48 protein-coding genes and 1 pseudogene (1 of these 49 running past the window's edge) are annotated in these 57,671 nt (G+C 36.7%); 19 read left to right on the top strand and 30 right to left on the bottom strand.

Annotation, left to right across the window (positions count from 1 at the left end; genetic code table 11):
- From IQ247_RS02545 to IQ247_RS02535, 3 genes are all read left to right on the top strand, one after another.
- On the top strand, positions 1–213 hold the 3' portion of the coding sequence (locus IQ247_RS02545) for a DUF167 domain-containing protein (protein WP_193916719.1). It extends 15 nt beyond the left edge of the window; only the last 213 of its 228 coding nucleotides appear in the window; the start codon falls outside the window, past its left edge; the stop codon is at positions 211–213.
- A 194-nt stretch (positions 214–407) separates the two neighbouring features.
- Positions 408–1,151 carry an MlaE family lipid ABC transporter permease subunit gene (locus IQ247_RS02540; protein ID WP_193916717.1) on the top strand — a complete coding sequence of 248 codons (744 nt, stop codon included), beginning with the start codon at positions 408–410 and terminating at the stop codon, positions 1,149–1,151.
- 169 nt (positions 1,152–1,320) lie between these two features.
- Positions 1,321–3,159 (top strand): lipoxygenase family protein, encoded by a 1,839-nt coding sequence (locus IQ247_RS02535; RefSeq protein ID WP_193916715.1) that lies wholly within the window; start codon positions 1,321–1,323, stop codon positions 3,157–3,159.
- A gap of 296 nt (positions 3,160–3,455) precedes the next feature.
- Here the strand turns inward: IQ247_RS02535 and IQ247_RS02530 are convergent, their stop codons facing one another.
- Together IQ247_RS02530 and IQ247_RS02525 are read right to left on the bottom strand one after the other, a co-directional pair.
- Entirely contained in the window at positions 3,456–5,402 is a 1,947-nt protein-coding gene (locus tag IQ247_RS02530; protein ID WP_193916714.1) for an alpha-amylase family glycosyl hydrolase, read from the bottom strand.
- Positions 5,403–5,692: 290 nt separating this feature from the next.
- Positions 5,693–8,167, bottom strand: a complete 2,475-nt coding sequence (locus IQ247_RS02525; RefSeq protein ID WP_193916712.1) for a DUF8738 domain-containing protein — start codon at positions 8,165–8,167, stop codon at positions 5,693–5,695.
- 483 nt (positions 8,168–8,650) lie between these two features.
- Here IQ247_RS02525 and IQ247_RS02520 point away from each other — a divergent pair, with 483 nt between their 5' ends.
- Positions 8,651–9,487, top strand: a complete 837-nt coding sequence (locus IQ247_RS02520) for a class I SAM-dependent methyltransferase (protein WP_193916710.1) — start codon at positions 8,651–8,653, stop codon at positions 9,485–9,487.
- 527 nt (positions 9,488–10,014) lie between these two features.
- Here IQ247_RS02520 and IQ247_RS02515 read toward each other — a convergent pair.
- Positions 10,015–10,503: a hypothetical protein gene (locus tag IQ247_RS02515; protein WP_193916708.1), complete on the bottom strand. Its 489-nt coding sequence runs from the start codon at positions 10,501–10,503 to the stop codon at positions 10,015–10,017.
- 285 nt (positions 10,504–10,788) lie between these two features.
- Positions 10,789–11,442: a glutathione S-transferase family protein gene (locus IQ247_RS02510; RefSeq protein ID WP_193916706.1), complete on the bottom strand. Its 654-nt coding sequence runs from the start codon at positions 11,440–11,442 to the stop codon at positions 10,789–10,791.
- A 48-nt stretch (positions 11,443–11,490) separates the two neighbouring features.
- On the opposite strand from IQ247_RS02510, the gene IQ247_RS02505 reads away from it, so the two are divergent.
- The 3 genes from IQ247_RS02505 to rnhA all read left to right on the top strand — a co-directional run bounded on the left by IQ247_RS02505 (position 11,491) and on the right by rnhA (position 13,574).
- Complete coding sequence (locus tag IQ247_RS02505) at positions 11,491–11,778, top strand: antibiotic biosynthesis monooxygenase family protein (protein WP_193916703.1); 288 nt, start codon at positions 11,491–11,493, stop codon at positions 11,776–11,778.
- Positions 11,779–11,912: 134 nt separating this feature from the next.
- A complete protein-coding gene (locus IQ247_RS02500; RefSeq protein WP_193916701.1) occupies positions 11,913–12,371 on the top strand; it encodes a protein tyrosine phosphatase family protein in 459 nt (152 codons plus the stop codon).
- Positions 12,372–12,653: 282 nt separating this feature from the next.
- Positions 12,654–13,574, top strand: a complete 921-nt coding sequence (gene rnhA, locus IQ247_RS02495) for a ribonuclease HI (RefSeq protein ID WP_193916700.1) — start codon at positions 12,654–12,656, stop codon at positions 13,572–13,574.
- 154 nt (positions 13,575–13,728) lie between these two features.
- On the opposite strand, the gene cruG is transcribed toward rnhA, so the two are convergent.
- Positions 13,729–14,928, bottom strand: a complete 1,200-nt coding sequence (cruG, locus tag IQ247_RS02490) for a 2'-O-glycosyltransferase CruG (RefSeq protein ID WP_193916698.1) — start codon at positions 14,926–14,928, stop codon at positions 13,729–13,731.
- Between the two features lie 22 nt (positions 14,929–14,950).
- Positions 14,951–15,865 carry a gamma-carotene 1'-hydroxylase CruF gene (gene cruF, locus IQ247_RS02485; RefSeq protein ID WP_193916696.1) on the bottom strand — a complete coding sequence of 305 codons (915 nt, stop codon included), beginning with the start codon at positions 15,863–15,865 and terminating at the stop codon, positions 14,951–14,953.
- Positions 15,866–16,258: 393 nt separating this feature from the next.
- On the opposite strand from cruF, the gene IQ247_RS02480 reads away from it, so the two are divergent.
- Entirely contained in the window at positions 16,259–16,696 is a 438-nt protein-coding gene (locus IQ247_RS02480; RefSeq protein WP_228059420.1) for a hypothetical protein, read from the top strand.
- Positions 16,697–16,956: 260 nt separating this feature from the next.
- Here the strand turns inward: IQ247_RS02480 and rpmA are convergent, their stop codons facing one another.
- From rpmA to IQ247_RS02460, 4 genes are all read right to left on the bottom strand, one after another.
- Complete coding sequence (rpmA, locus tag IQ247_RS02475) at positions 16,957–17,244, bottom strand: 50S ribosomal protein L27 (RefSeq protein WP_193916694.1); 288 nt, start codon at positions 17,242–17,244, stop codon at positions 16,957–16,959.
- Positions 17,245–17,384: 140 nt separating this feature from the next.
- Entirely contained in the window at positions 17,385–17,777 is a 393-nt protein-coding gene (gene rplU, locus IQ247_RS02470; RefSeq protein ID WP_193916692.1) for a 50S ribosomal protein L21, read from the bottom strand.
- Positions 17,778–18,158: 381 nt separating this feature from the next.
- A complete protein-coding gene (locus tag IQ247_RS02465) occupies positions 18,159–18,356 on the bottom strand; it encodes a hypothetical protein (RefSeq protein ID WP_193916690.1) in 198 nt (65 codons plus the stop codon).
- A 411-nt stretch (positions 18,357–18,767) separates the two neighbouring features.
- Positions 18,768–19,007 carry an AAA family ATPase gene (locus IQ247_RS02460; RefSeq protein WP_193916688.1) on the bottom strand — a complete coding sequence of 80 codons (240 nt, stop codon included), beginning with the start codon at positions 19,005–19,007 and terminating at the stop codon, positions 18,768–18,770.
- A gap of 59 nt (positions 19,008–19,066) precedes the next feature.
- On the opposite strand from IQ247_RS02460, the gene IQ247_RS02455 reads away from it, so the two are divergent.
- From IQ247_RS02455 to IQ247_RS02445, 3 genes are all read left to right on the top strand, one after another.
- Positions 19,067–20,158, top strand: coding sequence for a nucleotidyltransferase domain-containing protein (locus IQ247_RS02455; RefSeq protein WP_193916686.1), 1,092 nt, complete (start codon positions 19,067–19,069; stop codon positions 20,156–20,158).
- A 180-nt stretch (positions 20,159–20,338) separates the two neighbouring features.
- Positions 20,339–20,701 (top strand): VOC family protein, encoded by a 363-nt coding sequence (locus IQ247_RS02450; protein ID WP_193916684.1) that lies wholly within the window; start codon positions 20,339–20,341, stop codon positions 20,699–20,701.
- 60 nt (positions 20,702–20,761) lie between these two features.
- Positions 20,762–22,057: a recombinase family protein gene (locus tag IQ247_RS02445; RefSeq protein ID WP_193916682.1), complete on the top strand. Its 1,296-nt coding sequence runs from the start codon at positions 20,762–20,764 to the stop codon at positions 22,055–22,057.
- 130 nt (positions 22,058–22,187) lie between these two features.
- Here the strand turns inward: IQ247_RS02445 and IQ247_RS02440 are convergent, their stop codons facing one another.
- Positions 22,188–23,705 (bottom strand): hypothetical protein, encoded by a 1,518-nt coding sequence (locus tag IQ247_RS02440; RefSeq protein ID WP_193916680.1) that lies wholly within the window; start codon positions 23,703–23,705, stop codon positions 22,188–22,190.
- Positions 23,706–23,983: 278 nt separating this feature from the next.
- Here IQ247_RS02440 and IQ247_RS02435 point away from each other — a divergent pair, with 278 nt between their 5' ends.
- Positions 23,984–25,609: an ArnT family glycosyltransferase gene (locus tag IQ247_RS02435; RefSeq protein WP_193916678.1), complete on the top strand. Its 1,626-nt coding sequence runs from the start codon at positions 23,984–23,986 to the stop codon at positions 25,607–25,609.
- A gap of 145 nt (positions 25,610–25,754) precedes the next feature.
- Here the strand turns inward: IQ247_RS02435 and IQ247_RS02430 are convergent, their stop codons facing one another.
- Both IQ247_RS02430 and IQ247_RS02425 read right to left on the bottom strand, forming a co-directional pair.
- Positions 25,755–26,138 carry a hypothetical protein gene (locus tag IQ247_RS02430; RefSeq protein WP_193916676.1) on the bottom strand — a complete coding sequence of 128 codons (384 nt, stop codon included), beginning with the start codon at positions 26,136–26,138 and terminating at the stop codon, positions 25,755–25,757.
- Positions 26,139–27,261: 1,123 nt separating this feature from the next.
- Entirely contained in the window at positions 27,262–27,666 is a 405-nt protein-coding gene (locus IQ247_RS02425) for an AbrB/MazE/SpoVT family DNA-binding domain-containing protein (RefSeq protein ID WP_193916674.1), read from the bottom strand.
- Positions 27,667–28,071: 405 nt separating this feature from the next.
- On the opposite strand from IQ247_RS02425, the gene IQ247_RS02420 reads away from it, so the two are divergent.
- From IQ247_RS02420 to pyrR, 3 genes are all read left to right on the top strand, one after another.
- Positions 28,072–28,515 (top strand): RrF2 family transcriptional regulator, encoded by a 444-nt coding sequence (locus IQ247_RS02420; protein WP_193916672.1) that lies wholly within the window; start codon positions 28,072–28,074, stop codon positions 28,513–28,515.
- 73 nt (positions 28,516–28,588) lie between these two features.
- Positions 28,589–29,560, top strand: coding sequence for an adenosylcobinamide-phosphate synthase CbiB (gene cbiB / locus IQ247_RS02415; RefSeq protein WP_193916669.1), 972 nt, complete (start codon positions 28,589–28,591; stop codon positions 29,558–29,560).
- A gap of 146 nt (positions 29,561–29,706) precedes the next feature.
- On the top strand, positions 29,707–30,249 hold the full coding sequence (gene pyrR / locus IQ247_RS02410; RefSeq protein ID WP_228059419.1) for a bifunctional pyr operon transcriptional regulator/uracil phosphoribosyltransferase PyrR: 543 nt from the start codon (positions 29,707–29,709) through the stop codon (positions 30,247–30,249).
- 99 nt (positions 30,250–30,348) lie between these two features.
- Here pyrR and IQ247_RS02405 read toward each other — a convergent pair whose 3' ends face one another.
- The 4 genes from IQ247_RS02405 to IQ247_RS02390 all read right to left on the bottom strand — a co-directional run bounded on the left by IQ247_RS02405 (position 30,349) and on the right by IQ247_RS02390 (position 36,192).
- Positions 30,349–30,744: a nuclear transport factor 2 family protein gene (locus tag IQ247_RS02405; protein WP_193916667.1), complete on the bottom strand. Its 396-nt coding sequence runs from the start codon at positions 30,742–30,744 to the stop codon at positions 30,349–30,351.
- A gap of 199 nt (positions 30,745–30,943) precedes the next feature.
- Positions 30,944–32,839 carry a hybrid sensor histidine kinase/response regulator gene (locus IQ247_RS02400; protein ID WP_193916665.1) on the bottom strand — a complete coding sequence of 632 codons (1,896 nt, stop codon included), beginning with the start codon at positions 32,837–32,839 and terminating at the stop codon, positions 30,944–30,946.
- Positions 32,840–32,856: 17 nt separating this feature from the next.
- A complete protein-coding gene (locus IQ247_RS02395) occupies positions 32,857–33,303 on the bottom strand; it encodes a response regulator (protein WP_193916663.1) in 447 nt (148 codons plus the stop codon).
- A 363-nt stretch (positions 33,304–33,666) separates the two neighbouring features.
- Positions 33,667–36,192: a hypothetical protein gene (locus tag IQ247_RS02390; RefSeq protein ID WP_228059418.1), complete on the bottom strand. Its 2,526-nt coding sequence runs from the start codon at positions 36,190–36,192 to the stop codon at positions 33,667–33,669.
- A 454-nt stretch (positions 36,193–36,646) separates the two neighbouring features.
- On the opposite strand from IQ247_RS02390, the gene IQ247_RS02385 reads away from it, so the two are divergent.
- Together IQ247_RS02385 and IQ247_RS02380 are read left to right on the top strand one after the other, a co-directional pair.
- Positions 36,647–36,979, top strand: coding sequence for a hypothetical protein (locus tag IQ247_RS02385; protein ID WP_193916659.1), 333 nt, complete (start codon positions 36,647–36,649; stop codon positions 36,977–36,979).
- Positions 36,980–37,157: 178 nt separating this feature from the next.
- Entirely contained in the window at positions 37,158–37,385 is a 228-nt protein-coding gene (locus IQ247_RS02380) for a hypothetical protein (protein ID WP_193916657.1), read from the top strand.
- A gap of 547 nt (positions 37,386–37,932) precedes the next feature.
- Here the strand turns inward: IQ247_RS02380 and rbp are convergent.
- Together rbp and IQ247_RS02370 are read right to left on the bottom strand one after the other, a co-directional pair.
- Entirely contained in the window at positions 37,933–38,232 is a 300-nt protein-coding gene (gene rbp / locus IQ247_RS02375; RefSeq protein ID WP_193916655.1) for an RNA-binding regulator, read from the bottom strand.
- A 237-nt stretch (positions 38,233–38,469) separates the two neighbouring features.
- Positions 38,470–39,330: a glycosyltransferase family 2 protein gene (locus IQ247_RS02370; RefSeq protein ID WP_193916653.1), complete on the bottom strand. Its 861-nt coding sequence runs from the start codon at positions 39,328–39,330 to the stop codon at positions 38,470–38,472.
- Positions 39,331–39,534: 204 nt separating this feature from the next.
- Here IQ247_RS02370 and cobO point away from each other — a divergent pair, with 204 nt between their 5' ends.
- A complete protein-coding gene (cobO, locus tag IQ247_RS02365) occupies positions 39,535–40,200 on the top strand; it encodes a cob(I)yrinic acid a,c-diamide adenosyltransferase (RefSeq protein WP_228059417.1) in 666 nt (221 codons plus the stop codon).
- A 90-nt stretch (positions 40,201–40,290) separates the two neighbouring features.
- On the opposite strand, the gene IQ247_RS32295 is transcribed toward cobO, so the two are convergent.
- The 10 genes from IQ247_RS32295 to IQ247_RS02315 form a co-directional block, all read right to left on the bottom strand.
- Positions 40,291–41,067: a hypothetical protein gene (locus tag IQ247_RS32295; protein ID WP_228059416.1), complete on the bottom strand. Its 777-nt coding sequence runs from the start codon at positions 41,065–41,067 to the stop codon at positions 40,291–40,293.
- Positions 41,068–41,943: 876 nt separating this feature from the next.
- The gene (locus IQ247_RS02355) at positions 41,944–42,927 is read right to left on the bottom strand and encodes an RNA polymerase sigma factor, RpoD/SigA family (RefSeq protein WP_193916649.1); all 984 of its coding nucleotides are present in this window, start codon (positions 42,925–42,927) and stop codon (positions 41,944–41,946) included.
- A 930-nt stretch (positions 42,928–43,857) separates the two neighbouring features.
- The gene (locus IQ247_RS02350) at positions 43,858–45,594 is read right to left on the bottom strand and encodes a helicase HerA domain-containing protein (protein ID WP_193916647.1); all 1,737 of its coding nucleotides are present in this window, start codon (positions 45,592–45,594) and stop codon (positions 43,858–43,860) included.
- 360 nt (positions 45,595–45,954) lie between these two features.
- Positions 45,955–46,749: a glutathione S-transferase family protein gene (locus tag IQ247_RS02345; RefSeq protein ID WP_193916645.1), complete on the bottom strand. Its 795-nt coding sequence runs from the start codon at positions 46,747–46,749 to the stop codon at positions 45,955–45,957.
- A gap of 241 nt (positions 46,750–46,990) precedes the next feature.
- Positions 46,991–47,977 (bottom strand): glycosyltransferase family 2 protein, encoded by a 987-nt coding sequence (locus IQ247_RS02340; RefSeq protein WP_193916643.1) that lies wholly within the window; start codon positions 47,975–47,977, stop codon positions 46,991–46,993.
- Between the two features lie 686 nt (positions 47,978–48,663).
- Positions 48,664–49,536 carry a 6-carboxytetrahydropterin synthase gene (locus tag IQ247_RS02335; protein ID WP_193916641.1) on the bottom strand — a complete coding sequence of 291 codons (873 nt, stop codon included), beginning with the start codon at positions 49,534–49,536 and terminating at the stop codon, positions 48,664–48,666.
- A 198-nt stretch (positions 49,537–49,734) separates the two neighbouring features.
- On the bottom strand, positions 49,735–50,955 hold the full coding sequence (locus IQ247_RS02330) for a sensor histidine kinase (protein ID WP_228059415.1): 1,221 nt from the start codon (positions 50,953–50,955) through the stop codon (positions 49,735–49,737).
- 496 nt (positions 50,956–51,451) lie between these two features.
- On the bottom strand, positions 51,452–52,150 hold the full coding sequence (locus IQ247_RS02325; RefSeq protein ID WP_193916639.1) for a J domain-containing protein: 699 nt from the start codon (positions 52,148–52,150) through the stop codon (positions 51,452–51,454).
- A 14-nt stretch (positions 52,151–52,164) separates the two neighbouring features.
- Positions 52,165–53,127: a cysteine synthase A gene (cysK, locus tag IQ247_RS02320; RefSeq protein WP_193916637.1), complete on the bottom strand. Its 963-nt coding sequence runs from the start codon at positions 53,125–53,127 to the stop codon at positions 52,165–52,167.
- A gap of 332 nt (positions 53,128–53,459) precedes the next feature.
- Positions 53,460–55,280 (bottom strand): iron uptake porin, encoded by a 1,821-nt coding sequence (locus tag IQ247_RS02315; protein WP_193916635.1) that lies wholly within the window; start codon positions 55,278–55,280, stop codon positions 53,460–53,462.
- Between the two features lie 526 nt (positions 55,281–55,806).
- Between IQ247_RS02315 and IQ247_RS02310 the strand changes: the two genes are divergently transcribed.
- Positions 55,807–56,739, top strand: a complete 933-nt coding sequence (locus IQ247_RS02310) for a bestrophin family protein (RefSeq protein WP_193916633.1) — start codon at positions 55,807–55,809, stop codon at positions 56,737–56,739.
- A gap of 597 nt (positions 56,740–57,336) precedes the next feature.
- Here the strand turns inward: IQ247_RS02310 and IQ247_RS02305 are convergent.
- Positions 57,337–57,671 (bottom strand): annotated as a pseudogene (locus IQ247_RS02305) (photosystem II D2 protein (photosystem q(a) protein)); the annotation flags it as partial.

Below are 57,671 nucleotides of genomic sequence, written 5' to 3'. Positions count from 1 at the left end.
AAAGTTAAACCTAATTGTAAACAACAGAAAATTGTTGAAGAAGAAGACGGTAGTCTGACGATACATTTAAAATCGCCTCCTGTGGATGGTAAGGCTAATGAAGAGTTAATTAAAGTGTTGTCAAAAAAGTTTGGCGTACCGAAATCTTATATTTATATTAAATCTGGTGCTACTTCGCGACAAAAATTGATTGAAATTGATATGGACGAATAAACCAATCCGCGTTCCCTCTTGCTTGTGGTTGAGAAGTCGGGTTTTTAGAATAAGTATCTGTCACCAGCAGCTGACAAATTTTCTAAAAACCCGACTTCTGACGATTGCGGAAGGCTTTCCGTTAAACTGAGATTAATATTATTGGCAGTTTAATTGTTAATGGCTGTAAAATTGCAACCAAAAGCAAGCAGGAAATGTATGTTGTGCGTTTTATTTTCGTTTTACTGCTATTAGGTCAAGTGTGGTTGCGTTTATTGCAAGGAAAAACCTGTCATCGTAATGTTTTAGAGCATATGGTGAAAGTGGGACCAGGTTCGATTTCTCCCGTACTGTTGGTAAGCTTTTTTGCAGGGATGATTTTTACGATTCAAACTGCAAGGGAATTAGTACGATTTGGTGCAGTTAATGCTGTTGGTGGTGCTTTTGCTTTGGCTTTCTGTCGGGAATTAGCTCCAATTTTAACTGCTAGTATAGTTGCTGGACAAGTAGGTTCGGCTTTTGCTGCGGAAATCGGTGCGATGATAGTCACCGAACAAGTTGATGCGCTTTATATGTTGAGAACTAATCCGATTGACTACTTGGTTCTTCCTCGGATTATTGCTTGCTGTTTAATATTACCAATACTAACTATTTTTTCTTTAGTGATAGGAATTATTGGTGGAATTTTTGCCGCTGCACAGTTTTATCAGGTACTTCCAGAGATATTTTTAGAATCGGTGAGAAATTTTTTACAACCATCAGATTTATATATAATTTTGCTCAAAGGTTTCATTTTTGGACTTTTAGTTGCTTTTATTGGTTGCAGTCATGGTTTAGCAACTTGTGGAGGTGCAAAGGAAGTAGGACAATCTTCAACGAAGGCTGTTGTAAGCAGTTGGGTAATGATTTTTATCACAGATTTTTTCCTTTCTCTAATATTTTTTGAAAAGCCGATATAAAAAATGTTTATAAAAAAACATTGATTGTGAATAAATGTATCGATTATTGGTAATCATAAGGTAAAACCTTGAAGTCATGCATCAATAATTTTAACTTTTATCACTGCATAATTCACTTTCAGTTACACCCATTTATCTTAAAGAAACTGCTAATTTCGGGGGAAAATTTATGGCAATCTCAACTCCAAAACAACGACGACAAGAATTAGTCGAACAGTATGTGTTATCGCGTCGTACTATGTTAGCGTTAATGGCTTTAGCTTGTACCCCTGGTTTGGAAACTTTGCTGGGAAATGAAACTGAACCCCCAAAACCCGAACCACCACCAAACCCGAACATCCCTAGCTTACCTCAAAAGGATACACCTGCTACTCAACAAGAACGCCAAATGCAGTTGTTGAAAACTCGTGAAGAATATCAATTGGGGTTGCGATTACCGAATTCACCTCGTGTGGAGAATTTACCCTCTCAAGAGGCATTTTCTGAAGGATATAACAATAACCGAGCAATCTTATCGGAGAAAATAGCAGCCAATCAACAAGCATTTCTTGGGAATCCTAAACCTTTTCAAAGCTTCGATGACTACGCTGCATTGTTGAGCGTTTTAGGACTACCTGATATAGCCAAAAGGTTCCGTAATGACGATGTATTTGCACGACAACGGCTTTCTGGTTGCAATCCGATGGAACTTAAAAATGTTCTTACTCTTGATTACAATCTTCGCAACAAATTCGGGATAACTGACGAGATTTTTCAAGCCGTACTGAGTAAGACAAATGGCAGAAAACGCATTAATCAAACTCTCGATAGTGCTATTCAACAAGGTAGTTTATTTGTCACCGATTATGCAATACTCGATAGCGTTCAACCGAAACAGAACCAATATCTAGGTACCCCGATTGCGCTATATTTAGCCGAAAGAATTGGCGGTAATTTTCAGTTAATTCCCATTGCTATCCAATTGGGACAAAAGCCGGGAGAAAGTTTACTTTGCACACCTTTGGATGGGGTAGATTGGACTTTAGCCAAGTTAATTACCCAGATGGCTGACTTTTATGTCAATCAACTGTACCGTCATTTGGGACAAACTCATCTGGTAATGGAACCAATCGCATTAGCTACAGTACGTGAACTAGCTGCTCGTCATCCCGTGAATGTACTTTTAAAGCCTCATTTTGAGTTCACAATGGCAATTAATAGCCTTGCTGATGAGTTGCTAATTAATCCGGGGGGAGCGGTGGATATTATTTTACCGGGTACCTTAGAAAGCTCGCTGCAACTTAGCGAACGAGGTGTCTCTGAATATTTCAACAATTTTAGTGACTATGCGCTCCCCACCTATTTACGTCAGCGTGGTGTTGATAATCCTTCTATATTGAGAGATTTTCCTTATAGAGATGATGGTTTGCTCGTCTGGAATACCTTATTAGACTATGTAAGTAGATATATCAGTATTTATTACAAATCCGACCGAGATATCCGCGAAGATTTCGAGTTACAAAATTGGTTACAAACTTTACGGAAACCTGTTAACGATGGTGGTTTTGGCATAGTTTCCTTACCAGAGGGTTTCATAAACCGCGACCAATTGATAGAAATTTTGACACAAATTATTTTCACCGCAGGTCCCCAACACTCAGCCATCGCTTGGATTCAATATCAGTATATGGGTTTTATTCCGAATATGCCCGGAGCGCTTTATCAGCCGATTCCCACAACCAAAGGAAAATTCGCTGATGAAAACAGTCTAACTAGTTTCCTACCTGGAGTCAAACCCGCTCTTACTCAAGTTCAATTTATCTCCTTAGTTGGTACGAAACGCGATCCCAAAGCGTTTACAGATTTTGGTACAAATAGTTTTCAAGACTCGCGAGCAATTGCAGTTCTCAGAAGTTTGCAGAACCGTTTAGAAATAGTAGAAAAACGGATTGAGCAACGAAATAAACGTCGTAAAGAATGTTATCCAGGGTTTCTTCCCTCTCGGATGTCTAATAGTGTTAGTGGATAGGAATAGATAAGCAATTTCCAATCACTACTTGGCTGGTTTCCAGGCTCGAGCCTAGAAACCCATTAGGAACAGGCTCTACCTCAAAAATATACACTAGAGGAAGCAGCCCATAGCCATAAATTGCCAGGGTATAAATCTAGCAATCAACTAACCCGCTGAAGGCGGGTTTTGTCTGTGTAGCTAAGGCAGCGCGTAGAAGGGGGAGTCTCCCCCCATGAGCGACTGCCTTACGGTAATAAAGCGCCAGGTAATATCAAGTCCGGATGATTACTTATTATTCCCTACTCCCTATTCCCTCAAGACTCCGTTCCCGAAGCCCAAGTATCTCTCCATTTAACTGTACCTTCACTGGCAATTACCCAGCGACGAGCCAGTAAATTTTCCCGTAAAGGAGAAGTTCCCTCACGCAACATTACATATTTATAACTAATAAGTTTCCCAGCACTTTCATTAAAGGGAATTTCAGCAAACCAAGTATTAGGATTAATATATTCTAAAGGATATGCTTTACCGATATCCCAATTTCCTAATTCCGGACAATCGCCAATTACTACGATTCTTTCACCAAGTTGGGTTTGTACTCCATTTAACTGCGCTCTGACTATGGTTTGGGCTTTTAATCTTTCCCCTACATGACTAATAACGATCGCTTCTTTTGCACCAAGTTCAAAGTTATAAATTTTGCCGTCTTTAACTTCAAATTTACGTCCGGTTAATACGCAGGTATGTTCTCTATCTGGTAACTCAGTATCTACTTCTTCTAAGGTAACAGTATCACCTCTATTCAAAGCTACAAAGCAGCGCGAGCCGTTATAGCGACGCACATAACAGAAAACATCCGGTGTAATATATTTCTCCCATTGACTACCCATGGATATGGCTGGATTCAAACGACGCAACCCCGAAAGTTTCCGCACGTCCCAATAAATCGGGGTTTCGGTATCCCATGTATCCATCATTGGACGGTTATAGGGGTCGTTATTTCCGTAAATGTTATTATCACCATTAGTATCGTTATGCAGATATTGTTCGGTACCGTAAAATAAACAAGGTATTCCCCGACTAGTCATTAAAAAATCCACTGCTAACCGCAAATTATCGACATCTGGGTTAAGAGTCAAAAAGCGATGCATATCGTGGTTATCGATAAAAGTTATCAATTCCGTTGCACCGTTGTAGCGATAATCCTGTTTTAAAACGTCATTTATTAAATAAAATCCCGCTTCATCATTCGTCCCTAACGCTTGACGCAGTGCCATACACAACCCAAAATCCAGTATAGTCATACCAGAATTATTGGCAAATTCTACAGAAAGGTCATCATCTGGACGACTGTAAATCCATTCGCCAAAGATAAATACATCTGGTTTATGATTGTACATTTCACTGTTAAACTCTTGCCAGAACCAAATCGGCATATGTTTAACTGTATCTACCCGCAGTGCATCAACTCCTCTATCTAACCACTGCTTAATTGCTGATTTAATATAATTTCTATACTGAATATTATTTTCGTTAAAAGTGGCTAAACCGCATAATTCGCAGTTTTGAACTTGCCATTCATCTTCCCAATTGTTTACTTCACCATAATGATGATACCAATTATCTTTATCATCGTTGAAATCGGCTATTTTTACGCCATCATCGTACAATTCACCTTTACTACCACCAGTATCGGGACTGCTATGATTGCACACAATATCTAATATCAGCTTCATATTGCGCTTGTGCAATTCTTCAATTAAACGGTCAAAAACAGTATTTCTCGTATCTTGAGTTTTATTTAGAGAAGGTTCATCATCAGGTGCAATAAATCGAGGATTTAATCGTTTAAAATCCTTTGTCCAATAACCATGAATTGCCGCACTTTCAATAAATAATTCTTCTACTTGCTCAAATAAAGGAGTTAACCAAATAGCGGTAACTCCCAAATTTCTCAAATAATCTAATTTATCAATAATTCCTTTTAAATCTCCACCCCAATACTTACCCCATTCTTTTTTCTCTGGGTCATAAAGCTCTGAATTAAACCCTTTATTATTCCCAGGATTACCATCATGAAAACGGTCAATTACTATAAAATAAATAGTTTCTTGGCGAAATTCAATATCTCTTGTGTAGAGAAACTCCAAGTCAATATCGGCATCTGAATCGGGAGTTTCTATAATTGCTTCAACCTCAGCTTGAGGATTTTCTACTTGATATTGAGTCTCTGAAGCTTGAGATGGAGGAGTGTTTACCATAAAAACGAGTTATTTCTATTTATGTTTATTTACTTAAGTAATTCAATAATGCTAAAGCCAAATCAGTAAGATGAATATTTTTATCTGTGTGTATTTTAATCAATAGCATTTAATTACTTACTAACTATAAGTAAATACTCCCTTTCTCATTTATTCGTCTTCATTCTTTAGATAGATATATTATTTAAACAGCGAATAGAGGACAGAGGACACGAAGCTATAGAAAGATGATGTTTGATCATACAATTACCCATGTCCCATGCCCAATTTCTACCTAGAATTTCTAACTATTAACTATTTAAAATTCGATTCCAAGCTTCTAGAACATTCACTAAATCTTCGGGGAGTTGATTGCGCGCAGTATCGTTATATTCAACAGTACCATTACGGCTGCTAAGGGTGTATGTAATGTAATCTGCGGCACCTTGAGATATAGGATAACTCAGATTGTTGAATTGATCGCGCTGACGCTGCAATAATCTTTGAAAATCATTTACCTGTTGACGGGAAACTTGACGGACGCTACGCTGAGAATCATTGGTATCCCCCATGGCAACTCGAATTATCCGACCATCTTCTAATAAAACGGTTTCGTAGGTTTGTCCTGTAAAACCACCACTGGTAATCTGACGAAAAACTACTCCTCTGCTTAAAGGTGATGGTAGTTGGTTCTTGTTAATTTTGACGGGTACAACTGTAGTGCGATCGCCAATTATTCTGCTGGCAGTTTCGTTTAAAATGACTCTAGAGTTATTATCGGTATGGTAAACGAATATTTCGGAACCAACTTTGACGGTTGCTCGGTATCCATCTACAAGTCTGGAAAAACAATAGTTTGTTTTGCGATCGCGAACTATACCCAAACAGCCATCACGCCAAGTAATTTGTTGGGCTTCTACAATATTACTGGGGGAAACTGCAATTTTTTGGGTGATGCGTTTTCTCACGTCAGATAAGATGGCATTTTCAACGTTTTTTGGTAAACTTGCAGTGGCATCAAGTTGAAATTCCGAACCGTCTTGCTTAAAACGGTAAGTCCAACTTTCTCTACCGTCGGATACGGTGGCTTTTATTAAGGGTACATTATCTTTTCTTTCGTTGAGTTGTTCAACTTCAATTATCCGGATTTGCTCGGCTGATGATACCCTTTGAGAACGTCTGGCTGCATCTTGCTTAATTACCGTAGCTGCTCTTTGAGTTAAACTAAGGGAACGGTCAAGAGCGATAATCGAAGCGTTATCATTAGCGTGGTAAATCCAAGTTTGGTTGTTTGCTTGTACCGTAACTATCCATCCCGGAGTACGAATAAAAGCTTTATTACAAATGCGGTTAAAAGTTAAGAAACAAGGATTACTCCAAATTTGACGCTCGCTGTTGACAATCCGGAGATTCCGTTGAGATAAACCAGACCATTGAGCAGCATCTCTGATAATAGCATCAGCAACAACTTGAGGTAATCCCGATTGTGGTTGAGTATTTTGATTGGCTAATTTTACTTGATTTCCAGTTCCATCGCTTAAAAATACCCAATTTTGGGAATTTCCACTGACAGTTACTTCCCAACCGGAAACAGCAACTCTGTCACAAGGATTATAACCAAAGTCTTCACAACCATATGCCCAATTTGCTGGTTTAAAGGAAACTATTTTTAAATTTCTTCGAGATAAACCAGAAATTTTACCAGCTTCTTTTAATACATTATTACCAACCGTTCTAGGTAATCGTAATTGACTCTCTTGTGGATTCAAACGGACTTGATTACCATCAATGGAAGTGTGATAAACCAAAACTTGCCTTGCACCTTTAACAGTAACTTTCCATCCCCTTTGATTTGCTCTTAAACAAGATTCAGCCGCACCTCCCAAATTCAAACAGCTATCGGTAAAGGTTACTTGTTCGGCTTTGCTAACGCTGAGTCTATTCGTACCAATTAATTGTGATGCGGATTTAAATACAGTATCTTTTACTTGAGCAGGTAAACCACCATCAGTAATTTCACTAGCTTTTTGATGAAGCTTGATTGTCGAACCCGTATTATTGGTATGATAAACCAAACTTTGTCCTTGCGTACCAACAACAACCCGCCAACCAGGAACTAAAACTTGAGAACAAATTGTATTAGCATCCCCCAATTCTAAACAACCATCTTTCCAAGTTTTCTGCTCAGTTTGCATAATGAAAAAGTTAGAAGCTGGCTGTTGTAAACGTTGAGATGCATCTCTAATTACTTGGGATTTTACTAAATCGGGTAATTGTGAATTAGAATCTCCAGACGCTAAACGTATATTACGTCCGTTATTATTGGTATGATAAGTCCATCTTTGATTACCATCGGATACTGTGACTCGATAACCGGGAATTAAAGCTTGGGTACAACCTTCACCTGGTCTAATTACTTCTAAACATCCATTACGCCATGTTTGCTCGTTATAACCGACAATTCTTAACTTAGTTTCAGGTATATTTTCCCGTTTAGACACATCTTTAATTACAGCATTGGCGATCGCAACAGGTAAACCGCTTCTGATATTTTGTGTCTGTACCTGAATAGTAGTTTGGGAGTTGTTTTGCTGTTGACTAACAAAGATATTTTTTCCCGTCTTATCTAATTGATAATCTTGAGATGTGGAAACAACAACAGGAGACGCAATCGCAGTTTTTAATAGTGCAGACTCACTGGCAACGGATATAATACTAGTAAGTAGTAAAACAACAAATACTCGCATTTGATTAGTAGTAGAATTACCTTTAGATGAAGTTTTCATAGCAAAGTTACCTGTATCGTTCATGAGTTTACGAATAATTAAAATATGCTTTCTAGTTTGAATTAGATTGCAATGCCTATAATATTTTCTGTTTTTATTAAGAGTGCCGTAAAATAATCAAATACAAACAATATCTCATCCCATACTATAAACTTAGTTGGGAAAGCAATATTAATAATTAATAGTGGCACTTGTATAGGAAAATAGACGTAGTTAAGTTAGTAGTTTGTTCCGGCTTTTTTACAATAACTTTATATATTTAGGGATAGCGCATAGCGAATAAAAGAGAAGCAAACAAGAACTAATAATCAAAAAATAATACAATTTGTTAAATTTAATTAAACATGATTTTTCAAGAATCAATGCCTGATTTCCCATTTCCTATATTTACAGGAATCCTAATTGACAATCAAAAAATCAGTACACTTAACTATTACCAATTACCAATTCCCTATTCCTTATTCCCTATATATAAATAAAACCATGAAAGATTCAGAACAAATCAAAAATACCTATAAAGATGATAAAAATGACTATAGTTTAGAACAGAGAAAAAACTGGTACAGTAAGGTTGCGGATGCGTATAACAAAACCAGACCGCGCTATCCTAGGGAATTGATTAATCGTAGTATAGAATTAGCAAAACTTGGTGAAAACGCCAAAATTTTAGAAATAGGGTGCGGCCCAGGAACTGCAACAATAGAATTTGCTAAACGTGGCTTTTCAATGGTGTGTGTTGAACCAAGTCAGGAATCCTGCGATTTAGCAAGACGCAATTGTAAAAACTTTCCCGATGTAGAAATTATCAATATCACCTTTGAAGAATGGGAATTACAAACAGATCAATTTAATGCTGTGCTTGCTGCAACTTCTTTTCACTGGATTTCATCAGAAGTAGGGTATCCCAAAGTAAAAAAAGTGTTAGAAGATAACGGTAGTTTAATTTTATTGTGGAACAAGGAACCCCAACCTAGCTATGAAGTTTACCAAATATTAGATGAAGTATATCAAAAACAAGTTCCTTCTCTTTCAAGATACGAAGACAGAACAACTCAAGAAAAAATTCTCAGAGAATTGGGGAATAATGTGATTAAATCCGGATTATTCAAGGATTTGATTTACGAACAGATAGAGTGCGATCGCGCTTACAGCATTGATGATTATTTATTGCTTTTAAGTACTTTATCACCTTACATAACATTAGATTCTCAACAGCGAGAGCTTCTATTCGATGATTTGCGAGATACCTTACACAAATATCTTGGGGATACCATCGAGACATCATATCTTTCAGCTTTTCACATTGCGTGGAAAAATTAATGTAGAGACGGGGGGTATTGCTACGTCTCCCTCAACTTAGAAGCAGCATTAGAATGGCGGAAAAAAAAGAGCTTTGACTAGTAACCTTTTTTGTAGACAAGCAATGTCAATTCGGGACAATTGTCTATATTTTTTTGATGTATTTTATGCTTCGTTTTTTGCTAAAATCTTAGAAAAGCTTTCTTGATTGATATGCAAAAACCGTAGCTACATCAAGATGTTTAACAATCACGCGGATGGCTTAACCGTGTAAGCTTGTTGAGGGTTAACCGCTCCCATGCCCCCGTTGAAACAAGAAATAAAAGTCTAGACTTGTCTAGTTTTTATATAGCAGTTAAATAAATAAAAGCGCTTTATCCTTCTTATAGGGTGGAAGGTATAAAGCGCAATGCTAGGAACAATCTATAAACTGGGGTAAGAAGTCGGGTTTTTATGATAAATATTACTTACACCGCTTTTACACTAATAAAAACCCGACTTCTGTGATTATTCAATTTTCACAAAATCTATTTACTGTTTACACGACTCTACCAACAGTTGAGAAAATTTCTTTGAGAAGAAGCCTGAAATCTTAAAGTACTAGCAGCCCAATCTTTCAAATCCGGTGCTAACCAAATCAACTTGCGTAAAATTTCTTCATTAACGAACAATACCAAGGGAAACTGAAACTGTTTCGCAAATTCATCTCGCATTAAATTAGTAGAAATAATCAGTTCATTAATCGCTTCTACAGACTCCAAACCCCTGACTACCAAAGCATCAGGTTGAGCAGAACCTAAAGCCGAAACAACATTTGTGTAAAGAGTTTCTACCTTGGGTGATAAAACAATTTCCTGAATATCTGCCATTGAAAACTCTTTTAAAACACTCAAAATTTGTTCTTGCTTGCCCGCAGAATTGCAGCACGCTAACAGCAGCGAAAACTCTCCATTAGAAAGCATAATCGCTCTTGCCAATCTTTGGACAACCGCCGTATCATTTGTCGCCGCATTCTGAGAATCAATCAAGCCTATCATTTGGTAATCCAAGTTTCCTTTTAGTTAACTTATTCAACAATATATTCAATTTATCAGTACAATCACCCAATGCACTCCGGCTTAAGAATGATATGTAAGAGTAAATTGAATTACTGTTTTACCTCGACTACCTAAGTATACTCATCGGGTAATTATCAAGGATGTGGTGCGACACCCCGCATTTTTAATTACTAAGTGTTGGATATCGGTGGAATTACGAAGAGATTCAGAAAAATTCTCCATACAAAAAAGAAAGATATTACTTTTAACTTTGCAATTTACCACTTAGAACTCACTAGCAGAAATCACTTCCTCTTCTACCTCACTCGCTTTCACCCATTCCTGCATTGCCGGAAGTGCCGTAATTGCTTCCATATAATCTTGACAAACATTATCTACCTGCACACCATAGGTAACAAACCGCATCACCACAGGTGCATACATTGCATCAGCAATTGTAAATTTACCAAACAACATATCACCCCCATCGCCAAAGTTTTGCCGACACTCTTGCCAAATTTTTATAATGCGATCAATATCTGTTTGTACGCCCAGCGCCATACCTTTTCCTGGTAGTTTAGAACGGCAATTCATAGGCATATTATTACGTAATTTTTGAAAACCTCCGTGCATTTCCGCGCTAATAGAACGTGCTACAATTTTTGCATTTTTATCTTCTGGATACCAATATAAATCGGGGAATTCTTCAGCTAAATATTCCAAAATCGCCAGCGATTCCCACACAGTTTGATTGCCGTCTAATAAAACGGGTACTTTACCTGATGGAGAATATTGGCGAATTTGCAGCAAAAATTCAGGGGTGTCAAGAGGAATGCGAATCTCATTAAATTGTAAACCATTATGTTTCATCGCCAGCCAAGAACGAAGCGACCAAGATGAATAATTTTTATTGCCAATTAGTAAAGTTAATTCTGTCATTTTTCAGTTACATTAAATTTATACATTGAACAATATATTAACAAACAAATGATTCTCGAAGTTGCAATCTTAAATGTAAAAAAAGAGATGTGTGAAGAATTTGAAGCAGCATTTAGACAAGCTTCAGAAATTATCTCCTCAATATCTGGTTACATATCCCACGAATTACAAAAATGTGTGGAAGTTCCAAATCGTTATATCCTGCTTGTACGTTGGGAAACTCTAGAAGCTCATACTATCGGGTTTCGACAATCCCAAGAATATCAACAATGGAAACAACTTTTACATCATTTTTACGACCCGTTTCCCGTGGTAGAACATTATTATTCGGTTTAATGACGAGTTAGAAATTTATGAATTACTGCCAATTTGCCATTATAGGTTTTATTACTCTCCCCTAAAATATTAATCGTGTTGCAAACTTAAACTTTATTGTAGAACGATCGCCCATCGGTTAATCATAAATAATAATGTCTCATAATTGTCTAGAAAATATTTACAATTACTTGAAAATTTCAGATAAAATTGCTACAGCAGGACAGCCATCCATAGAAGATTTTTTACATATAAAACAAGCAGGATATCAAGTTGTTGTAAACCTTGCATTCAAAGATTCCTCTGACGCTTTAACTAAGGAACAAGACATCGTGGAAGCTCTGGGAATGCAGTACGTTCATATACCCGTAATTTGGGAAAATCCGAAGGAGGAAAATTTCCAAGATTTTATTCAAATAGTCAAAACAAAGGCCGATCAAAAACTCTTTGTTCATTGTGTCGCAAATAAACGTGTTTCTGCTTTCATATACCTTTATCGTCGCTGTATAGAAGGTATGGATGATCAAACAGCGAAACAGGATTTAGATAAAATTTGGATTCCTAATCAAGTTTGGCAACAATTTATTCAAGAAGTAGTAAGCAAATTTCAGTAATTATAGTAGAGAAAAGGGAATAGGGAGTAGGGAACTGTCAACTGTCAACTAATCATTTACGGTTTATATTCAAAAAAAAATGAATAATTAATTAATTTAATTAATTATTAATAAATAATTAAAAATGATTTTCTTGTTACAAACTCGCACCATTACATGATAACGTTTATTACTCGTTGCAACTTGAGGCTTTTTGCTTTATACAGCGGCGGATACTTACTACAACATCAATTATCATGTCGTAATTATGTCTTCGTATTTGCATGAGTTAAAATATTAACTATGTCTTTTCAGCCTACAATTCAAAGTATATATACCGATGGCGCTTGTACCGGCAATCCAGGACCCGGTGGTTGGGGTGTTGTTGTTTACTTCGATGATGGTTCAGTCCACGAAATCGGCGATGGAACGACAAAAACCACAAACAACAGAATGGAAATGCAAGCCGCGATCGCCGCTTTGGAATTTCTGGAATCTTCCGGACAAAGCAAACCCATCACCCTTTATACTGACAGCGAGTATCTAATTAATTGCGTTACGAAGTGGGTAAAGGGATGGAAACGCAAAGGTTGGAAAAAAGCCGACGGCAAACCCGTACTCAACCAAGATTTATTGGAAACTCTCGATCATCTCAACAATCAACAAATTAAATGGCAACACGTTCGCGGTCACGCTGGTAATATAGGTAACGAACGTTGCGATACAATCGCCCGTAGTTTTGCTTCAGGGAAAATACCATCACTTAAGCAAATGCCGGATATAAATATTAGTGATGTATATTTAAAAGAAAAAGCCGAAGTTGAGGTATCATCTACACTTAACTCACAAATCACGCCCACACTCATTAACAAAAAGATACATAATAGTACTCTTGAGTCGGAAACAAACAATACGAATACTATGGAATCATCTAGCGCTTCTGCTACCTTGTCAAACGAAGAATTACCACGCGAAACAAGAGTTTCGCAACTCCGCAGTTTAGTCGAAACTCTTCGCATTGCTGACGAAATAGCCGAAAAAGGTTACTTAATCACAAGTTCTGAACTCGCGGACTTAATGAATGTCCACGCTAGCGCTGTTACTAGTCGTGGAGACCAGTGGCGCTGGAGAAACTGGATAGTTTCGCGGGTACGTCGCGAAGGTAATCAGATTCTTTGGGAACTCGAACGCGCCGATCAATTAGAAAACGAAGAAGGAGAATGAAGGTTAAAGGTTAAAGGTTAAAGGTTGAAGGTTAAAAGTTAAAGGTTAGGAGTTAGGAGTTAGGAATTGACAGTTCTTATTTATTCCCCGAAAATCCACTGTCCCCTTGTCTCCCTATCCCCTTGTCCCACTCTCCCCTTATTCCATTCCTTCCTCAACCATACTTCCGTCCTCGCCACTGTCGCGGGGTACGGAAGGCTGATAGAAAAATTCGTAACACTGCTAAGGGGTCTGCGATTGGTGAAAGCCAAAATAACCAGCCCCCTTTGGTTTGACTAAAATCGTAGGAGGGTGCGATCGCAAACAGCATTAAAAAGCGAATTATTACTAAAAATAAGTTCAACCATAGGAGAAGCAAAGGAGGAGATAAGAAGGCATGGGGGGAGGGGGAGATGGGTAGAGGGTGAGAAAGGAATAATAGCAAAGCTACGATTATTAAAGGTAAGCCTTGCACTGCGGCAAGTAACCATAAATCTCCCCAAATTTGAGCGCGGGAGGATGCATCTTTGAGGTCAAGACTTCTTCCCCATTCTTTCCAGGTTTCCGCTGCTCCTTCATACATCCGTACTTTCAGCACTTTCGCTCCATCTAAGAAGCCGACTTTAAAGCCTGAGGCTGCAATTTGTCTTGCTAAAGTCACATCATCGCAAAATGAACTTTTAGCACTGGTATAACCGTTTACTTTCTCTAAAACTGCACGACGACAGAGAAAACATTGCCCGTTAGCCATTAGCCGCTCAGATGTTTGCGTATTTACACCAACAGGGTTAAATCTATAAAGTAGCGTCATTAACAGCGCCGGTTGCAGCAAAGATTCACCGGGATATTTGAGAATGAATCTGGGAGACAGGGAAATCAAATCGTAATCTCCCGCACAAGCAGCTTTAACTAAACCAGCTACTAAGCCGGGATGAGGTTGAGTATCGGCATCCATTCCCAGAAACCATTCACTAGTCGCAGAAGTATCTAAAAAGCCATTGTGTAAAGCCCAAGGACGACCTACCCAGTCTGATGGTAGCGCGTCGTCAGTGATCAAGCGAAAGCGGGGGTCTTTCTCAATAGTTGCTTTTACCAAGTCGCGGGTACCATCTTGAGAATTGCTATCTACAACGATGATTTCCCTGACTTCATAACTTTGTCTGCTTAAACCAGTTAGTAAAGGAGTAATACGTTCTACTTCGTTAAGAGTAGGAACGACTACGCTAACAGTCCCCAAAAGTTCCGGAGTGGGACTTTGGGGTTGAATCGGAGATTCACGAAAAGGTCCTTTGAGTAGACGCGACAGCAAAATAAAAAATGCTGGTACCTGAATCAGTAAAAGTAAAAGCGAGATGCCGCTTAGAAGCTCCTGCATTATTGACCACTCTATTTTTTTGTTACTTCACAGCAACTTTGAGTGAAGCTACCGCAACTTCTGAAGCTGTATTTTCCACTCCATCAATATAAGATGTTGGTGCGGTGGAACTTCTCAACCATAAACTTACAGCAGGAACAACACCCAAAATTAAACCCAAAGAAACTGGGACGATGAAACCATCTCCCAAACTTAATCCCGCTGCAAAAATAAAGTTACTTAGGTAAACAATCAGAGGTAAAACTAATTGATCTCGCCATAATTTAATTGGGGTATTTCCCCATATCAAAGCCGCGACACTCATAAATAATGCGCTAGTACCGAACCAACCAAGATAATTTTGGTAAGGTGTTCCAAAGAAAGCTCCCGGACTTTCCCAATACCAAAAAGGAAAAGCAGTTTGACTCATCGCTGGTTCAAGAGCAAAATCCCAACTGGTGAACAGTAAAGCACCAATGGCGATCGCCGCAATATGACGCATCAAGCTTGGTTTTTCTGCTACCTTTAAACCGCTCCGAGCAATTAAGTAAGCTGACAAACCCACATAAAACCAAGATAAAGGTATCGTAAACGGAACCAATCCTCCAATCTTATAACCCAAACCGCTTAGATAACTGTAATCGCCGAAAGGAAATCCAGTACTAGTTCCCAGTAATTCGCTACCAACTGATATTAAAACAGAAGGCACTAGAAAACCCAGCCAACTACGCCATCCTAATACCCGACACGCATAAATTGAAACGGCGATGATTCCAAAAATAATATCTACCACACCACCATTAGCCATACTCAACTGCATGGCTGTTTCTCCTACATTTCCAAAACTCAAAATCATTTTGGCGTTAGGTATGACCAACATAATACCTATCAGTCCAAAAACCTTCGCCAAAACATGACTTATAAGGCAGACCCGCTCCGCAATCACAGATTCTCTCATGATAATTCCTTAACAATATATGATAAGCCGCAACTTAGCTGATATCAGTTTACAAATGTTTAAGAACATATTTAAGCATTTAAGCAATTTGTTATAAAGTCCTGCTCTATCCTTTAATCAAATATCATAAGGTTCCCGTTCTCGCTTCAATGTCAAATATAGAGTTATAGTTTACGGCATCACAGCCAAAATCTGAAGTAAAATAAATTGTCCTATGCAGTAAAATGTACTAATAGTTACACATTGCCTCGGTGAGATACTTAATTTATATTGCAATATATCAGATATAAATTTACCATTTCTCTCCATGGATAAATATATAGATATTTTGTAGATATTTGGTAGATAGTTAAAAATTAAATTGGTAATTCACCTGACATAGTTATGATGTCTATGATTAAAAGACTTCCTTGGCTTTCTCTCGGACTTGTACTACTGACCTACAGTGTATTTGGGTGGATATTATCTCAAGAAAAACTGTCGATACTCCTATGGGTATTAATTATAATTGGTGGGTTATTTTTAATTGCAGCCTTAACTACTCCTTGGTCAAAAACTACCAAATATTTTCGTTTTTTATTTAACACAAAGCTTAAAACTTTTGGGTTAGCTGTTTTAGGTGCTTTTCTATTCTTTCTTATTTTTGCCCGCTTCCGAATTTTTCTTAATATCTTGCTAATGTTTAGCGCAACCCTTTTAGTCAGATTAGATTTACAAATAGCCAGATTTAAACAAATACAAGCCTTCTGCTTTACCTCTGCGTTTTCAATAGCAGGTTTGATGTTAGGATTATTATTGCATCAATTAAGTTTATTAATTGGTAATGGGTAATTGGTAATGGGGAATTGGTAATGGGTAATTGGTAATGGGGAATTGGTAATGGGTAATGGGGAATTGGTAATGGGTAATTGGTAATGGGGAATTGGTAATGGGTAATTGTTAACTGATAACTAGTAATTAAATCCGTGAAATCCTTGAAATCTCTTTTAATCCGTGGTCGAATTAGAGTTTTTAAATACAGTTAAATACAAAAAAATAAGACGAGCAAAACACCCGTCCTAAGAATATATTTAATTAAATTCAAATCGTACTTAGGAAGCAGCGGCTGCTGTTTCAGGCTGACTAACACTTGCGTAAACGCTAACTTTCTGACGGGTTTTACCTTTTCTTTCAAAAGCTACAACACCGTCAATCAAAGCAAACAAAGTATCATCTTTACCGATACCAACATTGTTGCCGGGGTGATATTTAGTACCACGTTGCCGTACCAAAATATTTCCAGCGCGAACGGTTTCACTACCATAGCGTTTTACACCAAGACGCTGAGCATTAGAGTCGCGTCCGTTACGAGTACTACCTGTTCCCTTCTTATGAGCCATAATTTTCTCCTTTTGATGATATTTAGTATTAAGTAAAGTTAGGAGTGAGGAGTGAGGATTTAGGAGTAATAAATAAGAATTTATTACTTATTACCCATCTTCTCATCTCCTTATACCCTATGTCCTATTCTGCAACAACTTTACTCTGTTACGGCTTCAGCAGGTTGTTCTTCAGCCTCATTGGTAGCAGTATTTTGAGCTTGTGCGATCGCCGTACCATTCATACTAATGGAATCAATCATCAAACGAGTGATTTCTTGACGATGACCCCGTTTTTTACGGGTTTTCTTTTTCGGCTTCATCTTGTATACCAAGACTTTGCGACCTCTATAGTGCCGCATCACCGTTCCTTCTACTGTTGCTCCCGACACCAGAGGTTGTCCGACAGTAATTTCACCGTCGTGCTGCACAAATAAAACTGCATCTATAGTAACTTTGTCGTCCGGTTCGTTGTGCAGTAATTCAATATCGTAAAAACGACCTGGCTCAACTTTTAATTGTTTTCCACCAGTTTCAATAATTGCGTAACTCATTTATTTATCCTTAAGGTTGCCGTACAGGTAGCTGGCTCCAAATTCTTCAAAACGCATTCGTATCCCGTCTTTACAAATTTGTATAACCAGCTTTTACAACGTGCCTACCTGATCCGAGCAGGAATTAGATAGCCGACAGACAATCATACTATTACCACCGGGCATTTTGCAAGTTTTAGGTTGCCCAATCCGGATGGGGAAGTTAAAAGTTAAGAAAATTTATCTGATACCTTTTCCCGAAGAAAGATGATATTGATAAATCGGTTAGAGACTTTGCACCGCAAGCTCTGCGAGATATTTTGATTTATATAAAAAATTCAGTGAATGGCATGAATTGTTAATTTATTGCGAAATATGAAAGCAGATAATAGTTATAAATTTTTAGCAACTTAATAAAGCGTAGTCAGGGTTATTTATTCTTGCCGAAGCATTAAACATCGGGTTATAAAAAGAACAAGCTTTCCAGTGGCTTTTAACTAAAGCATTATTTAATAGACCGCAAGTCCCTCCACGCTGTCCTACAGGCGTATAGTGTTCGCAGCATCTACAACTTGAAACGGAACGATTTAAAGTAGTCATAACTATCTCATGGCAATAATAAATACATTGCACTCTGTACTTTCTAGCAAATAGCTAGCTGATGGGCAAGCCTTTTGAACAAGTTCAGATTATGTTATTAATGATTGCGAAAAATAATTAGACATCCTACTATCTTTGGATTGATATTGGTTTATATTTCTCAAGTATGAGAATTATTGAAAAACTATACAAATTGGAATAGAAACGGAATAAAAAACTTAACTATATAGATTTTAGTAAATTAATATTAATTGTCGGTCTCAAGCTAATTCGATAATTTTAGCCCTTGAAATAGTTTTTTCGATAGCTATCTCAATTAAAGATGTCAGCGTTTGTTGTCAAAAATTGAAAAGGGGATTAAAATTTATCTGAACGTATCAGAACGGTTTAATTGCATGGAATATCATTATTCTATTCGTGGTTTTTAGGAAAAATTTGCAGTTTTGTAAAGCTTTGATAGGTAATCACAAAATTATCTTGATTAGGAACGCGAAACTGGACTAAGGTTCCTAGCATCCAATCGAGGGCAAAAACTGGTATTTTCAAAGAATGCCCTATTGCTTCTGATAAAGTACTTTTGCCAGTGCCAGGAATACCAGAAAATACAATTAGTTTCATGTTTGGTTGTATTTTTTCGACAGATATAGACATGACGATTTTACTTGTATAACAGAGAGATTATTGATCAAATCTATTTTTCGCAATCGAATATGAAAAGAATAGAAGTAGAAGCGAGAACTATATTTGTAGGCTTAGCGGGAAGTCACGGTTACGGATTAAATCGTCCCGATTCCGATTACGATTGGAGGGGTGTATTTATTGCCCCTAAACAATATTATTTGGGATTTGATAAAGGTATCGAGCAAAAAGATAACGGTTGGAGCGAACCGGGAATACATTCTTTTTTAGATAATAGCCAAGATACTGTTATTTATGAACTAAGAAAAGTTATCCAGTTATTAGCAGGAGCAAACCCCAATGTTTTAGAATTATTGTGGTTAAGTGAATATCCAGTTTTAACACCAGTTGGACAGCATTTAATTAATCATCGTCAGCTATTTTTGAGTAAAAAAGTTAAGCATACTTATTCTGGTTATGCTTTTGCTCAAATCAAAAAAATAGAAACCCATCGTAGGTGGTTATTAAATCCACCGCAATCTAAACCATTACCATCAGATTTTGACATAGAAGACGAAACACCTTTAGCAAAAGAAGAATTAAACGCTTTTCTAGAATATCTCTATCTATTAATTAGGGGTAAAATTGAATTTTTAGAAGAAGCAGAACAGCTTTACAAATTATTGACGGCGGATATCGACTTCAAAGGAATGTTAAAACAACATCCTTTACTAGATGAAACCGTAGAAAAAACTCAGCAATATACTAATAGCCGTAAAGATTTTATTCGGTTACTGCAAAAAAGTCAGAAATATCAAGTAGCCTTGAGAGAATGGAAAGCTTATCAATCATGGAAAGAAAATAGAAACCCTCAAAGAGCGGGAATGGAAAAATCTTCCGGTTATGACCTCAAACACGGGATGCATTGCATTCGATTGTTACGTAGTGGCTTAGAAATATTACGTACTCAAGAAGTAATTGTGGATAGAAGAACAATCGGTGATGCAGCAGATTTAAAAGCAATTCTTAACGGCGAATATTCCTACGATAAATTAATGCAAATGGCAGAAGATTTAGTAGCTGAAATGGAGAGAGTTTATCAAGAATCAGCTTTACCTGACAAACCAGATTTAGAAAAGATTAATGATTTATGTATAGAATTAGTAGAAATGCAAGGGTTTTGAATGATAGTGGACAGTTGACAGTTGACAGTTGATAACTGACAGTGGACAGTTGTTATATCAAGTCGGGATGATTACTTAGGGCTTGCCTATTGCCTATTCCCTACTAAGAGCTAAGAGCTAAGAGCTCCCTATTTCCTGTTTAATTAAAGTAGTAGCAGTTTTATAAATACATCACTCAAAATGCAAATTACTCAATGTTTGCACGCAGCCATTCTCGTCAGTGACTTAAATCGCGCCGAGCATTTCTATGGAGAAGTACTAAAATTACCTAAAACAGAGCGATCGCGGAATTTCCCCGGTAGTTGGTATCAAGTCGGCAAATATCAATTACACCTGATAGTAGCATCTTCACTTCCCAACCATCCCCAAAATGAAAAATGGGGACGCAACCCCCACATTGCTTTTTCAGTTTCCGACTTAGATGCCGCTAAAGAGCGGTTATTAAATTATAACTGTCCGATTCAACCAAGTGCTTCCGGTCGTCGAGCTTTATTTACCCAAGACCCAGATGGGAATATTATTGAGTTGACAGTTGACAGTTGACAGTTGACAGTTGTTTATTACCAATTTTAAGCTTTAACCTTTAACCTTTGACCTTTAAAGATGAAGTTCGCATATACTTACAGCGATCCTTTATTAGAACAAACTCCCGAACCTGTAAGCTTAGGTTGGGAGGTTGATAGAATTTATCAAGATTTGGGAAAAAGGTCAGAACTACAGCAATTATTTAAAGACTGTCAAATAAATCCTCCAAATTGCCTTTTGATCCGACGTTTGGAAGAGTTGGGAGATAGTGTAGAGGAAGTAACATCGCATCTTTCTCAACTTGAAGCAATGGGAATCACCCTCGTTGCGGTAGAACAAAATTACAACTCCACTACAAAAGCTACTAATACCCACGCTAATTTACTTAAACTATTACACGAAATTCAGCGACAAAAACATAGCGATCGCATTCGTCAAGCGTACGCACGCAATCGTTTGGATGCTGCACCACCACCTGGTAAAGCACCCTACGGTTACCGTCGCGGCAAAGCAAAATATACAATTGACCGCAGTACTTCCCCGGTAGTTAAAGAATTTTTTGATCACTTTTTACTTTATGGTTCGTTGCGAGGGGCTGTAAGACATTTAGTAAAAAAATACGCTAAAAAAATCTCCGTTACTACTGGAAGACGTTGGTTATCTAATCCCGTATATCGTGGTGATACGGCTTACCGAAATGGAGAAATTATCCGTGATACCCACAGTGCAATAATTTCTCGTGAAGAAGCAGCGCAAGTTGATCGGCTTTTGCGTCGCAACAGTCGTTTACCCTGTCGTACCGCAAGTGCGCCGCGTTCTCTAGCGGGTTTGGTTGTATGTAGCGAATGTCGATCGCATATGAATGTTACTCGCGTCACGCTCCACAGACAAAAAAAAGAGTATCTTTATTTACGTCCTATTAACTGTTCTCAAAATCCCAAATGTCGTGCTATTTCTTACCAAGAAGTACTACAAAATACAATTGAAACAGTTTGTCGTGACTTACCTCAAGCAGTAGAAAAAATTAATTTTCCCTATTTTGATCGGGTAAAAAATAATTTAACTGAAGCTATAATTCATCAACAAAAAATATTAGCACAAATACCGACTTTAGTAGAAACTGGTATCTTAGATGAAGAAACTTGCAAAATCAGAGCTTATAAACTCCGCATCGAAATATCTACACTCCAAGCCGAATTAGCAATTTTACCACCAGTAAATTTACGCTCCGTCGCTCAAGCCGTTTCCATCCCACAATTCTGGTTAGACTTATCAGAAACAGAACGAAGATTTTATTTTCGAGAATTTATTCATCAAATCGAAATTATTCGTCAAGATAAAGATTGGAATTTACAAATTATATTTATTTTTTAAAAGTTGGTGGTTGGTTGATGATTGTTAGTTGTTGGTTGTTAGTTGTTGGTTGTTAGTTGTTAGTTGTTGGTTGTTGGTTGATGGTTGATAACTGTTAACTGATAACTGTTCACTGTTCACTGTTGACTGTTTAAGGCTTTTTCCCAGTATTCCGCACATTAGCAATTTTACCAATTAAATCAAACCAAAAAGGCGCACCCATTGCGATCGCAATACCGCTGAGAATCCAACCGGGAATTGCTCGTGCAAATCTGAGAAAAGATATCGGATTAGCATTCGGTGATGGTAATAAACCTATTTGCTGTCTAATGTTAACTTCAGTCCAACCAATAGGTAAAGATATATCCGATAAAGCTTCTTCTGTTTGACTTCTAAGAGTTCCGATATCTACATATTTTAAATTTTCTTTATTTTGGACTACTATTTGTCCGGCATTATTAACAATTGTATTTCTTAAGGCTGAATCTGTAGAAAGTCTGCTTACCATATGAAATGCATCGGCATTTGCTGCTACAGCCATAGTAATACCAATTAATAAAGCGACTCCTTTTGCATTGCGCTTATAAACTCCACTAGCTCTTTCCATTGAACTGTTAAAAGAGTTTTGCATTTCTTGTCTTAGTAAATTAATCCCAGATTCTCTAGATTGAATTCTTGCTTGAGTACGATGAGCTAAAACAGTCAAATTTTCTGCAATTGATTCCGGTAAAATTTCTGTTAATTGCTCAAACTTTTGATAGGTTTGACTATCTTTATCTTTAATTGCTGCTTTAAATTCATTGTAAACACCACTACCTTTTTTCATTAATTGCACAATTTCACCAACATTCGGTTGCAAACCTCCTAAAGTAATTGCTCTTTCTTCAGACGAAAACATATCTTGTCTTAAAAATTTCAATTTTCGCAAAGCTTTAGTAGAATATTCACTTTCTGGTATTTCTATTTTCCAAGTATCGATAAATCTATCTATACTTTCTGCCATGCGAGCGATGCTAGTATTCAAGGTAGCTTTATTTTGGTGATAATTCCCGATAATTTGCTCAAAATCATCTTGCATTTCCGCAAATTCTTGATAAATTTTACTCAAAGAATTAGTAAATTTATCATCAGCTTGTATTTGTCCTTCTAAAGTAAATAAAATATTTTGTATTTCTGTGATTCTTTCAGCTTTAAATTTTTCTAATCTTGATTGCGAAAGTTTTTGATAAAATTCAGGAATTTGCAACGTTTCCATCAAAGTAGTTGCATAAATATCGGCAGGAATATAAGATGGACCACTACGTTTATCATCACCAAAAATAGTTTCGTTCTTAGTATTTCCAGCACGTACTGCTGTTAACGGACGAGTTAAAGAACCAACAGCCCAAGTCGCTTTTCGAGGTAAAGTCGCGAAAAATCCTTTTGCTTCTTGATTAATATTTCTCACCAAAGGATTACTATAAATTTGATTTACTAATTGAATTATTTTCGCTTCTTCAGAATTACGAGTACCACCCGCGAGCAAAATTTCAATAGATTTTCTCAGATGTACCGCACGCCATTGTAACAATGTGGCAATTAATTCCTGTATCTCGGAGGCTAATAAACTCAAAATCAAGTAAGTAAATATTAAACCTAAAACGACATCTAAGATAAAAGGCAGATTCATCCTATTTTCCTCTCACAGAATTGAATAATTAATGTTAGTAAAATTCGGTCTTATTTTTTATCAGTGAACAATAATTAAATTTATCTAAACATTTTTTAAAATTTTTCGGATTGGTTTTTTGAAAAAAAATCAAAAATTAATTAAAAAAAATATAAATAAACTAGATTTAAAGAGATAATAAAAAGATAGTAGTTTTTCACTAATGTTATCATTGGAGATTGGATTAAGGTCTCCGCTTTATTTAAGTTGCTTTAAAACGATTGATTTTTTCGCTGATTATGCAAAAAGGAAGCTTTATTTGGGGTTTTGTTGAAAACAAGTATCGTAGTATTGACAAGCGGGTAGATCGAATCTGGATAGTAATACTGCTGATAGCCGCAGTCATACTTTTTACTATTAACCTCGGAGTTTTGCCCCTGCGAGACTGGGACGAAGGCACGATTGCACAGGTTGCGCGGGAATTGGGGCGTGGCTCAGCTAGCGATATGCGATGGCTTTTTCCAACTCTTGGAGGTGAACCATATCATAATAAGCCCCCATTGATGCACTTAATGATTGCTTGGGCTTATTCCCTAGGAGGTATAAACGAATGGACTACACGTTTACCAGGTGCAATTTTAACAGCTCTTACAGTTCCTTTTCTGTATAGTATTGGTAGAGAAATATTCCACCAGCGCATTTGTGCTATTTACAGCGCTTTAGTTTATTTAACAATGTTGCCAGTAGTACGTCACGGAAGGCTGGCTATGTTAGATGGTGCTGCGGTTTTTTTCTTCATGGTGATGCTGTTGTGCGTATTGCGATCGCGCCGGGATTTACGCTATTGCTTGGGAGTAGGTATTGGTTTTGCCCTAATTTGTCTGACTAAAAGCATTTTAGGTGTTTTACTAGGCGCTGTGGCGATGATATTTCTGTTTTGGGATACACCGCGATTGCTCAAGAGCAAGTATATGTGGACAGGAATATTTATCGGTATCATACCACTGGCTTTTTGGTACGGCGCACAATGGTGGAATTACGGAGATACTTTCACCAGTAAAGGGATAATGAATCAATCTCTGAGTCGTATTTGGACTTCGGTTGAAGAACATGATGGTCCCCCTTGGTATTATTTACTAGAAATTTGTAAATATACATGGCCTTGGTTGATTTTTTTGCCCGCTTCTTTACGTTTTACTTGGGAAAATCGCAATCTCAGTTGGGCAAAACTTGTATTAGTTTGGTTGTGTGTTTATCTACTTGCGATTTCTGTAATGGGAACCAAGCTTCCCTGGTATGTTTTCCCGATTTATCCAAGTATTGCTTTAGCAATTGGAGCAAAGTTAGGCGAAGTAGAAAATTTACCTTTATTAACTCCACTACCCAAATTGTGGTTAGTAATGTTAAGCCTTTTAGCTGTAATTTCTGCTGTTGCTAGCACCTACTTCAGTTGGAGTTCAACACCTTCATCGGAATTACAACTGATATTCGCAGCCTTTAGCGTCACAATGGCTTTAGCAGCTTTGAGAGCGCAAAGAGGTGACAGACAATTCATCAAAGTTATTTTATGGGGAACTTACGTATCTTTAGTATTATTCGTAAAATCCAATTATTGGGTGTGGGAACTTAATGAAGATTACGCAGTCAAACCCGTTGTTCAAATGGTAATCCAAGCAAATCCAGGAGTTTCCCCGATTTACATTTCCTCAACCAACCATCGTCCATCATTAGACTTTTACAGCGATGGTACTATCAAAACCGCTTCTCCGGATGACTTAAAATACTATTGGCAGCACGATCAAAAACCTTATTTTTTACTTGACGAAGATGCTCTGAAAACTTTGCCATTAGATTCTGTAGAAGAAATAGCCAAACAAGAAGGTTGGACTTTAGTTACGAAAAATACGACTCCTGCGAAAAAGTGATGATTGGACACCTTGATAAATTAATTATGAGTTACAAAATATTTGTAGAGAGGTTGCAATAAGCTCCTTCTCTACATCTTTTCCAGAGATATTTAATGTTTACCAAATAACTAGTTTTATATATAAATATCAATAACTTGATTGTTTATTTTTTTTCTATATCGGAAATGTTTTCTATATTAGGAACATTTTGACCATTTTTATCAGCGGTATTTGTTTGAGTAGCAGTAATCATGCCTAGTATAATCGCGCTACCTAATACAAAAGCCATTAAAGGATGCTTAAAAAATACAAAATCGCGTAAAATTCGTGCCAAAGGTCGGCTTTGACGACGCAGTACAGACGAAAGAGTAATTTGCTTTAAAGGAAACGGATCGCGCACGAAATTACCGCTACGACATACTACCAGTCTTTCTTGACAGTACGGGCAATTGTACAATCCAGTACAAGTTTTCAAACCTTTCCCCGCAGGATTTTTTTGGCAAATGGGGCAAGTAACGTAATGATTATCAAAGGTGTGTGTATTCATCTACCTCGTCCGCTGATTCTATTTACTCGCTGTATAACAACTGATATAACTGACAAATTTGCGCTTATACTACCGGAATACGATAAAACACAAGCAATACGCGATACATAAAAAATTCCTTTAGTTAAGGATATTTTTCTGGGTGCAACACGAGTATAGCTATATTTGAATAAATCCGACCTTGCCTATTTTAGATTTTGAATCAAGCAATTGTCGATTATTTTTGTTTTTATCAAAGGGAATGTGTCGAATGTTACATTTGTCTACCTTCATATATTGATATTTTTTAGTGTCGATCGCTTTTCAAAGCAAAATTTCAGTCTGGGTAAAACTAAACGGTAAAGCTTATTGTTATGAGCTTGTAACCCTGCTTGAGTTACCTACTGTTTACTATTTAAGCATCTCCTCCACAAAAAGTCTGAGCAAATATAGGTTTTTTTACCAAACCTTTGTAAAGCGATCGCGTAAGTTATGCAAATTATCTGTGAATTTTCTATCGAAAGTAATTTAGACACGGTTTTTTGATCAAAGAAACTTTTTTCAAGACTGTCTTAAAGTAAATTTCAGATTTTGTTAATTAGATACAGCTAAAGCCATAGTTCTTATTTAATGTCCAAAATATTATGCAAAATTAACAAACTCGAATCGGGGAGATTGAAAAAAGCAAAATTTCACAAAAAAAACTTAATAATATCTAAATAATTTTCTCAACTATTTTTCCAGCCATCTATATTGTTGTTGATATTAATCGTTGATGAATATCGGCTGAGGGTTTGATTAATAAAATTACTAATTGATATAAGGAATCGAAAATGTACTTTCAAGGGAAACCGTAATGTACTACGGAGCAGCACTATATTAACCAAGAGCAAACTAATAATTGAGCATTCAGGTTTACTCTTGGTTGTTTTTTACGCTTATAGTAATGGTGATTAAAAGTTTCCCACTTCACGATTATCTATCGATAGTAGCCATCAACAGATATATTTAGCATTAATCACTTGGATGGAGGGTCAGCCCCCTCAACGGAGGTGACTGGCGTTTTTTGTTATCTAGTGATGTCAAAATCTCCATCTAATAATCAACATTCATTGTGTTGATTATAGAACTACAAAAAAAAAGCTTAATCTTCTTCTTCAGTTCCTTCTAAATCTTCTGGATCTACTTGTTTGAGACGAATGTGCTTTTTGCCTAAAGTGATGATAAACTCATCTCCTGGTTCAAGACCCATCTGTTTTGTATAAGCCGAACCTATCAATAAATTACCATTAGACTGGACGCTAATTCTATAGCTAGCACTGCGTCCTCCGCGTCCGTTAGCACCAGAAGAGCTATCTAACTGAATCCCCTCAGCATCAATTAGGGCATTCAAGAATTTCATCATGTTAACACGCTCTATACCATTTTTCGTAACGGTATAGTAGCCGCACTGCTTGGCTTTTTCTTCCTTGCTTATATTTTCTAGCTCCTTAACTTTTTTGAGTAGATCTTCGCCGACTAGGGGGTCAATTTTTTTCTGTTTAGCCATCAACTTAAATTGAAAATGAATGATTGATGTGGTGGAATCGATTTTATTTTAACTGAAGTTGAGCTATTAAGAACACGTATCGCGATGATTTTTATTTTTTTTATTAAATAACATTAGCCAACAATATATTTTGACCATGTAGATTGCTTGGCTCGATTGATGCTATTAAATAAATTAAGGCAGTGACGATAACTATATAATCAATTTTTTGTTTGTTATATACTGTTAACTCTTGCTCCAAACGCTCTATCATACTTTATGCTGTTACACTATATTTATCTAAATTTGCTGAAAATATTGAGATAAATATTCTTCTATAACCTTCCTTTGATACAAAAAAGTAGTTTGATAACCACATTCCGGTGAATATTCAACAAGTAGAACATTCAATGTTGCAAAATTGCGATGAAACTTACCACAAAAGGACACTACAGTGTAAAAGCGTTACTAGATTTGAGCTTGCAGCAAAATTATGGTCCATTTTCAACTAGGGTGATTGCAAGCCGTCAAAATATTCCCGCTCCTTATCTAGAAAAACTGCTAATAGAAATGCGTCGTGCTGGATTGGTAAAATCAATTCGCGGTAAAGATGGTGGATACCAATTAGCGCGAGAACCACTCAAAATATCTTTAGGAGAAATTTTAGAAGCTGTTGGAGAAACAATTGAACCTCTACCTCACCATACTGCTTATCCCCAAGCTTCTGTTGATTGGGTAACTTTTAGTCTTTGGTACAGACTATCTCAAAAGCTCAAAGAATCATTATACAGTATTACTTTGGCAGACCTTTATTATGATGCTCGCAGCTGGCAAGCTTCTTTAGGAGAAGAAGCGAGTTTTGTGGTTTAATCTGTGGTTTAATTATCAATTATCATTTATTTTATGAAAATTTTTGACGGAATATTCATCCATAAAAACTGTTTTGACATCTTCTTCTGCTGTCTTAATCCTTGCTGCTAGTTTGGATTACTTGATCGGCGATCCGTGGAATTGGATTCATCCCGTACAAGTTATGGGCTGGTTTATTTCTCGTTTAAGTAAATTAGCTCTGAAATATTGCCATAATTCTTTCACACAACGTTTAGCCGGAATAGCTCTGACCATATTTTTGGTAATAGGTAGCGGTGTAGTTGGTTGGTCAATAGTACAATGTACGATGTGGTTTCATCCCATAGCTGGAATCTTAGTCGAAAGTATTTTACTAGCTAGTTGTTTTGCCCTTAAAAGTTTAAGAACAGCAGCCGAAACAACAATTAAACCTTTAAAAAAAGGAAATATTAAGGAAGCTCGTTCGATTCTGAGTAATTTTGTTGGTCGAGATACCCAAAATTTGACTTCCCTTGAAATTTTACGCGCAGTATTAGAAACTGTAACAGAAAACGCTACTGATGGGGTAATGGCTCCTCTTTTTTATGCTCTACTTGGTGCCTTTGTTCCATTCATTGGTTCTTCCACCTTTGCTTTAGCATATAAGGCTAGCAGTACTCTTGATTCGATGATTGGTTATCGTGAAGTTCCATTTACTTATTTAGGGTGGTTTAGCGCACGTTTGGAAGATTGTTTAACTTGGCTTCCTTGTCGCTTAACAGTTATAACTCTAGCTTTGTTATCTCGTAAACCTCTAAAGGTAATTAAAATTTGTCAGCGAGATGCACCCAAAGATTTAAGTCCTAATTCTGGCTGGAGTGAATGCGCTTATGCGGCAATTTTAGGTGTACAAATGGGAGGTATTAATTGGTATCGTGGAGTAGCAAAAGTTAAACCTTTACTCGGAGATGCTATTTATCCGATTAGTTTAAATTCTATTAAAACTGCTTTACAACTGACTCGATATTCCTTTTTGCTGTGGTTGGGGGGAGTTGCATCTCTACTCTTATTCACAATAAAAAGGTAATGATAAATATAGGAAATTAGATTTAGATGTCAGGAAAAGTAAGTTTTAAGTATCAGATATTCACTTTAAACTTAAATTTTATGGGTTCGAGATGATCTAATTTCTCCGAAATAATCGTATAATTAATGACTCAGTGATATCGGTTTATGAGTGTGTCCCTCAAAGTAGTTAAAATACTTTCATCAGAAGAACTTCCTCGCACTTTAAGAAGACTTGCTTCTGAAATAGTCGAAAGAACCCGCGATTTATCTCAACTAGTACTTGTCGGTATTTATACAAGAGGAGTACCCTTAGCTAATTTATTAGCAAATCAAATTGAAGTACTTGAAAACGTAAAAGTTGCCGTAGGAGCTTTAGATATTACATTTTATCGTGATGACCTCGATAAAATTGGATTGAGAACACCGTTCAAAACTAATATACCTTTTGATTTGACAGGAAAAACCGTCGTACTTGTGGATGATGTCATATTCAAAGGGAGAACCGCTCGTGCTGCTTTGAATGCGGTCAATGAATATGGTAGACCAGAAGTAATTCGTTTGGCTGTTTTGGTAGATAGAGGTCATCGTCAAGTACCAATTCACCCAGATTTTATTGGTAAGCAGTTACCAACGGCAGCGGAAGAAATTGTTAAAGTTTACTTACAAGAAACTGACGGCAAAGATGGAGTCGAATTAATTGAAGATTAATGGTAATTGGTAATAGGTAATAGGTAATTGGTAATTGATAACTCCTAACTCAAAACTCCTAACTCAAAACTCCTAACTCTTTACTAATCCAAAATCAGATCACCTATTACCCATCACCGGACTTGCGTGATGATGAACCAAATACCATTTACCATCAAGTAATTCAAATACATTGGTTGCTAAAGATTCAGCTTCTATTCTTGAACCTTTGATGACTTGCATCACATTTTCAACTAATACAACATAGGCAATATTTCCTCGGATTTCTGTGGAAATTATATCTGTATTTATCTCAATATAAGGAGTATTTTTAAAAATGCTTACCCAAGAATTGCTGACTTGTTTCCAACCACGAAGTATACTCCATCCTGGATGAACGCAAAGGCTACTATCTTTTTGACACCATACTTCACCCATTGCATCAATATCTTTTTTCTCAAAAGCGCGATAAAATGCTTCATTTACTGCTAAGACGGATGAACGCTGCTCAGTCATAGTTAAATATAGGGAATTGATAGTTGATAGTTGATAGTTGATAGTTGATGGTTGATAGTTGATAGTTGATGGTTGATAATTGATGGTTGATAGTTGATGGTTGATAGTTGATTGGTTGATGGTTGATTGGTTGATGGGTTGATTGGTTGATGGTTATTTATCCACTGTCAACTGTCAACTGTCAACTGTCAACTATCCACTAACAATTCTCTGTTTTTACTTCACCAATGGTTTGCAATAATTGTTTGGCAGTGTAAGGTTTGGATAAAAAAGCTTTGATACCCATATCGGTAATTGCGTTAACTTTATCGTTAGAAACTAGTCCGCTAACAGCAATAATTTTGACTTGAGGATTAATTTTTTGTAGTGTGCGGATAGTTGTTAATCCATCCATTGCTGGCATAATTATATCTGTTAAAACAATAGATATTTTATCTCTATATTCTGCATACAAAGCGATTGCTTCAATACCATCGCTAGCTGTGATTGCTTTATAATTATAGCTTTCTAATGAAGTTTTGGTAATATCTCGAATTGAATCTTCGTCATCTACAACCAAAATTAATTCTCCTTCTCCTGTAGGTAAATCTACTTCTACTTCTTCTGAAATTTCTTTTACCTCTTGTGCTGGTAAATATATTTGAAAATTACTTCCTTGATTAACATTGCTTTGTACGTTAATAAATCCACCGTGACTTTTGACAATACCGAGTACTGTTGAAAGACCTAATCCCGTACCTTTTCCTAATTCTTTAGTCGTAAAAAATGGCTCAAAAACTCTATCTAATATTTCTGGAGAAATACCAACTCCAGTATCGGCTACAGAAATCATGATATAAGAACCCAATTTTGCATCAAGATGCATTTGAGCGTAATTTTTATCTACGATAAAATTGGTTGCAGAAATCGTTAATTTACCACCATTTGGCATTGCATCACGAGCATTTACACATAAGTTCATCATTACTTGATGTAGTTGAGTTGAATCTCCAGAAATCATCCACAGATTTTGCGGTATTTCGTCTGAGACTTGAATTGTTTTTGGAAATGTTTCTCTAATGACTTGCTTGATTTCATTGATTAAATGCTTTGGTTGTAGTAAAGTGCGATCGCCTTCTACTCCACGAGTAAAAGCTAGCACTTGTTTCACTAAGTTTGCTCCACGTTTGGCATTGCTGATTAATATTGGTAAAAGTCTTTTACTTCGCTGATCATCCAATTGCGATTCTAATAGTTGTGCTGTCATCAAAATCGGTGCCAGTACGTTGTTAAGATCATGAGCGATACCGCTAGCTAATGTACCGATGCTCTCTAATCTCTGAGCGCGAAAAAATTGCGATTCTAATAATTTTTTCTGAGTAATATCAGTATTAACAACTAGAATAGATTGTGGTTTATTCTCAAATTCTTTTAACAGTGTCCAGCGACTTTCAAGGATAATTTCTTTACCAAATTTTGTCATTTGATGAAGTTCTCCTTCCCAGGAACCGTTTTTTATTAAAGTATTAAGAGCCGATTGAATCACAGATATTTTCTTTTCTTGCCAAAGTTCTGCTGTTTTTTTACCTATAGCTTGACTTTTATGACAACCATAAAGACGTTCGGCTGCTTTGTTCCAATATAAAATTTTGTTATCTAAATCCCGTACAAAGATTGCATCTGTAGCAACGTCAAGTAATGCTGCTTGTTCACGAATTTTTTGTTCGGTTTGTTTTCTTTCTAAAGCGTAGCGAATTGAACGCTCTAATAAAGGTGCATTTAACTGACTTTTCTCTAAATAATCCGCTGCACCAGCTTTCATTGCTTCAATATCTATATCTCTATCTCCTTTACCAGTAAGCAAAATAATCGGAGAAGAACATCCACTTTCAATGGAAAAGCGCAACAGTTTTAATCCGTTTTCTGCTCCTAAACGGTAATCTAAGAGATAAATATCATGTCGCTTACAAGCTATGACATCTTTTGCTATTAAATAATTATCTATCCATTCTAATTTGCACTCACCTAACTTAAATTCGCTCAACCAATCGCGAATTAAAACATAATCGTCTTCATCATCATCTACTAGCAAAACTTTGATGGGATTGCTATCCATAGTTTACTCCCCACCGTTTAATATGGTAGTTCTACAATTTCAAACCAATATTTTTCGATAGTTTTCATAACTTCAACCAAAGAGGCGAAGGTTACTGGTTTAATAATAAAAGAATTTGCACCCAAATTATATGAAAGATCAATATCTTCTGATGATGAAGAGGTTGTCAGTACTACGACAGGAATATGTTTGAAAGTAGGGTTGACTTTGATTTCCACAAGTGCTTCACGACCATCTTTTTTAGGCATATTTAAATCTAATAAAATCAAAGCTGGAGGTGGTGCATTTTCAGGGTTTGCATATTTTCCCCGCTGATACAAATAATCCATTAATTCCTCACCATCTTTAACAAAGTGTATTTGATGTTGCCAACTACTTTCTGTTAAAGCTTCGCGAGCTAACATACAGTCATCTTCGTCATCATCAGCCATCAATATTGTGATGCTTGTTTGCCGATCCTCCACGCTTTTATTTTCTCCTTTACGCTGGTTGCGGAATTAATAAATTATTAAATTGCAACAAAACTTGCAATAATCTTTAATCTTTGTATCCTAAATTCGTGATAACGGTTATGATAAACCTTTTTTGAGCAAGAAAAAAATGAGGGATACTACGATAGGCGAAGAAAGAAGCAACAGGAGGATGAATATCTGGGTAGGGTTTCCCCAGAATCGGGAAATTGCCTGTAGACAAGGGGAAGAAGTCCGGAGTTATTATTGTAATTATCACCATTTTTTTCAATAATCCAACCAGAATCCTACATAACCCATCTACCCATCTATAGTATATTTGCTCAAAGGGTAGCTTGAAGTTAATATCATATCCCCTCAATCAACTTGAGACAGCCAAGTTTCGTTTTTAATTCTTTCAGAAATCGGATGTATGGTTTCTAGTTTTGGTTGGGATGTATCTTGATGCCATTTTTGCCATATTTCGGCTGCAAGAGTCGAAAATTTATCTCGTACTTGAAACCAATTTGGATTGTCTTCTCTACTGTATAAATCGCAAAGTAAATCTAAAACCTTTTCGGAAGTATTATTACTGATGGGATTGAGTTTATTTTTGTTGGCTTCAATCAATTTATCTGATTCGGAAAACACTCTGCTTAATCCTTCTTTAATACTTAAATTGCTGAGTGTTTCACAACATCTCGATATATTAAATAAAGAATCGCAAATTCGCCGATTTAAACCCAAATATATAGAACCTTTCAAGGCTTGAAGAAACTTTTCTAAGGCTGCAATATTATCATGTTCAATTAATAGTAAATATTCCCCACTAAGTAAACTTATTTCGGAAAGGACTGCTTGAGAAAAATTATCGCAATGACCTGTTGTTAAATCAGTTTTAGCCAGTTGATCTGATAATTTTAAAGCCTGCAAAGATAATTTACTCTCTCCTAATCTCACCCAAACTCTTCCTGCTAAAGCTATCCATCTAGCTACGCGCTGAATTAAGCCAATACGTAATGCGTAATATGCAGCTTTGAGAAAATTGTTTGCTGCTTGTTCCAAAGTAGTTCTATTCTCGGAAACATAAAAATACATTCTAGCTGCATTTCCGTGAATTTCTGATAATGATTCATACACATCCAATCCCGCATCTTTATAACAAGAATTTGTATTGATAATACCTCTAATTTTATGTTTCCATTCGCTTAACTCTAGCCAATTATTTCTACAATTATCTGCAAATAAATCTGGATTTTGTCCGCAAGAAAGGTCGTATAAATAAATTTCAGAACGAATTAATGCTTCGATGGGAGCAATCTCATTTCTATCTACATATAGTTGAAACATATCAAGATTTTCAACAGCTTCTGTAAGTTCTTTAATCAAGTATTTGGCATTAATCATATTACCTTGAAAAATTGATAGTCTCAATTCCAATCGCTTTGCTAAACAGTAACAACGGTAAAAATTTAGCCGATAGGTAAAGTAAATATCTTCATGGGGAATATCTGATAAATGTTTTTTCGCTTGTTCAGCAATTTTTTTGATTTCCGATAACTGACATCCTTCATCTAAAAATTGAAAGTTGTGAAACGCTTTTCTCACTTGAGTCAGTCGCTTTCTCAATTCTGAAAGATTCCTACAAGCTGATATATATATATCATTATCAAGTTTGTTATTTTGTCTTTGATCCGCAAACCATTGTTTTACAGCACAAACAATTGCTTGTAACATCACAATCATTGAGTCTCTATCAACCCAAATACCTTGATATTGTTGTTTATCTCCTAAAATTACTGTTGTTTCCACTAAAGAATGGATATTACTATCAAGAGTATTTGTCGATATGCTCAGTAAAATATCTTCCTTCAAACCCATATTCAAAGTACAAGCACTAATCGCGTTTTCAACCATAGTGTTGCTAGATGTATATATCCATTCCAAAGGTTCGCGATTATCCCTATTATCACCAAAATTACAGGTAGCGATCGCCATCACCACGGGCTGAAGAGAATCTAAAATTCGAGTCTGTGAGGTTTCTTGGAGCGATAAACCGGGAGTTTGGAGCTTGTACTCCGCATCAAAAGCAATTTCTTCCAAAAGAGAATAAACGTCACAGTATTCGTCTGTATAGTCAATCGAGCGAGATAAAGTTTGAAATTCCAGCTTTTTAATTCTGGCATGAAGCGAATTTTCATGTGATGTTCTCTGCTTAATTAAAATACTGAGAAACAGCGCGATCGCTTCTTTACGGCTAAATTTTGTTTTACCACCATTGTGCAAATTTTTTTGAGCTGCTTCGAGTTTTTTGATCATCTCTAACTTTAACTTTAATCCCAAAGTCGGATGAGGTTCGCCAAGTTTTTTGATCAATGCTTTTAAAGCATCTTCATCTTGGTAAGAATTATCAAAAAATTTTCTACTAGCAATAGTAAGTTTGTTACTAGTAATTGTCAAAATCTCCCTGGTTGTAGGAAGCAAATCTTCAAATTCCAAAAGTTCAAGTAATGTAACTATTTGACCAATATGAAAAAATCTTTCTGGGGTAACACGAATACTTTCATTTTTATCAGGTAAAAAACCAGCAGACTCTAACAGTTCGTCAGCACCAACTTTCCCTAATTCTTTTCTTAATTCGTTAGCAGTAATAACAGATTTATCTTCTTGGGTATCTTTCTTTAATTTTCTCTTAGAAGGTCTGTGACTCTTCAATTTTTCACACAGTTTGACCAAACCTTCACTACTAACTGGTAAATATTCTTTTCTTTTACTAAGAAAATCTATCACTAACGGACGACTAACACCCATCCCCTCAGATAATTCTACCTGAGTCGCTCCCATTTCTTCCAAAAAGAAAAGCAGCATTTCCCGGAGCTTTTCTTGGTCTCCAACTTTATCCATGCCCATATTCCTCTATTAAGCATCATTTAAATGTAAATCAAATTTACTTTTATTTGGTATATCTCCACACAAATACACAAATTGAGACATTAACATTCATCTTAAATTTGGAATCTCAGTTTTAATATCAACCTAAAACTCTTTTATAGAAGAGCTTTGGACTTTTTATCCCCACTCGGCGCACATCAGTGAAGTTCAATTAGACTTTGACTATTTTTTCTGCGATTTAACAATGTTATCGGTTTAAAATGTACCTCAGATTAACACTAAAGTCGAAAATATGTCATGCTTTGTATCAAAAAATACTTTTTAATCGAATTAAATGTTTATAGAATTGACACATTAAATTAGTTTACATTTATAATAGGTATAAATCATGATTCTCTAAAAGTGGAGCAAATACCTGAATCAAGTCGGTAACAAGTGATTGGCTATTTTCGCGGAGAACTAAAATATGACCTTCCCACAGTTACAAGAATTCTTAGAAACAGCGCAGCCAATGAGGATGTACCTGGATGTTGGAGATCAGCTTTCCCCTAAATCTTCAAATACTCTTGTACTACCTGTGGTCTTTTCTCACATGAGTTTTCTATTAATTCAAGCATTATGTGAAACTGGACACGGAGAATTTCGCATTATTAGTGAGAAAAAAAATCACGAAATAGCGGTTTATTTGGGTAGTCACATCACCTACCGCTACTTGTTAAATTCCCAGCAAGTTGTACCAATCAAGAATGCGTATCATCAAGTTACTAATACTTGGAACAAATGGCATTTTTCTGAGTAACTAACTCTTGATCATATCCTCAAAATGTAAAATCTAAAATTGAATATGGCTTTCGATAAACTAGAAGTTTACGAGCCGGTGAAGTGTTTTTGATGACATTTCCCGGCTTTTTAATTGGTCAGATGTAATATCTCAAATCTTCCTCAATAAAACAATCGTGCAATAGAAAATAAAAACCATGACTACTAACAAATTTAATCCTCTGTTCAGACTCATTTTAAAAGCTCTCAAATACTTTGTATTTATAGTATTTGGTTTCATTTTTGCTGCTGGGTTATCTTCAATTCTTGGTACTTGGCAAATTGCTATGACTATTTTCCCCATAGTGTTTGCAATTATTTGGCGTTGTGGAATCATTTTAATTTGTTTAGCTGGAGCAGCAATACTTATAGAATCTTTTCGGTAGATAGACGACTTTACAGCCCGATTTTACATTAAAGTTAATTGGATTTTTAACAAGTTTTAGACAATATAAAATAAGGAAAACAAGATGAAGTGTTTCTGTAGAAATACAGCCATTAAGAGCAAAAGTCACAATTAAAAGTGAATCTTCTCGATGTATTATTGACCCTAGATTGGCAACAGATAGCATTAAGTACAAATCATGAATTAAACGTCCACCGTAGCGGTGGACTATTGATATATAAACCCGTGCAGACGGGTGCCGGTTCGTTTAGCCAAGGCAGCGCGCAGAAGGGGGAGTCTCCCCCATGAGCTACTGCCGCACGACTTCTAGTCGCCCAGTATGAATAAAAACTTGGTGTAAGATATTATTTAAACCCAAATACCATACCCAAACTATAAGTTTAGTGTTATGATATACTCTCGATCACACGCAGACTGTGAGATTTTTACCCATTAAAAAAACCCAAGCAGTCTTGCCTGAGCCGTTAGTTGATGAAGTTAATTTAGCAAATTAAAAAATTAACTATTTTAAGATAACTTAATGAAGTTTAGTAGCGGTTGCGGAAATTATTATTTCTACGATTACCACCAAAGGAATTTCTTTCCTCTCTGGGTCTAGCCTTATTTACTTTCAGGTCACGTCCCATCCATTCAGCACCATCAAGAGCTTCAATAGCTGCTGCTTCTTCATCTTCTGAACCCATTTCTACAAAACCAAAACCACGCACGCGACCAGTTTCCCGGTCAGTAGGGATTTGAACACGTCTTACAGTGCCATATTCTGCAAAGACGGCATTCAAATTTTCCTCTGTAACGTCGTATGAAAGATTGCCTACGTAAATCGACATGGATCGTCTCCGAAATCATGAGTGTGTAGAGATTTACATTTCGGAGATAAGTCTGTGAATGCTAAAAACAAACGCTGTCTACCGAATTAATTCTCCTTGGTAAGTATAACATACAGGTCAAATAATAGTGGTGAGAAATATTCTTGCAACTTTAACCTGATAAAAGCAGATATCTGATCGCGAACTTAATCTCTAATTAATGGGCAATGAACAGAGTAATTTCTTATGGTTGCTCGTTTAAATCGCCAAGTAATGATACTTTATACAACCTTGTAAATGTCCTCCCAACCAAGCCAAGTCTAATAACCATCTGACAAAGCTGTCTCGATCGCGAACTTTCACCAAAAATTTCAAAGGAAGAATTGCCGCATCTTTGGACAAGTTTCGCCATTTAATTAATTTAGGCATTCCCATTTTTTGATGCTTTTGATGCAGCAAAATATCATAACAGCCTAATCTCCAACATCTACGGTACATACCTTTAACAGTGTTACGAAAGCGAAAATGAATGACTGCATTTCCTGCGGACTCAAGTTTGATGCCGGTTTTTTGGATTCTCCAGCAGTAATCGATGTCTTGGAGTAACAGCATTGTTTGATCAAATCCACCGACTGAATTATGAACAAAACGTTTAACACCAAGATTGTTACCTGCTGCATATGGAAAATACACGTAATCTTTGATGCCGTTAGCCTCTCTTAATCCACAACAGTTTACTACCCATGGTTGATTTAGTTTTAAATAATCGCTACAACCCGCTACAAAGTCATATTTGGATAGTGCTTCTATCATTGCTGCTACCCAGGAGCAAGTGACTTCATCATCAGCATCGCAAAATGCTAAATTGTCTGATAAAGCTACATTTGCACCTACATTACGGGCATAAGCAGAACCTTTAATAGCTGATGCGTCAACTATACGTAAGTTAGGTAGATTCTGCTGATATTGTTTGACAATCTCTAAGGTTTGATCTGTTGAACCATTATCAGCAATAATAATTTCCCAAGGTTCGGAGCATTGCTGTTGGATTAAAGCCTCTAATTGAGCCACAATCGTATCAGCTGCGTTAAGACATGGAATTATTACACTTAATTTCATGGAAAATATTTTTTTGAGTACTTTAAAATTTACAATAAAAATTTGGTACTAACTTTTAATTAATGGTATTTTTTTTGTAAAGAAAAGATAATTAAATATAAATATCACAATAGGTTATTTTACCTAAATAATTAAAGTTAGTTATTAAAGTTAATTTAAAAGGTTATGGAACTCCTTTTTAAAAATACAAAAATACGGGGTATTATGAAAGAGAATCAAACTAGTTTAACCACATCTCCATCAGAGGATGCCCAAAGTAGCTCCCTAACGTCAGAACAGTATCGTAAAAAAATGCAGCGACGTAAAGAAGTGCAAGACCAAAGAATTGCTGACGCTTCACTGGAAAAAGGTTTAGTTATTGTCAACACTGGTAATGGGAAAGGAAAGACAACAGCATCTCTGGGAATGGTGCTGCGTTCCCTCGGACACGGATACAAAGTAGCGATAATTCAATTTATCAAAGGTGCTTGGGAACCTTCCGAAAAAAAAGCATTTAGTGCTTGGAAGGAAAACGGACAGTTGGTATTCCACGCCATGGGTGAGGGATTCACTTGGGAAACTCAAGATCGCGATCGCGATATTGAAAAAGCTCAAGCTGCTTGGGAAAAGGGATTAGAATATATTCGCAATCCAGAATACAAGTTGGTTTTGTTGGATGAAATTAATATCGCTATCAAACTCGGTTATTTGAGAGTTGATGAGGTGTTACACGGATTATCACAAAAACCTGAACGAAATCATGTCATACTTACGGGTAGAGGCGCACCTCAATCTTTAATCGAGCGAGCTGATTTAGTTACCGAAATGAATTTAATTAAACATCCTTTCCGCGATCAAGCTGTAAAAGCACAACCAGGAATTGAATATTAGATAATGGATAGTTGTTGGTGGATAGTGGTTCATCTTAGCTGGTCAACAACTATTAATTATTAACTATCTAATAACCTTTAGACATCCAAATCACTCAAAGTTTGCTTTACAGGCTTTCAAAATACGTCGATCATCATCGCCAATGTTATCAAGTTGATAATAATCTTGTAATGTAACCGAATAGGCGTAGTTGTCTAAATTATCTTCGTTTGATTGGGGTAATCCATATCTTGAAGCCACTTGAGTTGGGTTAATATCACCAGCATAGCCTTTAACTGTCATCGCTATTTCTCCTGAACTATCTAAAGTTCCTTGGAAGCAATTAAACTCGGAAGCAGGCATATACATTGCCCCTACAACTTTACTGCTAATTTTTTCAAAAATGATATATCCTTTACCAAATTGTCCTGTTTGCCGTGAAGCTCCATAAAGAAATACACCATTATCGTGAGGAAAATTTGCTCTCGGTATCGCTCCTTTGTTCGAGGCTTTATCTTCACTAATTCTTGCTTGAGTAGTAGATAAGCTTTCTAATTCTTGTGCTAAACCTTCCGAAGTCCTATTTCGTTGCATCCAAGTATAAGTTTCTCCAGGAGATACTCTAGCGGTAGACGACGATTCAGAAGACGAATTATCTAATACTCTTCGCAACCGCGCTTCTTTAGAAATTCCTTCGGAAGCAACTCCAGAACTGTTTTCCATCCAAGTAATTGTTGGTGCTTGTTTTTCTGTTGTTGCTTGCAGTCGATAAATTTGTTTTGATAAAACTGGCTGTGCGCGTTGACTTATTGCACCAATGGCTATCACTAAGCCCAATAGAGGAACTGCAAGAGGAGGTGAAATCAATTTGTTAATCTGTTTAAACACCAGATTTCTCCCATAAATAAATGGACGTTTATTTTTCACTCTGTAAGAGGCTGTTTGATTTTCAACTAAGTATGTAAATGCGATCGCATTATTAAAAGCTTAATTTATATTGTCTGAGAAAAAAAACCGTAATTTATTAAATTTTCTGTTTAATTTTTGAATGTTAACTTTATACTACTTACACTACCACTACTATAAGTGTTCGTATTCATCCTAATGGTTGACTCGGAAGGCTGAATTGTAAAAATAAAGTATTCTAAAACATTTGTTAAATTTGTAAAAAGATAAATCATTAATTAAAATTTATAAGCTTTGTCATCTTTCCATTTACATATTTTAAATCGCAAATACTGATTAAAATAGTTTAATCTTTACAGAAAAAATATGATTAACGCCAGAGTTTCAGTGATTATAGACAATGAAAAATAATTTTTCTTAGTTGAGAAAATTTTATCGTTAATAATTTATTTCGTAGACTTTTTTACCTCCGCACAAAATTTCAAATAGATACTCCCCGTAACAAGTGCGTTTACCTTGCTGATCCTTTGCGTTTCAAAGTCAAACTTCTCAAACTTTTCTAGTATCCGAATGGAAATTTGGACGGGCAAGGATGCTCATCCCACAAGAATGTTAACTTAAAAACCTGACTTTTGATTGTGGGACTATATAGCCATTTTCAGTTGAATAGAATACACTCATAACCTCACCCCCGTCCCCTTATAAGGAGCAGTACGGCTGAGGTTCTACGAACTGTATTGCACTCAACCGAAAAGGGCTATATTTATCAAATTCATGTTAAATATTGCTAAAATTACCTAAAAAAATCGCCCCCTTTTGGGAGGCGCATCGCGGTTAATATGTTGGTATATCTAACTATTAACTTGCGACATATTCCTTAACATTGCCACGACGACGACGTAAATGAGCAAGTGCTTGATGTTCCAATTGACGAACTCTTTCGCGACTCAGGCTTAAACGTTCCCCAACTTTCGCTAAGGACATTTCATTACCATCGTTTAATCCAAAGCGTAAAATTAACACTTCTCGCTGTTGAGGAGTTAGTTCCGCTAATAAGTTTTTCAAGTCTTGACGTAAGAACTCTTGAGTTGTGTAATACTCTGGTGATGGGCCGTCATCTTCAAGCATTTCTTGCAACTCAGTATCTTGGTTGTCACCCACTCGCACATCCAAAGAAACTGGTTGACGTGCCATATTCAAGTATTCGCGAATTTGTGCCGGTTCCAAATCCAACTCCTTGGCAATTTCTGCTGGAGATGGCGATCGCCCTAATTTTTGAGCAAGTTCGCGCTGTACTTTCTTGATTTTGTTGAGCTTTTCGGTGATGTGAATCGGTAAACGAATAGTTCTTCCTTGCTGCGCGATCGCTCTTGTAATCGCTTGACGAATCCACCAGTAAGCATAAGTGGAGAACTTATAGCCGCGAGTAGGGTCAAATTTCTCTACACCCCGCTCTAATCCTAAAGCCCCTTCCTGGATTAAATCCAGAAACTCCATGTTTCGCTTCTGATACTTCTTGGCGATCGCCACAACTAAGCGCAAGTTAGCTTCAATCATTTTTTGCTTAGCGCGTTTACCCTCAAAAACAGTCTTTTTCAGTTCTGTTTCGGGTAAATCAACTTCCTGAGTCCATTCTTCTAAGCTAATTTCCCGTCCCAGTTTCTTTGAAGCAGCTTCTTTGGCTTCAACCAGCTTCATCATTTTTTGCACCTGCTTCCCGAAAACAATTTCTTGCTCGCGGGTAAGCAAAGGTACTCTACCAATCTCGCGCAGATAGGTTCGCACCATATCAGCCGTAAATTTGGTATCGTTTTTTTCTGTTACAGTGTTTTCGATGGGCATTGGTGCGTTTTCCTCTACTCCGTAGATACGATGAGCATTTAATTACTAGGGAGGGTATGGGAAATAAATATACTAATTGTGGAACCAGCGGGAAATACCAACTTGTCAACTCCCAACTTGTACAGAGAACTTACAGACGGTAAACTTTCCCCATTAGTTCCTCTGCCTCCCCCTATTTATCAATCCCCTAGAAGTAAACTTTTTATGGTTTCAACAATTTATTTTTTTCCTTAGTCGCTAAGGGCGACGCTTAAATATGAAGTCAGTATGAGTTTTACTTAATCTAATATTACGACAAATTTTGTCGTTAGTAAAGAGCTTCAAATAAATCTTTCCATTATAATACATTCAGGGATTAGTTGCCAAAAAAGAGAACTAATATCTTTTTTGCTTGCAGTTCCATATATATATATTGACGTGAAAAAGATCAATCCGGTTCTCCGCAAATAGCCGGATTACCGAACTTAAGAGCATTTGTCGTGGGTGGATGTTACTAAGTTAATATTTTTCGGAATCACTAATTATGAATTTGTAGTTAATGGGTTGTCGCTTTATCAGTATTTTCGCCGTTCCAAGTCAAATACTGCTCTATCTAAAGATTGGTTTTGGATATTCAAAAAGCGATCGTACTACAATGTATCGTTTACTTAAACCTTTGTGCGAGTAAAACTTATCAAGATTTCACCTTAACCAAAAAAAATAGATAAAAATGTAATAGTATTACACTGCCATTATTTTCAAATCGCGTCAAGGAAACCAAATAACAATTAGGAGTTGGTAGCACCGGAGTTAGTACTACCGGAGTTTGGAAAATATTTTTTGTAGTGGGAGCATCTTGCTCCCTATTTTGTAACGTCCTATGCCCCATGCCCATGGTCTATGCTCCATACTCCATAACCCATGCTCTATGCTCCATGCTTGATTTATTTATTAAAATCCCAAATCTGCTTTTGCTAATTTGGCTGCTGCGAATACTTCTTCATCTGGTTTTGCTTCCCAATCGGGGTCGCCAATCTCCTGATAAAATACGGAATCGTAAGGACGGGTACGCACCACTACCGGCATGGGAACGGCATGACCTAAAATCAAAGCTTGCTGTTTGGAGTCTAATTTTGCTAAAACTGATTTCAAGCCTCCAGCACCGGAAACTCCTGTAAAAATTGCATCAATATCTTTTTCGTCGTTGAGTAAGGCAGTGATGCGGGTACCAACTTGGGACATGACTTCATTATCTATCCCCGAAGGTCTTTGGTCTACCACTAACAAAGTGACAAAATACTTCCGCATTTCCCGAGCGATTGTACCAAAAATTGTACTTTGTACTATCGCCGAGTCAAGGAAACGGTGTGCTTCTTCGATAGTAATCATTAACTGTAATGGTTTATCAACGGGATTTTTGCTCTGCAAAAACTTTTCTGCTTTACGAACGTATTGTTGGTGAATCCGACGAGTAATCATGTTCGTCACCAACATATAAGAAAGCATATCCGACTGAGAACCAAATTCCACTACAACGTTTTTCCCAGCTTCTAGGGAATTCATAACTTGATTAATATAGTTGTGCGGACAAGCAGCACGCATATACTTTAAATTGTCCATCCGCAGTAGTTTGCGCTGTAATGCGGTAATTGAACCTTGATGTCCCCGCTTTTCTTCGCAAAACATTTTGATTTCTTCGTTAGTCATGTTCAGCAATTGAACAATCCAAGATTTGCCATATTCAGCATGAAGAATATTGGCATTATCAATGCTCGCCTCGGAAAGTCCTAAGTCACGAGAACATAACTTAATATCTTCAACTTCAATTTGGTCGTAGCTTAAATAAAGGTCTTGAGCGTGAGGTACACCACGACGTTTTGTAGATTCTGGGTCTAAGGTGTAAACTTCTACATTGCTGGGAAACAACTGTTTTAAACCTTTGACAGTACTCAAATTCTTTCCTTCGGAAACCGCTTCCCAACCGTATTCCGAATGCATATCAAAAATTAAATTTACCGCTGCATTTTTTCTAATTGTCCCAGCCAAAAGTAAGCGCGTCAAAAAAGATTTACCCGTCCCAGATTTACCAAAAACGCCGTTACTTCTTTCTACAAACTTATTTAAATCGATGCACACGGGTACATCCATGTCCAAGGGTTGACCGATAGAAAAATTCTTTCTTTGCGGATCGTCTTCCCAACCAAATACCCGGCGAAAGTCATCTTCAGAAGCGTCGTAAACTTGGCTAAAATGAGTGGGAATTGTTTTAACCGGCATTAATTGCATTGAAGTACTAGTTTGGGCTTGAAACGATGCCAAACTAGTATCTACCGCTGTTTTCAATTTGGCAGACTTAACATCTAGATTAAAATCCGATTCATTTGATTCGGGAGTAAACATCAACATCGGCGAGAGGTTAATAGTACCATAAGTACCGCTTCCCGCTAAAATATCGCGCATAAAAGTATCTTCCCAACTCGGAGGATAAGCCACAATCCTTTGATTAGAAATTCCTAAAGCCACATCTGTCAGCATACAGAAAAATCGCGATCGCACCCCTTGGACAACCAGAAACTTACCTACCCGCATATCTTCAACTAAAATATCGGGGTGTAATCTAACTTCCAATCCCCCAGCTAAAGAACCTTGAATAACTGAACCTAATGGCTGTCTGCTAATAAAATTCATATAGATAAGTGCATTAGTTTATATGTTCTTCTTAAAAGAATTTTAATTGCACTGTATCAATTATGCGAATAAATAAAATTGGTAATTGGTAATTGGTAATTGGTAATTGGTAATGGGTGAGTTGGATGTTCGCTTTTTCGATTGCTGCTTAAATCATAAGTAAGCTATAAAAACTTGATTTTTCGTGGGGTAAGAAGTCGGGTTTTTATAATGATTGTCTGTGACTATAGATATTTATCCTAAAAACCCGACTTCTGTGATAATCGTCGAATTCACGTTAACGAGGTTAACTAGGTAATTCAATCCGTGAAATCAGTGTAATCATGAATTAATCCGTGGTTAGGAATTACCCTATAATATTTAGTCAATTTGAATCGATGTCGGCGCACTAGGGTTGTTGATAGTAGAACCGATTATTGGTTTGCGAAATTGAGCGTAAAGTCGATCGCGCCAATCAAAAAATGGCTGGTAAATTGGATTATCAGCTAAACCTGGAACTCCTTTACCTTTAACAGTTGCTGGTAAATCTAAATAAGCACCATCGGGAAATTTTAACAATATTGATAAACCTGCAACTGCAAAATCAGCAAGATATGGTTGATCGCCCAGCAAATAAGGACTATCTTCTAATATCAAAGTCAAAGCTTCCAAATCTTGCTTTAAATCTCTCATCGCACCTTGTACCGCATCGGGGCTGTAGCCGACTCCCAAGCCCAAAACTTTCAGTATGTCACTAGGTACCCCTTCCACCAATGTTTTCAGTAAATCTGGCGTTGAACTGGGTAATAAAGATTTACGGAAGTATTGGTCTTTACTAATAGCAGAAAATAAAGCCTTTCTACTTTTGGTACCAATGGATTCATCCGCCCATTCTTCTAACATTAAGCATAATCCCCGAAGTTTTGGGTCTTGCGGCATCAGCGGTCTTTCGGGATATTGTGCGTCTATATACTTAGCAATTTCAGTAGAATCAGATATATATCTACTACCATCTTTGAGTACGGGTACTTGACGTTGCCCAGTTTTTTGGAATAATTCTACTTGTCCAATTCCCGGTGTTACCTCTATTTTGCGGTACTCTAGACCTTTATAATCTAGAATAAGACGCACTTTTTCTGAGTATTGAGAAAGTTCAAATTGATACAACTCAAGCATGATTAGTGGGTTGAAAATTTATTGACCTGTTGACCTATAAATTCTACAACTATATTTTTCTTAAGAATAATTTCAAGAGATAAATTGAGAATTTACGACTTGCGGATTATGCCGAAAGTTAGTCTAGATAAGTTAACTCCTAGAGATGATAATCTCCCGTAAAGTCTACACATAGGCAATATTATAATAAGTCAACAATTACCCATTACCAATGACCAATTACCAATTACCCACTATTAATTCACACAGCTAACAATTTACGTGCTAATGGTTTAGGAATAAAACTAATTAAAAATGCAGCTATAGTTCTTTTATTAAACTTTTGTTGAATCAAAGTACGCAAAAGTAAAGGTCTTGCTTCCGTTTCCTTTTCATCCCGTAATAAACCAATGGCTAAAGTAGTTTGTGCGTGTAACCATTGCTTGCGAAAATAACTTTTAAACTCTTGTAAAGCTTCATCTTCCATAAATTGATGAAAACAGAAAATTGTCGCTTTCGCTCCTCTAATTTTAGCTTTGGTATTTTTACTACCAATATTCATCGTTTCAGATAGTGCATGGACGCGATATTTACTCAATCTTTCTGGAAAATAATAAGCTCCACCACCATTGCGACAAGCCATATAAGTTAAAAATAAATCCCAAAAAGGTCCCGCTTGAGGAGGAAAATTATCCCAATCGATAGCATCTTTCCGAATCACTGCTGCTACAGAACTAGCTACTGATTGATTAACTAATGCAATTTCATAAAAGGGTTGATAAATTCCTTCTTTTAACTGATTGCGCTTCCACATTTGAGTGCATTCTTGGGTAGCTTTATCATCAATATTACTATTTTCATCTATGATATAATGGTCGCAAAAACCTAATACCAAATCATGATTATTATCAAGTTGTGGAACCAATTTTTCTAAGAAGTTGTCATTCCATATATCATCATCATTCAGACTAGCAATATACTTTCCTCTTGCAACTTTTACCGCACTAATAATATTGCTAGCAACTCCTAAATTTTCTTGATTTCGCCGAAATATAATCCGTGAATCATCAAAAGATTCTACTATTGCTTGGGGACTTTCTGGACTACAATCGTCTGATACAATAATTTCAATATTTTTATAAGTTTGATTAAGAGCGCTTTGAATCGCTTGTTTCAAATATATTGAACGATTGTACACTGGCACGATAACGCTAACTAAAGACTGTTGATAATTCATTTGTAAGGACATAATCTTTTTCCTAATATTTTTAATATTAAATAACCGAATATCAATTGCAAAAATAAGTAATCTTGATTATCGGTCACTATTTGGATATGGTTAAAGATGCGGCTCTTCTAAATTTCCACCTGATAAACTTTAATTACAAGTAGATTGGCAGATAATTAATATGTGTTTTAGTTATCATCAATTACAAGGAAATCGGCACTAATAAGTGAAACTATCGAAATAAAACTGAATTTCTGAATATGTTGTGATCAAGCGCACATAAAGGTAAATGCTATCTCGCTTTAATAGACGCTACGCTAACGTTGCAGTTCCGAAAGGAATACAGTTCATTAACATTATACTAAGCTAATTATAAATAGTTTGCTAATATTGTAGATATTGAATTTATCAACGAATAGTATCTAAAGGTATATACCTAAGTATATATTTTATATTTTCAATATAAAAATCAAAATCAACAAATAGGTCAAATTATCAAACGTAACAATACAATATGGTTCTAAATAAAACAAGTTTAACTTATACAAATAACTTAAATGTATTGTATTTAGCAGAATAATTGGATAATTTATTGTCAAGAGTTGGTTGCGATTTTACAGATTAAATTAAAAAATAAACCCTAAGAAATATTCTCAGGGTTCTAGTTAAAAAACTTATTTTCTAAATCAATTGATTAAAAAGAGCCGTTACAACCTGACTAAAACAGGTTCATCTTGTGTCATCATACTTGAGTTAGATTTTTGAGTAGTACAATAAATTTCGCAGGAATTGTTGGGACTTTCAATAAGTTTAACCTTATAAAGCGTTGCCCCCAATTCTGCAATGGGTTGATTTAATATATTGCTGATATAAAGGGCAATATTTTCTGCTGTAGGAACTACTTCAGCAAAATAAGCGATATCCTTATTTAGGAAAGTATGGTCGAATGGTTCAACTACATAATCATCTATAACCTTATTTAAAGCGCCTAAATCAACTAACATACCTGTACGCTCTGCAATTTCACCTTTGACGGTAATTTCTAAATGGTAATTGTGTCCGTGTCCGTGGGGACGAGCGCATTTTCCGTAAATCTCGAAGTTTTCTTCATTACTCAGTTTCGGACTCGCTAACCTGTGAGCAGCGCTAAAGTGAGTACTTACAGTCAGATAAGCTTCCATTGAGTTTCCCATATAATCTGCCCAAAGTTGAGGATGTTCAAATAACTGCACACGAGTTATAGGTAAATAAGGTGATAACCGTTTGTAGATAACTCGTGAAATATTTTCAGTTGTCGGTAAAGTTTCTTGGAACTCTTCCCATACGTCGTTAAGATACGAAAAGTCCAATTGATTGGTAACTTCCCGTTTAATTACCTGTTTGACGTTAGACAAATTGAGTACCATTCCATATTCGTCTAACTCCCCTTCAAGAGAGACAAATAAAACATAATTGTGTCCGTGTGCGGGGAAATTAGCACAAGCACCGAATTTCTCAATATTCTCTGCTTCGCTTAGTTCAGGGAACCAATATCGATGACTTGCCGAAAATTGAGCGCGGCGATTTACAATGCATTCCATGAGTGTCTAGAAAACAGAACTTCAAATTTCTTAACGTTTTACTGCTTCCAGGATAAACTAATTTTTGTACTAAATGCATTAGCTTCTATAAATCATACTAATTCACTCGCAAAGCAAATCCTTTGAAACGTTAGAATTTCTGCAATCCTATTTAAACTAAATAATTTAAGAAATAACTAAAAAAATAAAAGCAAACTATTATCTAGGAATATGAATTACAAACTTGGTGCCTTCACCTTCACAAGAAAAACATTCTAAAGTTCCACCATGAATTTCTGTAATAATCTGATAACTAATTGAAAGCCCTAAACCAGTACCTTTACCTTCTGGTTTGGTTGTAAAGTAAGCATCAAATAACTTTTTTCGCACTTCTTCCGACATTCCATAACCGTTATCAGCAATCATTATTTCTACAGTATTAGAATCTATTAATCCCGTACTAATACGTATTAAAGGAGCCTCATCTTTACTTGCTTCTACTTTTTCATCAAATACATCAATAGCATTCGAGAGTAAATTCATAAATACCTGATTGAGTTGTCCTGAATAACAATCAACTTCGGGTAAATTACCGTATTCTTTGATTACTTCAATCTGAGGACGAAATTCGTTAGCTTTCAATCGATGGGACAAAATCATCAAAGTTGTATCAATACCTTGATGAATATCGGTAGTTTTTTTCTGTGTTGCGTCTTTACGTGAAAACTTACGTAGCGATTGCATAATGTTGTTGATTCGCTCAATACCCAGATTCATTGAAGCAATCATTTTTGGTAAATCTTCTAATAAAAAATCTAAATCAATTGCTACAATTTTTTGAGTAATTTCTTCTGGTGGATTAGATAAATGTTTTTGGTAAAGATTTAATAGACTAATTAAGTCTTCTAGATAATTATTAGTATGTTCTAAATTACCGGCAATAAAGCTGACAGGATTATTAACTTCATGGGCTACACCAGCAACTAATTGTCCCAAAGATGAAATTTTTTCCGTCTGCATTAATTGAAATTGATATTGTTGCAATTGACGATTTAAATTTCGCAATTTTAGCTGTACATTTACCCGTGCTAGGACTTCTTCCTGTTGAAATGGCTTGGTAATATAATCAACTGCTCCAAGTTTAAATCCTTTAATTTTATCTGCCGTATTTGTGAGAGCAGTCATAAAAATGACGGGGATATCTTTATTTTTATCATCAGCTTTTAACCGCCGGCAAGTTTCAAATCCATCCATTCCCGGCATCATGATATCTAATAAAATTAAGTCGGGAGAGACAATTTCCAGCTTTTGCAATGCACTTTCACCGCTGTTAGCAACTAAAACTCGATGTCCGTGTATTTGCATTACATGAAACAAAAGTTCAATGTTATGACTTTTATCATCAACAATTAAAATCAGGTTTTCTTGTATTTCCATCATATTGACGTTGAATCACTTTTTTGTCTTAATTTGAAAATCCCTGCTTCAGCAAATTCATAAGTTTACCTCCAACAGCTTCGTAATTAAAATGAGTTTTATTTGGTTTGGCTTTTATACAAGATTGATGGAAAAAATTAAACGATTCCAGTCAAATGTAAAGTTTACATAATCCCAGATACGGAATCTAATTGGTTACTAAGAGTAATGCACATCTCAAACATACTTTTTTTAGAATAATGATTACAAGTAAAGTAACTTAATCTAAATTCAACCGATAATTTTATATTTCCCATAAATATTTATTTGGTTAAAAAATAACTATGTCATCAAAAATCAAGTAAATTTTATAAGCATCTATTTACAGCAAGCGCATAAAATCAGGTTAGTCCTATTTTATACTTGTATATTTGCGGAAGAAGTTTAATATTATCTCAAGATGCAACTATAAAGCAAATAAAATAATTACAGTATACTTATCTAACTAATGTTTCATGCTTTATTTGTAAGCACCCATAGAATCTTGTGCTTCGTCATATAGCTGTGTTGCAATACGAAACATTTCTTGTCCTGTGTGCAAGTAACTTTCATCGTAGTTGAGAGGAAAATATTTCATTTCTCCCAAGGCATCACTAATTTGATTCAAAGTATAGTAAAGGTGAGCCGCAGCTCTGGCTAAACTAGGGGGATTGGGTAAAGAACGAAAACTAGTTTGTGCTTGCTTGAGTTGTTCCGTACAGCTTTGTAAATAGTTTTGAAAGTTTTCTAGCAACTCATCGTCAAAAGGATCTGCGGCTAATTTATCAATTTGCTCCTCTAAAGAATTAAGAATATTGCACACGAAACTATTAACCGGCTGATATACCGATCGCAACCACTCTTCGATCTGCTCATCAGCATATCGTCCCGTCTTACGCCTCTTTTTGTATTGCTGTTGTGCTGTTTGAGTTCGTTGCTGTTTTTTACTATGGGGTTTTTCAAAACTGTAATGCAGTTGTCTGTCGTAAGATTGTCGGCTTCGAGTATCGCTCAATACTTCGTAAGCAGCATTAATACGGATGATTTGCTCACTATCTGTGATTTCTTGATTAACGTCGGGATGAAACAACTTTACCAAGCGGCGATAAGCTTGTTTTATTTCCGCTTGACTGGCATTACTATTAACATTAAGAGTCTCGTAGTGATTGGATTGTGCCATTCTTCAATTGTTCGTTAGTTGATATTACTAACAGATTTGACCTCTAAATCTTGGAACAAGGGGGTACTTAAGTATCTTTCCCCAAAACTAGGCTGAATTAACACAATTAAGCGTCCTTTGTTTTCTTGACGTTTAGCAACACGAACTGCCGCACACAGAGCCGCGCCAGTGGAAATCCCTGATAATAACCCTTCTTCTCTAGCCAACCGTCGTCCGTAGGTAATCGCTTCACTATCTGTTACCGTAACCACTTCGTCAATCAACTCCACCTTCAATATTTGAGGTACAAATCCTGCTCCAATTCCCTGGATTTTGTGGAGTCCTGGTCTTCCTCCAGATAATATTGGACTGGAAGCTGGTTCAACAGCGATCGCCTTAAAATTGGATTTACGTAATTTGATGACTTCTGCTATACCCGTAATTGTTCCGCCAGTTCCTACGCCGGCAACAATCATATCCACTTGTCCATCTGTATCCTGCCATATTTCTTTAGCAGTTGTTTCTATGTGTATTCTCGCATTTGCAGGGTTACGAAATTGTTGGAGCATATACGTATGAGGAGTAGTATCGACAATTTTTTGTGCTTGCCGAATTGCTCCATTCATGCCTTCGATTCCCGGCGTTAATTGTAGTTCTGCTCCATAAGCTCGCAACATTGCTCGTCGTTCGCAACTCATAGTATCTGGCATTGTCAACACTAATTGATAACCTTTGGCAGCTGCTACCATCGCTAAGGCTATTCCTGTATTTCCGGAAGTCGGCTCTACTAACAATGTTTTCCCAGGAATAATCAAACCTTCTGCTTCTGCGGCATTAATCATACTAGTGGCAATTCTATCTTTTACCGATGCAGAAGGATTCATGCTTTCCAACTTGATGGCAATGTTTGCTAAACAGCCCTCTGCTTGGGGAATGCGATTTAACTGGACTAAAGGAGTATGACCAACAAGTTCTGTAATATTACGAGCAATACGCATTTCTTATGATGTAATTTATATTTAATTTGAAACTTATAATTGGTAATTAAACTAGATAGGTAATAGGTAATAGGTAATAGGTAATAGGGTTGGGGGAATAGGGAATAGTTTTATAACTGAGTGGTAATTATATAAATAATTTTGCTTAACTCATAACTCAAAACTCCTAACTCAAAACTCCTAACTCAAAACTCATAACTCCTAACTTTTGACTTCTGTATTATACTCCGGTTATCCACTGGGATTTGCTGTTTATTCTTCAAAAAATAAATTGCTCCCCATTGATTAACGGAGAGCAACTGATATCAAACTATTAGATTTTCCTTAGTTCTCTAGAATGTAAAGGTAGTTCTGAGAGTACCAATGAATACATCTTCATTATCGCTGTTCTGTCCAGAAGATGTCTGATAAATCACGCCGGGTGTGATGGAAACGTTATCGTTGACGCGATACTTATAAAATCCTTCAATGTGGTAAGGTACATCAGCATCATTACGACCATCAGTAGCTAAAGCTCTGTTAAGAGAATAGGGTTGAGCGCCTCCGAAGATACCCAAAACATTTCCTCTTCCACCGAAGTCAGGTAAAGCGATACCAGCACCCCAACTCCAAGCTTCATAGTCATCACCAGCACCGAATCCGGTAACATCGTGGTAAGAAACAAAACCACTGACTGAGAATCTGTCACTCGGTCTGATTGCAGCAGCCAAACCGTAGGAGTTACTAGAAGATGGGTTATCTAATCTATTTGCCTGAGTAGTACCGACTACAGGAAGGAAACCAGTTTGACCAGCTGCATTCGTCGTTGTACCTGCAAATCCACCTGCATCGAATAAGTTACTACCAGCACCGTGATAACCGTGAACATAGGTTGCCGCTAATGCAATCCGGTTGCTGACGTTGAAGTTTAATTGTCCGAGGGCTGCGTAGTTACCGTTGAATATACCCGCGCCAAGTGAAGGATCGTTAGGTTCGGAAGCTAAGTAACCAACAGTTAATGAACTGGGGCGGAGAATACTGGTACCTTCACCAAACTTAATATTTAACGCCGCACCAGCACCACCACCGATTCTATAAATGGGACTTTCTGAAGCAAAAGTAGACAAAGCACCGTTACCACCATCGTAATCCTCAAAGTAAGGGTTTACGGTAGCAGCATAATCGCTATGAATACCTCCGGTAGCAGCAATATAAAGTTGAGCAGGACCAAGATTGGTATAGTAAGCCAACCAGTCTAATTTAACGTCATTGCTGTTACTCGCATCACCAGTTAAATTAAAGGTTTGGAACCCTTCACCACTAGCATCGATAACACCATCACCGTCTACATCCGTACCAGTATTCAAACGTCCTGCATTACCAGTAGCTAAACGGGTATGCAAAACATCTTTACCCGTAAAGCTGGTTTGCAAATCTAAACGAATTCGGTTTTGGAAAACGGTATTGTTCTGGTCATTAACGCTATCGCCAAAAGCATCTGTTAAAGCAAAAATCGCTTCACCAGCCAGCTTGGTTGTTGTGGAGAATTGATTCGCTTCTATTTCAGCTGTTCGAGCTTCTAAAGCATCTACTCGTCCGCGTAAAGTTGCTAATTCAGCAGAAAATTCTTCTTGCAAGCGCTGTAAGGTAGCCAAATCTTCTCTGGTAACAATATCAGCAGTCGCGGTGGCAATCAATTCGTTAACTCTGTCCAAGCAAGCATTCAAACCTGCTGCAAATTCGTAACGAGTTAAAGCCCGGTTGCCGCGATAGGTACCGTTGGGATAACCTGCTATACATCCATAACGCTCTACCAAGGATTGTAAAGCTTGGAAAGCCCAGTCAGTTGGCTGTACGTCAGAAAATTGCGAAACGGAAGTTACTTGGGATTGACTTCCATTTTCTTGTCCTTCGCTACCGTATTTAGTTACTTCTTCTAAAACGTTGACTTCAGTTTGTTGAGCTTGAGCCAGCGTTTGTGTTGCTTGGGAATCTACCGAAGCTGAAAAGACTGATGGTGCTTCAGTTTCTATTTTCTCTGCTTGAGAAACGTAACCGTTCGCAACCTCAGATTCAGCAGTCTTAGAAGCCGCGATCGCAGTTGTTGAAACTAACAATGTTGCTCCGAAAACTGCGGGACTCAAAGCCAAGTATTTCCACACTATATTAGACATTCTTCCTATTCTCCTCACACCTTACACGGATAATTTACTTTGCTGCAAATTTTGTTAAAAACCCACTCTGAGAGTGGAACTTCTAAATGAGGCATAGTGACCCCATACACAATTTTAGTTTTTGCTAAGCTAAGAAACGATTAAATCTAAGTAAAGAACCATGTAATTAACTTATGCAAAAAACCATCCTCTATAGACTTTAATTATAAGACAAGTAAAACATAAAGCAATATATGGTCAGATTGTTAACTGTCACACATTAAAAGTAAACAGAGCAAATAGATGCTAGCTGTTTAACTTTTCTTATTAGCGTTTTATTTATCTCTTTTTACAGTATGTTTACTACTTACCTCTAAGTCAACCTTGAAAACATCTAAAGCTGAGATCGAAATAAACTTAACAAATACTTAACTAATCTAACTCACGGATTATAGTAATTAGTTTAAACAAGTAAATATGAAGAAAATACTTGAATTGTATTATTTTAATTTATATCTTAAATAAATATAAATATTTAGGTACCTGCATGGGGTCACAAAAATTAAGACAATTGCGCTTAGCGTTCCGAATAAAAGGTACAGTTATTACAAAAATTTATCATAGATTTATATTCTTTGGTGTTTTTGGCGAGTTTGTTTCTCTGCTTTACTACTTAAATTTACCTGTATCCCAACCCATTTTAGGTAGCGTGATTCCCAGCATAGTCCTGGGATTATTACTAGTTTTTCGTACAAATACAGCCTACGACCGTTTTTGGGAAGGCAGAAAAGCTTGGGGAGATATTGTTAATGATGTCAGAAATTTAGCCAGATTGATTTTGGTATCTATTGAGCAAGTATCTCCAGAAGAGCGAAACGAGAAAGTTGATGCGTTACATCTATTAGTGGCTTTCGCGATCGCAACCAAAGTGCATTTACGTTCTCAACCAGTGAATAATGAATTAAAAGAGTTAATGAGTGAATCTAGGTACGTTAGATTACTGGGGATGAATCATCCCCCCTTGGAAATAGCTTTTTGGATAGGAGATTATTTACAACAGCAAAGCAAAAACGATCGATTGAATAATTACCAATTAATAATGATGCAAGAATTGATAAATAGTATGGTAGATAATTTAGGAGCGTGCGAACGTATTTTAAAAACACCCATACCCTTAGCTTATACAATTCATTTAAAGCAATTGCTATTACTTTATTGCTTGCTGCTGCCTTTTCAATTAGTAGATCAACTAGGATGGGGAACTGGTTTTATTCTTGCAGTAATTAGTTTTACTTTATTTGGGATAGAAGCTATCGGCTTAGAAATTGAAAATCCCTTCGGTTTCGATGATAATGACTTACCTTTAAATGCTATTTGCGATACCATGAAACGCAATATCGAGGACTTGATTAGTTTAATACCTGTAGCTGCTTCGATTGATCGCCAAGAAGATAATTCAGTTGTATCCAAGCTTTATTAATTTGCCACTTGAAAATTTAAAACTTATATAAAAACTATCCGCCCTTACTTAAGTCAGTTGACTTAATGTAAGGGCGGTCTAGCGGGTCTTCAAGTTGCAACCTGACTGCCGGAAGAAACTCCAGTTCAGCCTCGTCGCTTAAGTTAAACTAGCCTTTTAAAAAGACTAAGGCTAACTCCTAGAGAACAGCTCCGGCGCACAGCCGGTTTCCTGCAACTTGATGACCCATGCGTATACTACTTTCTATCATGGGCATCACCTCCTTGTTGCCTAAGTGGCTTTTAATCTCAAACAAGGCAGAGCAAAATGCTCTTTCTTTGTATGTTGATTTTAATATAACACATCTTATCGGGAATATGGTCAATAATCTATCAATTGTGGATTTTAAATTTTGGATTGTTTTATTGATTTATCAGGCACTCAGCGGTACACCGCTGACCGGCGTTCCTCGGTCAACATGAAATTTTTTTCATTACTCCTTATCCTTACTCACTTACAAGTCAGGTCTGCACAATAAAAAATCTCCGCCCAAAGACGGAGATTAATTAAACTGATTTGATTTTGATGGCAGTCCACCAAAAATAGACGAGATCGAAATTACAGTGCGTTACCGCGAGGTAGAACTTCTTCGGGGAATACAAACTGTTCGTGGGGTTGGTCTTGAGGAGCCATCCAAGCGCGGATACCCTCGTTGAGTAAAATGTTTTTCGTATAGAAAGTTTCAAACTCTGGGTCTTCTGCGGCTCTCAATTCTTGAGATACGAAGTCATAAGCACGTAGGTTCAGCGCTAAACCGACTACACCGACTGCGCTCATCCATAACCCAGTTACTGGTACAAACAACATGAAGAAGTGTAACCAGCGTTTGTTGGAGAAAGCAATACCGAAAATCTGAGACCAGAAACGGTTTGCTGTCACCATCGAATAGGTTT

The sequence above is a fragment of the Plectonema cf. radiosum LEGE 06105 genome (assembly GCF_015207665.1).
GTDB classification, from domain to species: domain Bacteria; phylum Cyanobacteriota; class Cyanobacteriia; order Cyanobacteriales; family Nostocaceae; genus Rivularia; species Rivularia radiosa_A.
Note: the sequence above shows the minus strand (reverse complement) of the source record. Positions and strands in the feature narration are given on the sequence as shown.

Excerpts from the sequence above, each read along its gene's own strand:
- IQ247_RS02540 (WP_193916717.1), top strand. The coding sequence starts at position 408 with ATGTATGTTGTGCGTTTTATTTTCGTTTTACTGCTATTAGGTCAAGTG.
- IQ247_RS02535 (WP_193916715.1), top strand. The coding sequence starts at position 1,321 with ATGGCAATCTCAACTCCAAAACAACGACGACAAGAATTAGTCGAACAG.
- IQ247_RS02530 (WP_193916714.1), bottom strand. The coding sequence starts at position 5,402 with ATGGTAAACACTCCTCCATCTCAAGCTTCAGAGACTCAATATCAAGTA.
- IQ247_RS02525 (WP_193916712.1), bottom strand. The coding sequence starts at position 8,167 with ATGAAAACTTCATCTAAAGGTAATTCTACTACTAATCAAATGCGAGTA.
- IQ247_RS02520 (WP_193916710.1), top strand. The coding sequence starts at position 8,651 with ATGAAAGATTCAGAACAAATCAAAAATACCTATAAAGATGATAAAAAT.
- IQ247_RS02515 (WP_193916708.1), bottom strand. The coding sequence starts at position 10,503 with ATGATAGGCTTGATTGATTCTCAGAATGCGGCGACAAATGATACGGCG.
- IQ247_RS02510 (WP_193916706.1), bottom strand. The coding sequence starts at position 11,442 with ATGACAGAATTAACTTTACTAATTGGCAATAAAAATTATTCATCTTGG.
- IQ247_RS02505 (WP_193916703.1), top strand. The coding sequence starts at position 11,491 with ATGATTCTCGAAGTTGCAATCTTAAATGTAAAAAAAGAGATGTGTGAA.
- IQ247_RS02500 (WP_193916701.1), top strand. The coding sequence starts at position 11,913 with ATGTCTCATAATTGTCTAGAAAATATTTACAATTACTTGAAAATTTCA.
- rnhA (WP_193916700.1), top strand. The coding sequence starts at position 12,654 with ATGTCTTTTCAGCCTACAATTCAAAGTATATATACCGATGGCGCTTGT.
- cruG (WP_193916698.1), bottom strand. The coding sequence starts at position 14,928 with ATGCAGGAGCTTCTAAGCGGCATCTCGCTTTTACTTTTACTGATTCAG.
- cruF (WP_193916696.1), bottom strand. The coding sequence starts at position 15,865 with ATGAGAGAATCTGTGATTGCGGAGCGGGTCTGCCTTATAAGTCATGTT.
- IQ247_RS02480 (WP_228059420.1), top strand. The coding sequence starts at position 16,259 with ATGATTAAAAGACTTCCTTGGCTTTCTCTCGGACTTGTACTACTGACC.
- rpmA (WP_193916694.1), bottom strand. The coding sequence starts at position 17,244 with ATGGCTCATAAGAAGGGAACAGGTAGTACTCGTAACGGACGCGACTCT.
- rplU (WP_193916692.1), bottom strand. The coding sequence starts at position 17,777 with ATGAGTTACGCAATTATTGAAACTGGTGGAAAACAATTAAAAGTTGAG.
- IQ247_RS02465 (WP_193916690.1), bottom strand. The coding sequence starts at position 18,356 with ATGACTACTTTAAATCGTTCCGTTTCAAGTTGTAGATGCTGCGAACAC.
- IQ247_RS02460 (WP_193916688.1), bottom strand. The coding sequence starts at position 19,007 with ATGTCTATATCTGTCGAAAAAATACAACCAAACATGAAACTAATTGTA.
- IQ247_RS02455 (WP_193916686.1), top strand. The coding sequence starts at position 19,067 with ATGAAAAGAATAGAAGTAGAAGCGAGAACTATATTTGTAGGCTTAGCG.
- IQ247_RS02450 (WP_193916684.1), top strand. The coding sequence starts at position 20,339 with ATGCAAATTACTCAATGTTTGCACGCAGCCATTCTCGTCAGTGACTTA.
- IQ247_RS02445 (WP_193916682.1), top strand. The coding sequence starts at position 20,762 with ATGAAGTTCGCATATACTTACAGCGATCCTTTATTAGAACAAACTCCC.
- IQ247_RS02440 (WP_193916680.1), bottom strand. The coding sequence starts at position 23,705 with ATGAATCTGCCTTTTATCTTAGATGTCGTTTTAGGTTTAATATTTACT.
- IQ247_RS02435 (WP_193916678.1), top strand. The coding sequence starts at position 23,984 with ATGCAAAAAGGAAGCTTTATTTGGGGTTTTGTTGAAAACAAGTATCGT.
- IQ247_RS02430 (WP_193916676.1), bottom strand. The coding sequence starts at position 26,138 with ATGAATACACACACCTTTGATAATCATTACGTTACTTGCCCCATTTGC.
- IQ247_RS02425 (WP_193916674.1), bottom strand. The coding sequence starts at position 27,666 with ATGGCTAAACAGAAAAAAATTGACCCCCTAGTCGGCGAAGATCTACTC.
- IQ247_RS02420 (WP_193916672.1), top strand. The coding sequence starts at position 28,072 with ATGAAACTTACCACAAAAGGACACTACAGTGTAAAAGCGTTACTAGAT.
- pyrR (WP_228059419.1), top strand. The coding sequence starts at position 29,707 with ATGAGTGTGTCCCTCAAAGTAGTTAAAATACTTTCATCAGAAGAACTT.
- IQ247_RS02405 (WP_193916667.1), bottom strand. The coding sequence starts at position 30,744 with ATGACTGAGCAGCGTTCATCCGTCTTAGCAGTAAATGAAGCATTTTAT.
- IQ247_RS02400 (WP_193916665.1), bottom strand. The coding sequence starts at position 32,839 with ATGGATAGCAATCCCATCAAAGTTTTGCTAGTAGATGATGATGAAGAC.
- IQ247_RS02390 (WP_228059418.1), bottom strand. The coding sequence starts at position 36,192 with ATGGATAAAGTTGGAGACCAAGAAAAGCTCCGGGAAATGCTGCTTTTC.
- IQ247_RS02385 (WP_193916659.1), top strand. The coding sequence starts at position 36,647 with ATGACCTTCCCACAGTTACAAGAATTCTTAGAAACAGCGCAGCCAATG.
- IQ247_RS02380 (WP_193916657.1), top strand. The coding sequence starts at position 37,158 with ATGACTACTAACAAATTTAATCCTCTGTTCAGACTCATTTTAAAAGCT.
- rbp (WP_193916655.1), bottom strand. The coding sequence starts at position 38,232 with ATGTCGATTTACGTAGGCAATCTTTCATACGACGTTACAGAGGAAAAT.
- IQ247_RS02370 (WP_193916653.1), bottom strand. The coding sequence starts at position 39,330 with ATGAAATTAAGTGTAATAATTCCATGTCTTAACGCAGCTGATACGATT.
- cobO (WP_228059417.1), top strand. The coding sequence starts at position 39,535 with ATGAAAGAGAATCAAACTAGTTTAACCACATCTCCATCAGAGGATGCC.
- IQ247_RS02355 (WP_193916649.1), bottom strand. The coding sequence starts at position 42,927 with ATGCCCATCGAAAACACTGTAACAGAAAAAAACGATACCAAATTTACG.
- IQ247_RS02350 (WP_193916647.1), bottom strand. The coding sequence starts at position 45,594 with ATGAATTTTATTAGCAGACAGCCATTAGGTTCAGTTATTCAAGGTTCT.
- IQ247_RS02345 (WP_193916645.1), bottom strand. The coding sequence starts at position 46,749 with ATGCTTGAGTTGTATCAATTTGAACTTTCTCAATACTCAGAAAAAGTG.
- IQ247_RS02340 (WP_193916643.1), bottom strand. The coding sequence starts at position 47,977 with ATGTCCTTACAAATGAATTATCAACAGTCTTTAGTTAGCGTTATCGTG.
- IQ247_RS02335 (WP_193916641.1), bottom strand. The coding sequence starts at position 49,536 with ATGGAATGCATTGTAAATCGCCGCGCTCAATTTTCGGCAAGTCATCGA.
- IQ247_RS02330 (WP_228059415.1), bottom strand. The coding sequence starts at position 50,955 with ATGATGGAAATACAAGAAAACCTGATTTTAATTGTTGATGATAAAAGT.
- IQ247_RS02325 (WP_193916639.1), bottom strand. The coding sequence starts at position 52,150 with ATGGCACAATCCAATCACTACGAGACTCTTAATGTTAATAGTAATGCC.
- cysK (WP_193916637.1), bottom strand. The coding sequence starts at position 53,127 with ATGCGTATTGCTCGTAATATTACAGAACTTGTTGGTCATACTCCTTTA.
- IQ247_RS02315 (WP_193916635.1), bottom strand. The coding sequence starts at position 55,280 with ATGTCTAATATAGTGTGGAAATACTTGGCTTTGAGTCCCGCAGTTTTC.
- IQ247_RS02310 (WP_193916633.1), top strand. The coding sequence starts at position 55,807 with ATGGGGTCACAAAAATTAAGACAATTGCGCTTAGCGTTCCGAATAAAA.